Here is a 57,525-nt window from a genome sequence, read left to right as displayed (position 1 = left end):
AGTTCGCACAGCGATACATGGGTCTGTTCGAAGATCGACCGATAGCGGCGTTCGCTGCGTTCCAGCGCGCTGACTGCTCGCCTGCGGGCGCTCGCGTCGAAGCCGATAAGGCTAAGTCCCCCCGTGATTGCAAGATAAAAGCCGACAGAGACGAGGCCGCTGCTATCGGCAAGTGCTTGCGCCACGATCGGAGAGAACGCTCCACCAATAATGCCCCCGATGTTGAATGCGAGGGACGTCCCTGAATATCGGATGCGCGCGGGAAATAAGCTCGGCAGCCAGGCCCCCAGTGGTCCGTTGACGAAGCCCATTACGGTGAGCGAAAACGCGAGATAGAAAAAAATAACCCACAATGAACCACCACCGAGCATGGGAGCGAGAAGCATGCTCGATGTAATGGTGCCGATGCAGCCAACGATAAGGATTCGTTCCGGATCAAAACGATCCGATAGCCAGCACGCCCCGACAATGGACGCGGCCATGAAAAAGATTGCCCCCAGTTCAATGATCAGAAGGTCAGAGCGGTCGATCCCGAGATTTGCTGTCCCATAACCCAGTGCGAACGCAGTGATCACGTAATACAGGGAGAAGCAGGCCACGACGCCGAGCGAGCCGATGACAACCTGCGTGAAATGGTCCTTGAGCACTTCAATGATTGGAACGCGGGCGGGCTTCGCTTCGGCGATCGCGGCTGCGAATTCGGGCGTTTCGACGAGATTGAAACGAACCCAAAGCCCGATCCCGACCAATGGCGCGCTTGCGAGAAAGGGTACACGCCAACCCCAGTCGAGAAACTGCTCGGGCGTGAGCAGCAGCGTTAGAGCGAGGAATAACCCATTTGCAAGGACGAAGCCGATCGGGGCGCCCAGCGGAGCAAACATGGCAAAACGCGCTTTCCAGCCAGGAGGGGCGTTCTCCAAAGCCAGCAGAACCGCTCCTGTCCATTCCCCACCCAGTGCCAATCCCTGCCCGAAGCGGAGGACGCACAGAAGCGCGGGGGCCAGCCAGCCAGCTACCGCATAGGTTGGCAAAAGGCCGATCGCTGCTGTCGACGCGCCCATCAGCGACAAGGCCGCAACCAACGTTGCCTTGCGTCCAATTCGATCGCCGAAGTGACCAAAAACCGCCCCTCCCATTGGCCGGGCTAGGAAGGCTATCCCGAAACTTGCATATGCACCTAGGAGTTCGGCCGCAGGAACGGTGGCGGGGAAGAACAGCGGGCCGAATACAAGGCTCGCTGCCGTCGCATAGATGTAGAAGTCATAGAACTCGACCGATGTGCCGATCAGACTGGATAGAAGGACGCGGAACGTCATGGGCCCGTTCAAAGCGCCGGGGCGGGTGTCACTCTTTGCTCTGATGATGTCTGAAGGCATTGCGACGGATCGTTATCTTTACTGCTTTGCGGGAATTTTCCGCGGACTTTCCTGTAGCCGAGGAGGGCCGCCAGCTTGGCCCGGGTGTTGATAGCCCCGTTTTCATTTGGGAATTTGTACGATCCGGCACTGGCGTGCCGGGGCATTATTGGCATCAATGTAGGAAAGGGTTAGCGCTCGCGCTGATCGAGCTCGCCGGTGCACTACCGCGTGGGGATTTGATGCAGAAGGTAATGGCGGAACGCATGGCAGCTGCCGCAAAAGATACGCCACTGGTGGTCATCGTCGATGACGACGATGGGATGCGCGAAAGCGTGGCGGAGATCCTGCGCTCGGTAGGCACTGAAACCATAGGCTTCGGGTCGACCGCAGATCTTTTGGCCTCGTCGTTGCCAGATCGCCCGGGCTGCATGGTTCTAGACGTTCGGTTACCGGGGTCTAGCGGGCTGGAGCTGCAGGCAAAGCTCGCTGCTATGGGTAACAGGATGCCCATCATCTTCATGACCGGCTACGGCGATGTGCCGATGACGGTGAGGGCGATGAAGGCAGGCGCCCTCGATTTCCTCATGAAACCATTTCGCGATCAGGAAATCCTCGATGCGGTCTCGCTGGCAATAGATCAGGACCGCACCAGGCGGGCGGAATCCTCCGCATCAGCTGAAATCGCGGAACTGGCGGCCGGACTCACCCCCCGGGAGCATGAGGTGATGGACGCGGTCGTTGCCGGACTGTTCAACAAGCAGATCGCGCACCAGCTGGGTATCACCGAAATCACCGTGAAAATTCACCGCAGCAGGGTCATGCGGAAAATGAAGTCCATCTCCGTGGCAGATCTGGTGCGCAAGGCAGAGCACCTCAAGGCTGCGGTCTGACCATCGAGTAACGCGGTCGGTCGGCTCTCCCTTCCGTCAGCGCTTCAACAAGCGAACGTCGGTCTGATCGCCTACTCGGATTGGATCGAAACGTCATGGAAGCATCCTCTGGTTTAATTACGTGAAGAAGCCGGCCCGCGTATTTGAGAGGATGCGTCCTGGCGGCTATTCTTACCAAGCCCGCCGGACGAGGAAGGACGTAACGGTGTCTGGCGGCAAGAGATCAGTAGCGATCGTCGATGACGATGAAGGGTTGCTCGAGGCGACGTCGGGTTTCCTTGAATCCATGGGTTATCGCGCCATACCATTCAGCTCCGGCCGCGAGTTCCTTGACTCAGGGCTGGTCGAAGAGGTTTCTGTCCTTCTTACCGACGTCAATATGCCGGGGATCACAGGTCTCGAGCTCCAGAAGATTGTGCGCACGCTTCGCCCTGCGATTACGATTGTCATGATGACGGCTTTGCAGGACGAGAACATTCGGCGCAAAGCTATGGCGGGTGGAGCGCGAGAACTCCTGCACAAACCGGTCCTTGCGGATGCATTGATCCGCTGCCTTGAAGACGCCTACGGCGGCCCAGAAACTTGATAGTCTGATTGCAGGAGCCGCCGGGCGTTTCGCGTAGGGCGGCTGGCTGTCCTTGGATTCTTTTGTCTTACTTGGACGGGCATGTGCAGCGGCGTCGGCTCGGTCATGAACGAAGCACGGCCCATCGCCGTTCGGTCGGCGATGGGCCTTGAGGTGGGGCGAGCCCGGGCTGACTCAGTGAACCGTGCGGACCGACGGTGCGATTGCCGTCTCGCGATTGGGCCCGCGCCAGCGGTTTGGCGAGGTACCGAAGGTTTTCTTGAAAACTTTGCAGAAGTGGGCCTGGTCGGTCATTCCACAATCGAGAGCGATCTGGCTGAGTGACGTACTGGTGCCGATCATCAGTTCCTTGGCATAGCTCATCCGGCGCAACAAGATATATCCATATGGTGGCTGACCGAATGTCAGTCTGAAGGCGCGGGAAAAGTGACTGATGCTCAATCGGACAAGCTCGGCCAGCTGCTCAATGCGGATGGTCAAAGACAGGTTCTCCTCGATAAAGGCAACGACCTTCTTGCGTTGCCAAGGAGCCAGGCCGCCCCGATTGACGACATTCCCCACCGTGTTGGGGAAATAGGCCGGTGCATCCTGCTGCGCGGGCACGATTGCCGCGATTTCGAGGCTGTCGGGAGTGCCGACCGAAGTAGCGTTGTCTAGAATTCGGCGTGACGCGATGTTTGCTTGGGCATTCATTTTGGAACCTCTTTGGCTTGTCGTGAATGCGCCGAAGGTGCCGAATGCCTGCCGATTTGACGATTGAACTCAGGTTCGCCCAGAATTAAACCATAGGATGATGTCTCGCATCACATGACGTTATCTTCCACTATCGCCTGCCAAATACCAAGCATACCCTCCGGCTGCCTTCGCCGTGCCTTGGCCTGTCGAGGGGAGGGGCCCATCAACTTGCGCCGAAAGATACAATAAGCGCGGACGTCAGCCTTTTAGTCTGCCTCCCATCGTGACGGTCGCGGGTTTCCGCCAACCGAGCGACGACAAAGGAGTCGGAGATGAACCGCAACCATTCTTTCGAACTTTCGCGCAGGCAGACCCTGCTTGCGGGAGCAACCCTGTCGCTTGCAATGGCCAGCCCGGTCTTTGCCGCGACCAAAACCTCCTCCTCAGACCACAAGCAAGGATCATTCCCAATGACCGATTCATTCGTTAAGACCAAGGACGGCGTCGATATCTTCTACAAGGATTGGGGTCCGAAGGACGCTCAGCCAATCGTCTTCCATCATGGCTGGCCGCTTTCATCCGACGATTGGGACGCACAGATGCTGTTCTTCGTCAAGAATGGCTACCGCGTCGTCGCACATGACCGTCGCGGCCACGGCAGATCTCAGCAGGTCAGCGATGGTCACGATATGGACCACTACGCTGCAGACGCCTGGGCTGTCGTCGAACATCTCAATTTGCGAAATGCCGTTCATATCGGGCACTCGACCGGCGGCGGCGAAGTCGCGCGTTACGTTGCAAAGTACGGTCAGCCGAATGGACGCGTCGCCAAGGCTGTCCTCGTGAGTGCGGTCCCGCCGCTGATGGTTAAGACTGCCTCCAATCCCGGCGGCACTCCGATTGAGGTCTTTGACGGCTTCCGTTCGGCGCTCGCCGCCAATCGAGCACAGTTCTTCCTCGATGTTGCGTCTGGACCGTTCTATGGCTTCAACCGGCCGGACGCTAAGGTTTATCCGGGCGTTGTGCAGAATTGGTGGCGCCAGGGGATGATCGGAAGCGCCAAGGCACATTACGACGGTGTCAAGGCGTTCTCCGAGACCGATCAAACGGAAGACCTAAAGAAGATTACCATTCCGACACTCGTTCTGCACGGTGACGACGACCAGGTCGTTCCAATCGACGACGCGGGACGCCTGTCCGTCAAATTGGTCAAGAACGGAACGCTGAAGGTTTATTCTGGCTACCCGCACGGCATGTTAACGACGCACGCAGATGTCATCAATCCGGATCTCCTTGCGTTCGTGAAGAGCTAAGCGTCAGCAGCCGGATAGAGAATGGGCTCGGCATGTTTGCATGCCGGGCTCCGTGGTACTGCGGTCGCCGCGATGGGGCAACAACGGGTTGGCTATGCGGCAAGAACCTGCGCGGCCGCGGTGTACTCCAAAGCAGGCGGGGCCTGCGGAAAGGCGGCGAGGATCTGTTCGAGTGTCCGTCGCGCTTCGCCGCGCTCTGGTCCCGTCTCGAGTTCGACGAGTGATGTAGCACAACGCAGCTGCCACAGTAGTGCCTTCTGTTGGTAGGCGAGTTCGAGACCCCGTTTGATCCAGTTTCGGCCGTCGCCTCCGCTGCGCGCCGAAAGCTCGCCCTTTAGCCGAAAGAGTTCCGCCTTGCACCATCCTGCCTCGCCAGAAATGGCAAGGTCGAGAAGCTGTTGCGGGGCGCGACCGCCGGCGACGACGACGGTGTTCTCCAGTCGCGGTCCATGAGCACCCTTCAGGAGATCACGGATTACGTCATCAGCGTCCTTTGTGGGGGACCTTCCAAAGCCTAAGAGTTCATAACTTTCAGCCCACTCCTTCCACCGAAATAGCGAGTTGGTCTCAGACACGTGCTGCAGGCGATCGAGATATTTACGAGAAAGGTTCGTGTGGCCCATGCAATGGTACATCGGCACGGCTCCTACCGAGAGCACTAGGCACGATGAAACGCCATGATTTATTTCGGCAGCCTCTCCGAGGAGCTCGTCGAGAATCGCGAGGGCTCTATCAGTGGAACCCATAATCCATGCCGTCTTCGCCATGACCATAAGCGCAAGATGCCTTTGGCTAAAGTGTACGCCGCTTGTGCGGGTACCTTTCCTGAGAGCACCGTTTGCGTCTATGGCCTCGAGGGCAAACCGCACAGCGTCGTCATTCCGGCCCATATAATGGGAGTTATGAGCTGCGATGCGAACGATCGTCGAGCGAGCCGGCAGTCCCAACTCCTTGTCGACTTTCCATGTGAGCTTATCGGCGGCCTCATACCGACCCTGTACGATCAGAATGGCACAGATGCCACTATAGGCCCGCACAGCTTGAGCGGGCTCGCCGACGAGTTCTGCCGCTTTTGCCGCGAGCTCAAACTGTTGGATGGAGTCATCGTCGCCTTGGACGCTGTGAAGATTATAGGAGATTGCCCCGTACGCGGTGCGCAACTTCGCTTCGGCAACCGGATCCTGTCCAATTTTCGCAAGTTTCTCGATTGCCTGCTGGACCACCAGGAACTGCTCACCCATAAGCCCGAGCTGGGTCCAGAGGAGGTCAGAGTTGGACGCCAGATCGACGAAGAGTTGATGCTCGGCTGCTGAATCAGCCCACTTCAAACCCGCTCGCAGGTCGTCAATGAGACTTCCGTGCGTTGCCAGCCACTCATGTGTCGTCTGTTTGTCCCAATCCTGCTCGGTTGCAGGCAATTGACCAAGGACAAACCGTGCATGTGTCCCCCGGACGTCTTCGGCATAGGTCGTCTCGTTCAGTTTGACACCAGCATACTCTTTGGTCGTCTCAAGCAGCTTGAGCTGACCGCCAGCCTCACGCTGCGATATCAGCGACTTAGCAAGCAAACCGGTCAGCGCGTCGTCGAAAGCCTCCGGCCCAAGAAAGTCTCTGGAGATTGCGGTGGCGGCGTTGTAGCTGAAAGCGCGGGCAAAACTCGAAAGCAGCATCAAAAGCTGCTTTTCGTCCTCGGACAGGTAGCTGTAACTCCAATCAAGAGTTGCTCTTAGCGTCTGCTGTCGCGGAGGAGCTGTGCGGCGTCCCCGACGCAAAACCGTCAGTGGACTGTCTAGTGACTGCAACAAAGCGGAGATTCCGAGGTCGACGATTCTCGCTGCGGCCAGTTCGATGGCTAGGGGGATCCCGTCCAGTTTGCGAACGATCGTTGCGATGTTCGAAAGATCTCCTGGACTGTTTGTCCACGAGTCGCCCATGGACAGAGACGCGCGTTCAAGAAACAGCTCGACGGCCGGGAACTTGGTGAGAAACGCTTCCGCTTCGATCTCACTTGGCATTTCTAGCGGCCCAAGCCGCCTGACGGTCTCTGATTGTATGCGAAGCGGCTCGCGGCTTGTTGCAATGATTTGGGCCTTCGGCACCCTGCGGGTTAGCTCTTCGATGACGTTTGCTGCCTCATCGACAAGGTGTTCGCAATTGTCAAAGAAAAGTAGGACCCTTTGTCCGCCGATCGCCTTGATGATGCCCGGAAGAGGGCTGTCGCCGTAGGACGTGAGCCCGAACTGCGAGGCCAGAGATAGCGCGATGCGACCCTCTCCGGCGAGAGCGCCCAGATCGACAAATACTATCTTCTCAAAGTCGCCCGCCGCCTCTTGGACAATCAAGGAAGCGACGGTCGTCTTGCCGATGCCACCTGGGCCAACGATTGTTAGCACACCTTTGTCGAGGACGGCCAGACAACTCTCGACGAACCCGCGTCGGCCAATCACGTTCATGGCGAACGCTGGCAAGCCGGCCAAGTCTGCGCGCCGGGGGTTTTTCGGGTCGACCCCGCGCTCTTCGACGTTAACCTCGAAGATATAGCCCTGATTGGCAACGTGCCTGAGGAAGGGACATGGTGAGCCGAGGCCTAGTGCCTTGCGAAGCGAAGCCATATGCACCCGCAACGCGCCTTCGGATACGGTAGTGTTTGGCCAGACTTCTCGAATGAGATCTTCTTTCGCAATCACCTGGTTTGCTCGCAAGACAAGCGCCGTGAGCAGGTCAAAGGCCCGAGATCCTAGCCGGATCAACGCTCCGTCTTTGAGAAGTCGGCGTTGTTGAATGTCGAGCTCGAATTCAGCAAATCGAAGAATTATCAACTCCACTGCTACCTTCGTATGTCTTCGGCGCCATCGCGTGGTGCGTTTCGAGATGATGCCTGCTCTGCTCAAACGAACGAGGAAACAGGACCGGGTGAAGCCTCACGGCTATCAGTATTACCCCTTTCAGGAAAGCTACACTCGTGTACAGGGTCACATCCGCTTGGTTGTGCGAAGCGTAAGAATCCACGCCAGACCAGCGGACCTAAAAATTCGGTCAGGGCATACGCTGCAACAGGAACAACCGCCGCCGGCCCGAAGCCGACCGAGGCACAGCGCCTTGTTACACCGGTCACTGTCAACCGGTGCAAGTGGCACTTCCTTTTGCCAACTTCGAGGCAGCCTCAAGCCGGTTTATTCGTCGTCTGCCACGAAGATACATTCGTAGCCGAGGCCTGATTTTCCACCGACTTGGCAGCAATAGGGTGCCGCAAAATGGCCAGGGAGCAGTGTCGTCGACGTTCCGCTGCAGTGTTCCAAGAGGCTACGTCTGGTCTGAGTAGCTTGTTCACCATCTCGGCAAGCGTGACTGTTCCAGTCCGGATACCAAACCTGGATAGGGTGATGAAGTATGTCCCCGACGAAGATCAAATCGCCGTCTGACTCCTGTACTCGAAGCAAAACGTGACCGGGCGTATGGCCGGGAGCCGGTTCGATGAATACGCCTTCCGCAAGCTCGAAAGGAGGGTCAAGAAGGAGAAGCTGTCCGGTTTCAATTAAAGGCTTGATAGAGTCTGCAAAAATCCGGGCGTTGTCTTCGAGCTCGGCCTCATGCTCGGCGAGAAATTCAAACTCAATGCGGGAAACCAGGTATTTCGCATTCGGGAATGTCGGAATCCAGCGCCCCAGATGCTCGTAGGTGTTCCATCCGACATGATCGACATGCAGATGCGTGCAGAGAACATAGTCCACGTCTTCCGGTGCGATTCCCGTAGCTGCGAAGTGTTCGAGATAGGACGTCTCCAGCATCGAGAAGAACGGCGTGTGCGGCCGTTCCTTTCCGTTCCCCGAGCAGGTGTCGACGAGCACGGTGATCCCGGATGTCCGGACAATCCAACTGTGGACGGATCCGATGAGGCGCTCGTGTTCCGGCGCGTAATAACGGGGTATCATCCAGTCCGCGTGTTTGGCGACGGCCTCTGCTGTCCAAGCGGGCAGGTGATACTTGGGGGGAAAGCCGAGGCCCTCATATTCCTGAACGCGGTATACTTCCGATCGCCCAATTTTCAAAACACGCTCCTCATTTGAACCGAGACTGTCATATTTCAGAATTGCTGCTGCTGTCAGGTACCTGAAAGTGATAGCTCGAAGGCTTTTCGATCTCGATGACCACGATCGCTTCGGGATCGTCTGCGGGAAGATTTTTGAAGTAGCCGATCGATGTCACCGGGGCCTCCCTGGAAGTGAATGGAATTATCTGCAATCCGAAGTGGAAGGCCCGGGAAGCACAGGTTATTGGAGCATTCGGGATATGCCTGTCCGGCGTTCGGGTAGCGGCCCGAGGCCGCAAATGGCCTGTGCGCGCCACAGGGGCTTTGTTTCCAAAGCCCCTCCGTAGACGTCATTCAAAGTGGAAACCGGACAAATCGACCGACACGATTAGCGGCTCAGACAAAGGCGTGTTGTCGGGCTGACGCGGGAAAATTCTCATCTTTGACGGCAACGTTATGCCTTCGACCTTCACCGGGTCCGTCAAATAGCGGGCCGCGGCGTTTTTGCCCTGGATATCTACCTCGTAGTCGTGGCGAACGAGAATTCCATCGGCATTGAAGTAGAAGCTCTGCACCGTGCTGTGGGTTGCGATGGAGGCGGGGAAAGTCACGCGGAGCCGGCGCCAGGTCTCGCCGTTTTCGTTCCAGCTCTCGACCTCCTCCGAAACGACCCCTGGCTGTTTCAGAATGAACGGTGAGGTGAGATAGGTCCACATTGTGTAACCGGAAAAATAGGCGACCTGCGGATTGCTCCAGTGGGTTTCCATTTCATAGCCGTCGAACGACGCGCGCGGGTTGAGAAGCTCCTCAACGACTTCGCCCGCCGGCGTTTCGATGGTAACGCGGTCAGGGGTAAATGCCGACTTGTTATTGGTCGGGGAGAACGGCCAATGCGAAACCCATTCCCGCTTCAGATCGACTTTGACATGGCAATCTTCGAGAACGGTCGCTTTGCCCTTGAGACCCCAGAGAACGCCACCCTGATGAAGCTTTGCCGTCAGGAACGAGAAACGAGAAAATCGCTCCATTCCGCCATGCGCCTCGATTGCGGTTTCGACTAGATTGGTCACTGTTACTTCCTTTCTTTTGATGATTTGATGGTTGCGAGCGCCGCTTCGGCAACAGCCGTGTCCTGCTCGACCGTGCCTCCGCTCACACCGATCGCGCCGGCCACATGTCCGTCGATCTCGATGGGTAGACCACCACCTAGAATCACGTATTTGCCTCCTGCCGCATTACCGATCGAAAACAACGCAGCCCCGGGCTGGATCATGGGAACGAACGCCGCAGAAGGCGCGTGGAACGAGCGTGAGGTCTGAGCCTTTCCGACCGCGACGTCGAAGGCGCCAGGCCAGGCGCCGTCCATGCGCGCCATTCCGACAAGTTCTCCGCCGTGATCGAGAACAACGATTGTGGATCGTACCCCGATCGCAGCGGCTTTTTCCTCGGCAGCAGCGAGAGCCAGCTTCGCCGCTCCCAAGCCAATTTGTGGGACGAACATCTCTGTTTCCTCAATCATTGATTTGAGGGCGGCGCGATACGTCGCCCAAGCTGTTCAGCGCAGCTCGATATCCGAAAGGTCGATCGACACTACGAGAGGTTCCGACAGAGAATTTCCGTCGGTCTGACGCGGGAAAATGCGACGCTCAGTCGGGAACTTCAGGCCTGAAACTGTCGTGTAGCCCGAAATGTAATGGGCGCCCGGCGTGTTTCCGGCAATCTCGACATCATAGTCATGCCGCTTCAGAAGGCCGTCAGCATCGACGTAAAGTGTCTGCACGGTGCTGTGCGTGGCGATTTCCTTCGGGAAGGTGACTTTCAGCCGGTTCCAGGTCTCACCCTTTTCCGTCCAGTCTTCGAACTGTTCGCTGACGACGCCAGGCTGGGCGAGCACAAACGGCATGTTCAGGTATGTCCACATCGCAATGCCCGCGAAATAAGCAAGCTGCGGCTCGGACCATGGCGTCTCGAGGGTGTGTCCTGCGAACGATGCGCGCGGATCGCTGAGCTCTTCAACGACGTTGCCCGAGCTGTCCTGGATCTCGACCTTGCCCGGCCGGAATTGCGAGACCTTGCCGTCGGGACCGAACGGATGATGGGAGGCCCACTCATCGCGCAAGCCGACGGTCACATTCGTTTCGTCAAGCTTGCCGGCATGACCCTTGAGCACCCACAGGGCGCCTCCCTGTGTCAGATGCGCGGTCAGGCTTGTAAACCTGTTCCAGGTTTCGAGCCCGCCATGGGCGTCGACAATCTTCTGTGCGAGCGAATTCATTGAAATGTCCTTTGAAATTGACTGATCAGGCGTCGAGGAAAGTGCTTACGTGGGCGACGAACGTTTCGGAGTACTGGAACAGTGCCCCGTGACCCGAGTCGGGATAAATAATCAGCGTGCCATCGCTCATGTTTTTGAACATCTGGTAGGCGTTGATCGATGGAAACATCGTGTCGTCGCTGCCGTGAACAATAAGCGTGGGCTGCTTGATCGCCCTCAGCGAGGCGTGAGCTTCATCCTTCTCTGCACACCAGCCGATGATCGCCTTCGCCTGCGGATTGCTGACATTCTCGCCACTGTCCGGATCACGATCCTCCTTGCGGGCGGCCGCACGATCGACGAAGGCAGCGCCTGCGGCCTGGCTTGCCTTTGTGGGCGTGAAGAACAGCGGAAGGCGGACATCGCGTGCATTTTTCGAGAAAGCCTCTTCGACGACCTGTAACAGATGCTCCTCGCCGCCCTTGGGCGCTGATCCGGCAACGATCAGCTTGCGAACGTTGATGGTCGACCGCGGTGCCATGATTTGAGCAAGGAACCCACCGAGCGAGAAGCCGAGTAGATCCACTTCCTTCAGGCCGACGGCGACAATGAAGGCCTCGGCGTCATACGCCATCTGCTCCACATTATCAGGGACTTCGCCCGTGGATGTCCCGACGCCGGTGTTATTAAAGACGATTACCGGACGTTCGGTCGCAAGCGCGTTGACGACCTTGGGATCCCAGGCATCCATCGTGCCCGTGAAATGCTGAAGGAGGACGAGCGGAACGCCGGTTTCCGGACCGAGCCGACGATAGGCGAAATGGATGCCGTTCGCTTCAACAGTTTCTGTTTTGGAGGTTTCGAGTGTCTTTCGCATCTGCGTTTCCTTTTTGGTTTGAGCGAGTGAATTTCCGGCGGCTGCCCGACGGGAAAATGCAAATTGGCAATCCGTTAGGCGAGTTAAGTGCTGTTAAGTCTTGTTACGTGGGCAGGCGGCGTCGGTATTGGCACATACTGCTCACGAACCGTGCGGAGGTTCAGCATGCAGGAGATTTCTGATCTTCTGAGAGAGCGTTGCAGTGTGCTCCGCGTTGCGAAGACCCGCGGTGGGGTTCGCTGCAAGGTCCGTGTGTTTGGCGACGATCGTCCCGAGCTCATCAGCAATGGCGGGTCTGTCACTTAAGAGCGCCGCGATACGCTCCTTGGAAATCTCATAGACGACGACGAAGGTTGCAGCCCGGATGGAGGCTCTCTCGGCTGCTGCCATCAACACACCAACTTCTCCAATGAAGTCGCCCGGGGATAGCTTTCGCGCGTCTTCGTGCTTCGAGCCGTCCTTCCCCTCAACAATCGCAACGCCGCTTCTGATGATATAAAGCGAGGCCATCTTCGTGCCGCGCTCCACAATGGTGGAGCCCTGCTGGAAAGTTAGACGGGTCATCGAGGCCGCAAGCGCTCCCTTTTCATCTTCGGTGAGCGCGGCGAAAAGGTTGATGGCATTCAGAAGTCGCCACGCCGAACTCGGGTGGTGTTCTGGCGTAGTCCTGCTTCCTTTCCCCGTAGAGCCTTCGCCAGGCTCCGGTGCAAGCGAGAGGCCGGCCGCCTTCAGATGGCGGTAGATGAGGTCGAATATCTCAGATTGCGCCGCATCGGAGAGGCTCAACGAACTCACACTGAAACTCAGTTCGACTTCGACGACCTCCCGGCTCAGACCCGTTACGCGTGTCGATGTGGGCGGCTCTCTGGCAATGAGATTGCTGCTGGCCAATGCGGTGCGGAGCACCGCCTCGATCGTTACCGGCGACTTGTCAAGCGTGACGCGAACCTTGAGCTTTTTGCCGTGACTGTGGGAAGGGCTGCTGAGGTTTATGAATATCGCTTTGGCGAGGGCGCTGTTTGGAATAACGACGAGATCGTTGGCCGAATTGACCAAGTGCGTCGAACGCCAATTGGTCTCGATCAGCTTGCCCTGTGTACCGGCGTCCAGAAAGATCCAGTCTCCCACGGTGTAGGGATGACCGAGTTTCAGGGCAATTCCGGAGAACAGGTCATTCAGCGTACTTTGAAGCGCAAGTCCAAGAATGATTGCAAATGCGCCCGAGGTCGCAATGAGCGTGCCAACGGGTATCCCGAAGACATAGCGCTGATCGACAGGAATGATCCAATATAGACAATTGCCACCACCAGGTCCTGGAGCAGGCGTCCTTCCTTCGAATTCCCCTCGAAAATCAGGAAGAGACGCACGGCGCTTACGACAACACTCGCGCCCGCGGCCCACCAGATCGCCTTCATCAGATCAAGGAGAACGGTCTGAGTGATGTCGGGGTCCCTCGCTTCGGCAGCAAAAGGGACATGTCCAGCGACAAGCAGAATCGTGGTCAGCAGCAAGAAAAAGCAAAAGTTCACGACAAGTCGAACAGCCGCGGGCCTCCGCCCGAGAACGACTCGAACCAGAAGACGGAAAAGTATCAGGGCCGTTGCTTCCGCAAGGGGGTCAAGGGCGATTTCGCGCATCTCGACTGGCTAGACGATGCGTGCTGGGCGAGTCTTGTGCGATCCCGCTCCATGGAACGGGATGTCGTTTTCAGACAATGCCTCGGCTACCGAGTCCTAGCGAATGCCGCTCAAAGCGACGCCATTGCGGGTATCGCCCGTCGCAATTCTCGGCTTCAGACGAGACCAGTTCCGGACTCCAGAAGAGCGCGCGCCTTTAGCATATCCGTTGTCGTAAGGTTATCGTCCACTTTTGATAGCGCACCGACTAGGGCAGGGCGGAAGGTTCCAGCATCGAACTGAAACGCAGACAATGCGCATCGCAGTTCCCAGAACGAGGCTCCCATTTCCTGGGAAAGCTGTAGCGACTGAAGAACCAGCGCTCGAGATTGCGCTTCATCAACCGCCAGCAGTCGCTCAGACTTGAGCCGCAGCAGTTCGGGTCTGCTCCATCCGACTTCACCAGAGAGTGCACGGTCCAGTGCGTCGAGGGGGGCTCGATCTCCAGCCAGGGTCACAAGATAATCAAGCAGGGCGCCACGCGCATCGGCGAACTCATCGGCGAGGCCTTCAACCGGCGCGCAATCGACAATGATCCTTCGATAACCTCGAAGCCATAACGCCCAGCGCTGGAGGTTATGAGCTTGGACCAGGCCCGCGACGTGGTCCAACTGCCGGATCGCCGTCGTCCTGTCGCCGACAAGATAGGCCACGGGACATGCAGCGGTCATGAGGAGAAGCAGGGTCGAGATTGCGTAATCCAGCTCCTTTGCTTCTTTCTCCAATGCCTGAAGATGCTTGAGGGCCTTCGAGGTTTCGCCCCGCAAGAAACCGGAAAATGCGACAATCGTCGAGGCGATCATCCGTTGCTCGTATCCGACACCGGTATTCTGCGTTGACCGCAGTAGACCCTTCGCATTCTCGATAGATCCTTCGGCTTCCCGGATCGCATCCGAAAGATCTCCACGGAAGAAGTGGGGACTGTCCAGCATCCGGCTGAAGACATTCGCGGGTATCTGCGAAAGCTCCGATCGGATGGCGAGCGCTTTCTCAATCGATCGAGTGTAGTGTCCGTTTGAAGTCCAGATCGAGTTCGCGCCGGTCATCGCCTGGATGTATTTGGGGATGTCGCCAGCCGCACGCGCAATTTCCCCGGCCTTGACGAACTCTTCGGCGGCGGCCTCGTCATCGATGAACGCGCGAGTATGATACAAAAGCCCGCCACGGGCGATGCGAAGTTGAATTTCAACTTCGGTGCCTGCGTGGCCGGATCTGGGTAGAAATCCGAGTGCCCATTCGACGAGTTTCGCCTGTTCGCTCATCAATCCCAGTTGAACCCAAAGTACATGGGATTTGGCGATGAGCGCAACGGCATACTGCTCATAGCCGGTCTCCGGCATTGACCATCGCACGGCCAAACGCACGTCGTTGACGAGAGACAGGTATCGTTGCACCCAGTCCTTCGTCGTCAAACTCTTCCAATCGATTTCGGCGGCAGCGAGTTTCTGCTCGCAATAAAGTGCATGTGCGGTGCGCTGCGAGATGGCTCTGCCTGCCTCCGTCAGTTTTTCCAATGCGTAACGGCGCGTCGTCTCAAGCAGACGGTATGTTCCATCGCCTCCAACGACCGAGAGAAAGGACTTTAGAAACAGTCCGTCGAAAGTCTCGTGAAACTTTTCCTGGCCAATATGAGATGAGCTCAAGGCTTGGGCAGCCGAGGCTGTGAATGGGCCTGCGAAAACTGCGACGTCCTGGAGAAGCGTCCGCTCTTCCGTCGTGAGGCTGTCATAACTCCAGTCGAGCGTAGCTCTTAATGTCTGCTGCCGTGGCGGAGCGGTCCTTCGTCCCTTTCGAAGGATCGCGAAAGGATTATCCAGCGAGGCAGCGAGGTGCGCCAAACCCAAGCTCGCGGCGCGAGAAGCAGCAAGCTCGATCGCCAAGGGGATCCCGTCGAGCTGCCGGACGACAGAGGCGACCATCAAGACGCTGTCGGGCTGATCCAGGTCCTCAAGATCCGACGACTGTGCAACGCGTTCAATAAAAAGTTGCACGGCTGAGTACGAAAGGGCTTCACTCGCCGACAAGCCTTCGGGCGGAACCTGCAGCGAAGGTAGCTGCCGGATGCGCTCGCCTGCTACCCTGAGCGGCTCCCGGCTGGTTGCAAGGATCGAAATACTTGTCGCTGATCCGAGGATGCGTTCGACAGCTGTGGCAACTGCGTCAATCAAATGCTCACAATTGTCGAAGATGAGCAAAAGATCCTCCTCAGCCAAGACATTGAGAACGCCCGCCTCGATATCATTGGCAAATGCGGTGATGCCTAATAGGGACGCCAGCGTCGGCATAATCTGTTGGCCGTCATTCAACGCCGCCAGATCAACAAACAGCGTTCGCTTGTCTCGGCTGTCGCCAACTGCCAACGCAACGGAGGTTTTCCCAATCCCGCCCGTGCCTGAGATCGTCACGAGCCTGTTCACTCTCAGTGCTTCGGCTGTGGCGTCGATGAACTCCTCCCGCCCGATCAGTCGGCTTGCAAGCCGAGGGAGGTTTGATGCGATCGACAACACACCGGTCTGATTGGTGGAGGCCGATGCTGGTCCATCGCTGTCAAATGCTTTCGCCTCCGTGACGGCAACGACAAAAACGTAGCCCCGGCCTGGAACGTTCTCGATATATCGCCCACCATCAATGTCGCTCAAGAGCTTTCTCAGGCTGACAATATGGACGCGAAGCGCCCCGTCTTCCACGGTCGTATCCGGCCACACCAGGGAAATCAGCTCTTGCTTGCGGATGATCTCTCCGGCGCGCGAAGCCAGAACAGCCAGAATGTCGAAAGCCTTGCCGCCGAGATGTAAGGCGTTCCCGGCCGCAGACAGACGCCGCCCCGGTATGTCGAGTTCGAAGCTACCAAACCTCAGTTGGCCCATTCGTTCAATCAGATGTTTGACGGGCCTGGGCGATAGGCGGGGCAGCTCAAACGGGCGCGCCCTGCAGAGCACGCCACCCCGCAGCCATTCCCAGGCCCCCCAAATACCTATAGGGTTCTGAATGGTCTTGGGCAACGCCTTCAACTAATGTTGTTTTCTGATCCAATGCTTTAGGCGTTGTAGCCACCGTCAACGTTGAGCACTGCGCCGGTGATGAAGGACGCCCCTGGGCTCGCGAGGAAAAGGATCGCATTTGCCACTTCTTCAGGTCGACCAAGGCGCTTTAATGCATTCGATTCTCGCTCAGCTTCCATTATTTCGGGGAGCGCAAAGCCTTGCGTCGTTTCGATCGCACCGATCTGCACAACATTAACTGTTATGCCGCGAGGGCCAATATCGTGAGCGGCTCCCCGACAAAATGCCGATAGTGCAGCTTGGGTCGCAGCAAAGTCCGCAAGGCCGGGCGTTCCGACGCGATCTGCCAAACTCGCTCCGAGCGCGACAATCCGGCCACCCGAGCTCATCACCCTCACCGCGGCGCGGATCAGCGCCGTGGTCGAGCGTATATGGATTGCAAGCTGGTGCTCGACTGCATCTTCGTCCAGGTCTTCATCGTCAATCTGTCCGTGGACACGGTTTTCGCAGTTGGCGATCACGATATCAATCCGGCCGAAGTCCGCTATGGCTGTTCGGGTAATTCGGAGGAAATCAGCCGGCGAGGGGCTGGCGGACGAAGGATATATGGCAACACGGACGCCGAAAGGTTGAATGGCCTGGAGTATCCGCTCGCCCGCCTCCTGCGTGTTCAGTGTTAGCACCAAGTCGGCGCCGCTCTGAGCCAACGCGCAGGCAGTCGCAATGCCCACGCCCTGGTCCGCATTGGTCAAAAGTGCCACTCGCCCGGCGAAGGGACGGGGATGGATCCCTGTTCGCTCGTTCAAAATTATCTCCGTTTAAATTCCGTCAGTTGTTAGCGCCTCGGCTTTATAATGTTCGTTGACCGCTAAACCGCATTTCGTCCTAATTCTTGTAAAATCAAGTCTTAACGCGTCAACGTCTGCGGACGGTGGTTCCAAGGCCTAAGGCGCTGATTTTGGACGACGTTGCGGCGCGAAGGAGCACCCATAACCACTCTTAACATCGCTTAACTCGCTTAGCGTAGCGGCGCCACGTTAGCGTTCCCTCGTTACAGAAGCGAGGTATGCAGCGATGGGTGAACCGGTTTCATTTTCTTCAAACCTGATCCAGATCAGCTTTCGGTACGATCCGAATATCACGTTGCCGGAGTTCGCCGGGGCTGTCGTGGCTCCACGCGACGCGAAAGCTGCCCAAGAAGCGGCGGGGCCGCGCCGGAAACTCGCTGGCCTTTCCGATTGGCAGAAAAACAAGATCGTCCGGTATGTTGACGACAATATTGACGGAACTATCCGCGTCGAAAGCCTCGGTCAGCAGGTTCGACTGAGCGCCAGTCGGTTCTCAAAAGGCTTCAAGGAATCGTTCGGCCGCTCGCCCTACGACTATGTCCTCCTTCGCCGCGTGGAAGCCGCAAAATACCTGATCGCGACGACCGAAGAGCCGCTCAGCCAGATCGCACAGGCGTGCGGGCTAAGCGATCAAGCCCATCTTTCAAAGATATTCAAGCGCTTCGTCGGAATGACTCCTTTGCGATGGCGGCGCGCAGAGTCGGGCGCTAGACCAGCCCCTGCCGACGCTCACAGGTGGCGAAGGCTGAGCTGCTCGACTGCGGAACTCGCATAATGTTGTCGCGGCAGTACTGGGCCTCAGCATGCTGGGCGTCAGCGCCGGCGAAGTGATGACGGTGGTCCAGATGGCAATGCTTGGCGAACTGCCCTTTACCGCTTTGCGGGACGGCATTTTCGCGCACCCGACTGTCTCGGAGGCATTGAACATGCTCTTCGCTGCAGTCGGTGAACCGGAAAACTAACACGAAAGGGGTCGAATAATGATAACTTCCAGCTCGGTCAGCGCGCCTACCGAATTTGCTGAAGTTGAGGGCAGGACACTTGCCTACCGAAAAATCGGTAAGGGCACGCCGCTCTTCCTTGCGGTGCGGTTTCGAGGGACCCTCGATGTATGGGACCCGCTTTTCCTCGATGAACTTGCAAAGCATTTCACAGTCGTGACATTCGACTACACGGGTCTTGGGGCGTCGACGGGCGAGCCGACCTATATTCGTGAGTCTTTGGCGAAGGATGCGAAGGACCTGATGGATCATCTGGGGTTTGACAGGGTGATCATGGGAGGATGGTCTTTAGGGGGCGTCGTCGCTCAAGTCGTTACGGCGATCTATCCAGAAAGGGTTTCTCACGTCGTCCTGATTGGAACTGCCCCGCCCGGAAAGCCGCAGGTCCCGGGGGAGGCAGTGTTCATGAGGACCGCGATGAAGCCCGTCAACGATCTTGAGGATGAACACGTCCTGTTCTTCGAACCGGAATCGGAATCGAGCAGAGCGGCAGCCACCAGGTCGCACGCACGCATCGCAGAGCGTCAAACGGACCGATCGCCCGCCATCGCGGAAGGGACGTTTTTGAAGCTGCTGAGCGAAGCGACGGACAGGACGACGATTTTCCCGGATGCAGATGGAAGATACATGTCCTACCTGTCGGATTGTGAAAAGCCGATGCTGGTGATCGGCGGTGACCACGATATCGCGTGCCCGGTCGATAATTGGTACGGTCTATCCCGTGCCTGGAAGACAATGCACCTCCTCACGATCCCCCAAGCGGGCCACGCGCCGCATCATCAGGAACCTGAATTCGTCGCCGATGCCGTCGCGTCGTTCATCGCTCGTCATTGACTTTCCCTGAAGGGCTAGTGCCTGAGCTCGCCCTTGCAGCGCCATGATTCCTACTAGAGAGAAGACCAATGCCCCCAGCAATCGTCCCGAATATCAGTTTTCACACGCGCGTGAGAAATGACGCCCTTGAAGGTCCTAATCCTTTTGAGTGGAAGACGATTACGTCGGATGAGATTTTTTCGGGACGCAACATCGTCCTGTTTGGGCTCCCAGGTGCCTTCACGCCCGCCTGCTCCGAAAGCCATTTGCCCGGTTTTGAGCAAAATTATGATGACTTTCGTGAAGTCGGTGTCGATGAAGTCGTTTGCGTTGCGGTGAACGATGCCTTTGTCATGTACCAATGGGCGAAAGCACGAGGCGTTCAGAAGGTTCGAATGCTCCCGGACGGTAATGGGGATTTTACGCGGCAAATGGGAATGCTGGTTCAACAAACCAGCAACGGCATGGGATTGCGGAGCTGGCGATATTCGATGCATGTCGTCGACGGAGAGATCCGCTCCATTTTCACAGAGCCAGGCCTTACTGACAATTCCGACGGATTGAGCGTGACGGTATCGGACGCAGCGACAATGCTCAGCTATTTAAGGGCCCATAACTACACAGCGCCACAAGTCGGGGAACGAGGTGCGGCGAACAGATTAACGCACGCGCCGCGGTGAGGTCTGCCACTTCAAGCTCGCCCTCAAAAGCGGAAAGCGTGTCTCGAAGGCGGTGCTTGGCCTTGCTTTTGACAACGGCCTTTGGGTGAACGAGAAGACTTGCCGCAGCTCTGGGTTCACAGAATCTGGCGCCTTTGCCGCGAGCGAACTCATACGCATCCAGCATCATCTGACGGGACGCCTCAGGGTTGCTTGCGAGCCGCAGTCCCGCGTCCAAATGCATGAGCTCGGCCTTGCACCAGCCGGGGTTTCACGGCGCGGGCTATCGTTTCACTGTCCGCGAGCCCGCCGCACACGATAAGGCAGTTATCGAACCGCGCACGGTCGCGGAACTCAAGCTCGCGTTGAATGGCTTACGGTCGCCAGCGTCGAACGCGTCTCCACATGTCTCCCCCTATTGCCGCCAGCGCAAAAGTGAATTGCTCTCGGATATGCGCCCGCCGTCACCGGCAGGTCTCCCGGCTGAAAGCTTCCATACGCGTCCTCCCGCTCGACCGAATAGCTGGCCGATCGCTTTCCGCCAAATCCCATCGCTCTGCTGCCTCCATCAGCATAAAAGCAAATTCGTCTTCATCGATGCCATCTGCTGCGTTGAGCATTGCGACAAGCGGATCGGAAAGTACCTCGTTCAAGGTCATGGGATTCATCGGTCTCCGTCGTTCGCTCCGGTTTAGAATGCAACCCAGGAATAGTTCTTGTCTGAAACGGTCGCATTGAGACGCGCACATGCAGAGGAAGGCCGCTGTTTTTCGACCGGATCGTCCAAGAAAGCGTGTTTGTCGACTGTACGGTGTCGCGCGAGCACAAGCTGTGATTTCGATGCGCTAATTCTTTACTTTGACCGACACAAGGAAGCCAGATGCGTGTCCTAGTTCTGTTTGCGCATCCCGCCCAGCGGAAATCCAGCATTAATTTGTCGATGGCCCGGGAAGCCAGAGGTGTCGAAGGCATCTCCTTCGTGGACCTCTATGCAGAGTATCCACGCTTCGACATCAATCCCGATCGAGAGCAAGTTCGCTTGCTCGAACACGATCTGATTGTGCTTCAGTTTCCAACATTTTGGTATTCGACCCCTGCCATTTTGAAGGAGTGGCAGGATCTGGTTCTCGAGTACGGCTTCGCCTATGGACCGACAGGCCGAAAGCTCGAGGGGAAGTTCTTGCTTATCGCTACGACCACCGGGGGAAGCGATGGGGACTATTCGCGGTCAGGGGGAAACCGGCATCCGTTCGGCCAATTTCTTCTGCCGCTTGAACAGACCGCGTCGCTATGCGGCATGAACTATCTTCCCCCCTTCGTGCTCCACTCGGCCAACCACATCGACAGCCCCTCGGCGCAGGCTCACATCGCGGCCTATCGCACCCTCCTTGGGGACCTGGTTCAAGATCGCTTTGACCTGAAGTCGGGAACCGCGCGTGAAATGCTTGCCCAGGTGACACGTTCCGGCGACATGGGAGCCTAACTTCTGTGGAAAGCCTTGCAGTATATGCCTTTGGTTACCTGGCCGCGGCCGTCGTGGCCGTGATCATTTCTCATCGCATCGGGCTCGGTTCTGTTGTCGGATATATCGCAGCAGGCGTCATCGTCGGACCGGTGCTGCATTTTTCCGATTCGGCGTCAGGATACCTGGAGCACTTTTCCGAGTTCGGCATCGTCATGATGCTGTTCCTGATCGGCCTCGAGATCGACCCGCAGATGGTCTGGCGCTTGCGCACCAAACTGGTCGGGCTTGGAGGACTGCAGGTGCTTGCGACGGTCATCGCCGTTTGCGCTGTATCGGCTGCATTTGGCTTTACCTGGCAACAGGGCGTTCTTTTCGGCTTCGTCGCTGCGCTATCTTCGACGGCGATCGTTCTGCAGACGCTGAAGGAACGCGGGCTGTTGGAGTCAGACGGCGGGCGCTCCAGTTTCGCGGTCCTGCTCTTTCAGGATCTCGCAGTCATCCCGATGCTTGCGCTTATCCCTCTGCTGTCCGTGGGATCGGCGGTCGGTCCACAACATGTCACCCAGGGTCTCCTCTCGAACTTGCCAGCCTGGGCCTCCGCGATCCTGACCCTGGCCACTGTCGCTTTCGTTGTTGCGGGCGGTCATTTTCTATCGCGCCCGGTGTTCAGAATGATCGCAATGCTGGGCCTGAGGGAGGTCTTCACCGCCGCAGCCCTCTTGCTGGTTGTTGGGATTGCCGTATTGATGATGTCAGTCGGACTTTCCCCGGCTCTCGGGGCTTTCTTGGCCGGCGTCGTGCTCGCAAACAGCGAGTTCAAGCACGAGTTGGAAAACGACATTGAACCGTTCAAAGGTCTCCTGCTCGGCCTGTTTTTCATGACGATCGGTGCCAAGATCGAGCTCCGGGTGCTGTTCGAAAGCTGGCCATTCATCCTAGGGGCTGCGGGCCTGTTGATTGTCGTTAAGATCGCAGTGCTTTTGCCCCTGGCCTGGTTGTTTCGATTAAGGTCTTCGGCCGGATGGTTGCTTGCCCTCGGCCTGGCCCAGGCCGGCGAGTTCGGCTTTGTGCTCCTGTCTATCGGCGAGCAGGCTGGTCTGCTCACGTCATCGCTTTCATCGGTCGCGGTCCTCATCATCGCACTTGGCATGATCCTCACGCCAGGTCTGTTCATCGTCTTCGATCGCCTGGTGGTTTTGCTGGATCGAAGGGACATCGCCAAGCGACCCACAGATCATCCCGACGAGGGGACCATCATTGTCGCGGGCCTGGGACGCTTTGGGCAGATCATTACCAGAATGCTGCTTGCTAACGGCTACAAGCCAGTGGTTCTCGATTTTCGAGCAGACGTCGTGGACAACCTGCGCAAGTTCGGAATTCAGTCTTTTTTCGGAGATGCCGGTCGACCGGATCTGCTGGAATCTGCCGGTGTCGGAAACGCGAAGTTGCTGGTTGTCGCCATCGACGACACCGATCGCGCGGTAGAGATAGTCGAACATGCACGCCGGGCAAACACGCGGCTCAAGATCATTGTTCGTGCCTATGATCGTCTTCATCATTACCGGCTGGAGCACGCGGGCGCCGATCAGATCGTGAGGGAGGTCTTCGCGAGCTCGGTCGACACAGCCGGGAATGCGCTCCAGTTTTTGGGCATGCACCCCTACGAAGTCGAGAAAAGAAAACAGCTGTTCGTCAGGGAAGATCTTGCCGGCTTGGGTAAGATGGCGCCGCTTTTCGATGGCGTGACGCCGGTCGCCGACAATCCGGACTTTATCGCCGGCTTCAACGATATCGGAAAGATCATCTCCAACGCAATGTTGGGCGACAGAGATGCCTTCGAGGAAGCGGTGGCACGAGGATGGAGCCCGCCTGAACTTGAGAGCAGCCACAGCCGGTCTAAGAAACGGTGACGCCGGAGCGTCGATGGGCCTTTGGACTCGCTCCGGGAGGGATGCGCCGAGCGTTCGTCGGCCGTGGAGAACAGGTTCTGTCCCACTTCCGCATTCCGCGATGCGGCGTTCGCATACATATTTAGCAATGGCGAATCGTCGGCGACAACGCGCTATGCCGAATAGGGACTTGCTGCCAAAGGCAACCTTGGCGACGAGGCGCTTGCATGGGGGATGGATTGTCGGCTGCTCGGAGAGCCACTTGCGGCATGATCGCCGACGGGGGCGGGGCGCATCCTTGGCCGCCATACGCGCGGTTAGCAACGCGGGAGTGGAGGTTATCTCGATCCGATCATCGCGGACTGCCTTCTTCGCGCGGTATAAGCGTTGCGGGTGCCGGCTCGAACGAGACGTGTCGGCTGCCGTTGAACTGGATCCAGTAGCCGAAAGCCATGAAGATCGAGCCCCCGAGCAGATTGCCCACGGTTACGCAGAGCAAGTTATGCGCAGCCGCCATCAGCGACAGGGAATCAGGGCGAGGGCCAAGAAGCGCCATCGAGAACGCAAACATGTTCGCAACGGAGTGCTCGAAGCCAGCAGCGACGAAGATCGTGATGGGCCAGAAGATCAGCATAATCTTGGCGGCAGCGTTCTCGGTGCGACCTGCCATCCATATCGCCAGGCAGACCAACCAGTTGCACAAGACGCCCTTCGCAACCAGTTCTGCAGAACCTGCCGAGAGCTTGCCCTCGACGACCGAAAAGAACAGAGATCGTCCATCACCCAGTATCACACCACCGCCTGCCGCGTAGAGGAGCGAGGCGAGCAAAATAGCACCGACCAGGTTGCCGCACCACGATGCCACCCAGACAAGCAACACATCGGATATCCTTGCTTTGCCGGTCAACACCGCCAGCGGCATGTACATCGCAGTCCCTGTGAAAAGTTCCGAACCGGCGAAAACGACGATGGTCAGGCCAGACGAAAACACGATCCCCATGACGAGATGCGCCCAAGCCGGATCGACATGTGCGCCGGCCGTGAACATGAGAAGATCGCCGAATCCGATGTAAACCCCGGCCATCATCGAGCCCACGAGGAACGCTAGGAGCCTACTTCTGACCAAGTCAACCTTATGGGCGCCAGCCTGCGCAAAGCTAATGACTGTATCGTCGTACATGTTCGTCTGCTCCGTGAAAGGGAAATCAGGAATGTGCCCCGGCTGCGTTTGATAAAGTCACGGCTTTAACCCCGACAGGCGACGTCGACAAAAAGAGCAGCTTTTTCGACCGTCACCGGAGCGCCCTTATAGGCAGGCGTACCAGACTGGGCGTCAAAGTCCGAAAGAGCGATGATCCGGTTCATTTCGGGATAATAGCCGGCAACTGATCCGGTCGGGATGTCGTACTCGATGGCAATGAAGCCGCTCACAACCCTTCTCGGTGCAGCCGGATCGTGGTCTATGCCAATTACGTCGACCTGGTCACCCTGTGCAAGTCCACGGGCCGTCATGTCGTCCCGGCTCATGAATACGACATCTCTGCGCCCGAAGACACCGCGATAGCGATCGTCCAGATTGTAGACCGTGGTGTTGTACTGTCCGTGGCTGCGGATCGTCGTCATCACGAGACTATCGGGACCGGTCATACGGCGATCCTCTTCCAGTCCTTTTGCGACGAGGAAGTTTGCTTTCCCGTTCGACGTCTTCCAAACTCTCTTGGCTGCCGGAATGCTGAGCCGAAAGCCGCCAGGCTTCCTGACGCGACGGTTGAAGTCCCGAAAGTCCGGAAAGACGATTTCGATCTTGTCCCGAATCCGGTCGTAATTTCCGACCAGCTCGTCCCACGGAATTCCGTACCTGTCTCCCAATGTCGCTTTTGCTATTGCCGCAATGATCGCCGGCTCCGACATCAGCGTGTCCGTCGGCGGTTTCAAGAAGCCTCGGGAGGCATGAACCATCGACATGGAGTCTTCAACGGTGACCGACTGCGGTCCGGAAATTTGCATATCCTGATCGGTCCGCCCAAGCACAGGGAGGATGATTGTGGTTTTAGCGGTGAGGAGATGTGACCTGTTCGGCTTTGTTGCCAAGTGGACAGCGAGATCAAGCTTGCGCATGGCCGCGAACGTCCTTTCGGGATCGGACATGGCGACGGCAAGGTTTCCGCCTAGACAGACGAGCGCCTTCGAGGCGCCGGCTATGATTGCTTCGATGCTCTCAACCGCATTATGGCCCCTGGCGGACGGCGGCCGGAATCCGAAGGCGCGCTCCATCCCGTCGATGAGGTCTTTGTTCGGGATCTCGGTGATGCCCACCGTCCGATCACCCTGCACGTTCGAGTGACCTCGTAGCGGACATATCCCAGCGCCTGGTTTGCCGATATTGCCGCGCAGCATAAGGAGATTTGCCAGCTGCTGGACAACTTCGGTCCCGGTTGCATGCTGGGTAATGCCCATGCCATAACAAATAATAACCCGTTTGCTTTGTATATAAGCATCGGCGATCGATTCAAACGCTTCCTTGGCGATGCCAGACTTCCGGCAAATCTGATTCCATTCTGTGGACGCGGCGTCGCTGCGAAGCTCATCGATGCCTGAGGTATGGATCAAGATGAAATCTCGGTCGAGATGTCCGTCTCCACCGGCGGCGAGATCTGCCTCGTCCCGCTCGACAACGAGCTTGATGATACCCTTCAGCAAAGCTAGATCGCCGCCGGCCTTCACTTGGTGGTAAGCCGAAGCAATCGGGGTCGACGTTAGGGTCACCATCTCAACGGGGTTCTGGGGCGCGGCAAACCGCTCAAGCGCGCGCTCCTTCAACGGATTGAACACCAGGATGGGAACCCCCCTGCGGGAGCAATCATGCAGCGTTGTCATCATCCTCGGGTGATTGGTACCCGGATTGTGACCGATGCTGATGATCAGGTCGCATTCGTCGAAGTCACTCAGTTCCACCGTCCCTTTACCGACGCCGATGGACTTGGGGAGCCCAACCGACGTCGCCTCATGGCACATGTTCGAACAGTCGGGAAAGTTGTTCGTCCCATAGGCTCGCACGAAGGTCTGGTAGAGGAAAGCCGCCTCGTTTGACGCACGTCCGGAGGTGTAGAATTCTGCCTGATTGGGATCGGAGAGGCCTCGCAGGGACGCTCCGATACGGCTCAACGCATCGTCCCAGGCGATCGGGACAAAATGGTCGGTTGTGGCATCGTATAGCATCGGGCTCGTGAGACGGCCCGCATCTTCAAGCTTGTGATCTGTCCAGGTCCACAGCTCGGAAACCGTGTGACTTGCGAAAAACCCGGGATCGGCTCGCTTTTTCGTGGATTCCCACGTTATCGCCTTCGCCCCATTTTCGCAAAACTCGAATGCCGAGGTGTGGTTGGGATCGGGCCAAGCGCAGCCGGGGCAATCGAAGCCATCTGGCTGATTGGCCCGCAAGAGAGCGTGAACGCCGCTAAATACCACCTGCTGCTCTTTCAACGTGCGAGCAAGGGCCTTCAAGGCACCCCACCCGCCCGCCGGCGCGTCATATCGAACGATGCCCTCTGGATCCTTCTCACTCATCAAAGTGCCCCAACTGTTGAAGATGGCTAATTGCCCACGACCATGAGCGCTCGATTTCGAAAATACGGTGCGTGATCGGGACGCGATTGTACGATCCGCTACCTGCGGCTCGACAGCGGTACTCACTCGCACGTGAGAGGGCATCGGACGATAGAAAGAGGCGACGCCGGCGGGATGAATCGGCGGCGTCGCCTACATACGTTTGCCGAGGGAATATCCGCCGGCAGATGCAAAGAATCACATCGTCAGGACGATGCGGAACTTCGCCCGACCGGCCATCATCTTCGCGTAGGCGTCGATCGCGCTTGCGAGCGGCATCTCTTCGATGATTGCATTGACGCCCTGGAGCGCGCTGAACTTCAACGTCGTTTCGCTCGTGCCCGGATCGCCCGTCAGGGCGCCTTGGATCGATCTGCTTCCGAACAGAAGCACGTTGGTGGGAACCTCGACCGGCTCCGGCGTGGCCCCGAGCACGATAATCTGACCGCGGGGACGAATTGCCTTGATTGTATCCTTTGCAGCCGCGCCGCCTGATGCCGTGGCGAGCACAAGATCAGCCCCGCCGAGCTCAAGGAGCGCCTCTGCGACATTGCGCTTCGACGAGTCGATGTAGTGGTGTGCGCCAAGCCTCATGGCCAAGGCGCCGACGGCTTCACTTCTTCCGATCGCAACCACCTCATACCCCATGCGACGTGCATATTGGACCGCAAGATGACCGAGGCCACCGATACCAAAGATCGCGACCCGATCACCAGGCCGTGCATTCGAATTGCGCAGAGCGCTGAATGTGGTGAGGCCCGCGCAAAGGAGCGGTGCGGCCTCTACATTGGAGAGGTCGTCGGGAATGAGGACGAGGCCTGTCTCCTTTGCAATCATATATTCCGCGTAGCCGCCATCCAGTTGAATGCCGGTGAACTCTTGGTTCTCGCAATTAACGAGATGGCCCGAACGGCACTGTGAGCAGTGGCCGCAGCTCCCACCCAGGAAGCCCACGCCAACGCGCTGTCCGGACTGCCAGCCTTCGACGCCGTCGCCGACCACATCGATTTTTCCGACAACTTCGTGGCCCGGCACGCGCGGCCACTGGATGGGGAAGGCACCTTCGACGGTTGCGCCGTCCGAGTGACACACGCCGCAGGCCTCAACCCTGACACGGACAAAGCCGGCCGGCGGATTGCGGAGTTCCTTGCGCACGAACTCCAGTTTTCCAGGCGAGACGGCCTGGCATGCGAGATATGTTGTAGGTTGCTCCATTGCGTTCTCCAGTTCGCGATCGAAACTGGGCGAACCATGTCAAATACCCGAGGGGAAAAATTGTATCTATCGGTACTTTCCGCCCGGCCAGCTTTCCCCAAGACGTCACGAAGCCGCCTCGACGAGGATATTCAAAACCTTCTGATCGAGCGCTCGCGCGACTTCGAGGGCCGGCTCGGATGAATAACTCTGCAGGCAGCTTTCCATTCGATCATAGGCCAGCTTCACTAAGCCGCCCTCCTCGTAAATCAAGATCGTCACGGGGGCATATGAGCCCGCATGTGGAACCGCAGCAACCATCTGACGCATGATAAGCGGGTTGCCAGCGACGATCCTGATTATTCTATAGGCTGCGGGGTTCCCATCCTTGCCGAGCGCGTCGCCCAGGTCATAAGTCGCGAACTCCATTAAGCCAGACGATCCGATCGTCGACTTGATCCGCTCTGAAAACCGAAGAAAGTCTTTTTCGGCGAGAATCTCTTCCAACGACAACCGATCCGTTCGTCCAATTCTCTCAAAAATTCGTTCCACGACGGTGTCAAAATCCACTTTGGACTCGATCACCTCGCGCTCTATCGCATTTTTGGAGTTCGTCATCTGTCTGCCTCCTATTCTATGCGGGTCATCCTTCAGGACGGCCGCCCACCAACCGGGGGAAGCAGATCTGAGCACCTGCCGACGCTGAGGTTATTGTAGATTTCGGGCCTGGGACGAACGCTTAATGAATTGAGTGCCGTTCGCCGGAGTGGCCGGATCGTGCAATACGGAGAGGGCATGCGCGGCCGATTTCTCGTGACCGCGCTCAGATGCGGATCAAACGCCGTCAACCGGAAGAGGAGAGACAATCGTGCCAAGATGGTCGATCAAAAATCGACTGAGGACGCTGTTGCGGGCTACAAAGGTCTGCTGCCCGGCGACGTCAAGAAGCGCGCCGGGTTATACGAGCCGTGCCCGCGCGAGAATGAACGCCTGGGCGAGGGTCTCCTGGAGACCTTTCCGGCAAGCGATCCACTCGCCTCCGGACGGTTTGACTGAAACCCTGCAACTAGGAGAACCCAGATGGACCATTTCGCCGAATCTCGCCGTAAAGCACCCCTAAGACGGGCTTGTCACACGCTATAACCAGGGGCCAAGTTATTGATATGTCGATATAAAATCGAGTTCCATAAGATAGATTATGCGACTTTCACCAGTGTAAGTTAATATTTCTCCACTATTCAAAGTATGAATAGCTCGCGTTTCGAGTCTTCGAGCAATCACCTAGAGGAACTAGATCAAGTGTTCTGGCGGTCACTCTTACTCTAAGTCTCGATACGACGGATCGATATTACCAACCATCACCTCACCGCCCGATAAAACTGGACGGAAGACTCTGAACGCTTCTGAGCGGCGCGGGATTGCGGAGCAAATGGGCGTCCGGAGCGAGATCGAGCTACGTCCGGACAGGGAGTCGACGCACGAGCAAACTCGGGCCGACGCCAGGCGCAGCGGCCGAGCATCGAGGCCGAAAAAATGGCCGAGGATCCACGCCAAGTTTCATCGTCAGACCATCGGGCACATACATTTCGCCTGTCTGCTTGCGATCTCGCGCGCTTCGGCTTGTTGTTCCTCAATGGTGGCCAGTGGCTCGAAAAGCAGGTTGTTCCAGTCTCATGGATCAAGATATGGCTATCTATGGTGGATTGCACCGTCTGGTGGTCCGTTCGGGGCGGATGCTTATTTCGCGTTGGGATCGGGGACAAGGGCTAGCAGTGATGCCCATCTATAATTTGGTCGTTGCCCAAATTATAGATGTGCACAAGGGGGGGGGTGGACGTCTTGGTTCCAACCATTTCGCGCAGCTTCTTAGGCAGATCGTTGCTACCTCGCATAATTCCTAAAACCTGCGACAGATCGGCCGTCCCCTGAAAATCAGGGGGTTTTTGTGTCGCATGTCTTTGTCGCAAGTGGTAATTGTCCTTGCGACATAACTTGCGAGGAAACCCGCCACGATGATGATTGGCTATGCCCGGGTCTACACCCAGGGCCAGGACCTCGACCAGCAGCACGCGGCGCTTGGCGCGGCCGGCTGCATTCGCCTCTTTGAGGAAAAGGTTTCCGGGGGAAAGCGAGACAGGCCCGAGCTTGTGAAGCTCCTCGACCATTTGCGCCCCGGCGACGTGGTGACGGTCACCAGGCTAGACCGCCTCGCCCGATCGACGCGCGACCTTCTCGATATTGCCGAGCGGATCAGCGAGGCCGAGGCCGGCTTGCGATCTTTGGCCGAGCCATGGGCCGACACGACGACGCCGGCCGGCCGCATGGTGTTGACCGTGTTCGCCGGCGTTGCGGATTTCGAGCGATCCTTGATCGTGGAGCGCACCAGCGGGCAGGATCGCGGCCAGGGCACGTGGAGTGCGGTTCGGTCCTTCCCCTGCCCTATCGGCCGACCAGGTCACGCACGCCCGTCAGCTCATCGCCCAAGACAAGCCAGTGACTGAGGTTGCACGGCTCCTGAAGGTGCATCGAGCAACCCTTTATCGGGCGCTAAATAGTGTGGAGGGATGGCCAGCCGCCTTTGTCGAGTGAATGAAGTACGGCGGGACTTCAGCATTGGTTTTATGATGATAGGTTTCCGACCTGCAAGAAAGGAGAGAAAATGTTCCGTTATCTAGCGCGCCGTTATGATCGTAAGCACGTTCTGAGATCATTAGAACGCCAGAGGCGTATTCATGATAAGGCGATTCCATTTTCTCGCGATGGCTCTGACGCATTGGTCTTCAATGAAATTTCCAAGGGCGAGATGTTTTTCGCGACGATATTTCCAGCTGTTCCGTTAAGGGAAGAATCGGATAGTGTTATCTTCCAATCTGATATTTCAACTGAAGATCAGGCGAACAATACGTTCGAATGCGTTGTTACCGACAGTGGATTTAAACAACATGCGCTTGTTGTGTTTCATCATTGGTATGCTCGGAACCGGTATCCGCGATTTTCCAAATACTTCGCTAGAAAGGGCATAACGGTTATTGAAGCTACACTTCCGTATCATTTTGGGCGAGCTTCGAATGACTATTCGGAGGAAAAACTTTTCAACGCGAATTTAGGGCGCACCGTCCAGTCGATGAGACAGGCTGTCCTAGATGGTCGTAAGATTGTTCGTTGGCTTTATAGTCAGGGGTATCAGAAAATCTCGGTTGTAGGGATGTGTTTGGGTGGCACTGTTGCGGGTCTCGTTGCTGCCCAAGAGCAGAAGGTTGATAAGGCGGTTCTCATGGTATCGCCGGGAAGCCCTGCTGATCTCGTCTGGACTGCGGAGACCATGACGGCCTTACGTGGTCGTATTGAATCGTCCATGTCACTGGAAGGGCTAAGAACCGCTTGGGGTCTCATCGATTTAGAGAAGCATCTTTTCGGCCTTACACGTCCTCGTCTGGATTTGATGTTCTTGCTCGGTAAGGACGATACGGTTGCGCGCCCAGGAGGCTCTGAGCGTCTCATTGAGTTGCTGGCGAAGTGCAATCTTCCACCTGAGGTCGTGCGGCTGAATTGTGGGCACTCATCTATTGGAATGTTCCCCTTCAATTTGATCGCGGCTCGGAAGGTTCTTCGTTTTTTGAAAGAAACCCCGACCCTGTCAGAGCTTTGGGAGGTTCGCGGGTTTCGCTACGACTTTAGCGAAGTTTGAGCTATTTGATGGCTCCGCGCCGGATCGCGGCCAGGGCGCGCGGGATGTGGTTCGGTCCCTCCCCCAACCAGGTCGCGCATGCGCGACAGCTCGTCAACGACGATTTCAAGCCGGCCGAGGTCGCCCGGCTCCTGAAGGTGCATGGCGCGACCTCAGCCCTCTCAGTTCGGCCGAGAGTACAAGAGCATCTTTGGCAACTCCCCGAATGCTGATCTGCAGCTCTGAACTGTACCGGGCCCATTTGTGACAATGAACGACCACCTTGCTTAAAGAGTAGTCATTCGCCGCGGCCTGCGACGCCGACGGGATAACGCAGCCGGCCCCACGGCGCTTCCCTACTGCTTCAGCCGTGTCGACTGAGATTCGCGCGCTGCAAGACGTTCAGTTTCGGCCTCTTGTCTGGACGCGACTTCACCCGATCGGGCTGCGGAATAGAGAGCCGCGGCCTCACCCAACCTGACCTGATCGGATTTCCGCACGGATGGATGTTCAAACGATTTGCCCGAGGCTGTCGCACGAGCGATTTCGCGTGCGCCGTCTTCACCGAAACGGACTTCAATCGATTTCTTGAAGGTGGCGATCTCCCGTCTGACCTCCTGATCGGCTGACACCGCCTTGAAGGCTTCGGCCCGCTCGCGATCATCCTTGGCCATTGCAATTTTTTCCAGGGCAGCTTTCGCCCGATCAGAAACATCTCTCACCTCAACCGCGTCAGCCTTGAGCTGCTTTTCGACCTGGGTGCGATAGGATCGTTCGGCTCGGTTCTCGAACTCGGCGGTCCGGACAATGTTCGGGCCAATCGCGGCGGCAGCCTGTTCAGCGGCGGTCCGCTCTTCCCGCGCCCTGGCACCGGCGAAGAACCCTTCCCTGCCTCGCAGCTCGCCGACCAAGCTGGTGTCCGCCGATATCCGTTGTGCAGCACTTGTCGGACCGTCTCGAGCAATGATCTCGTCGAGACGCTGCGCCGCCGATTTCGGATCACGGTAGGCGGTCTCCAGATAGATTGAGCGAGCCTCGCGCTCGCGCTGTACATCCGCATCGCGACTGACAGCAGCGGCGATGCTTTTTTCGTCGATCGATCGCCCAAGGCTGTCGCGGCGCACGCCACCAGCAGCCACATCCTGGAACGCAGCTATCAGTACCCTGACGTCCGCTGGCCGGCCGGCTGCGGTGCTGCGCGACCGCTCTTCATTTCTGCCATTTGGAACAGCCTGCCGATCTTCGGTTCCGCTTGCTACGACCCGATCATCGGCTGACCCGGGACGATCGCTGCCTCCTGCCTCTTTTGACTTCTGCGCCACGACGGGCTCAGGCGTCCCGCCTCGATGCTCAGGCCGACGCTGGCCCTCCGCGTCCTTGGCAATGGCGCCGGACTGCATCTCCGGTGTGCGCGGATCAGCCTGACGCATGTCCACCCGTGCTTCTTCAACAACTGAAGCCATCGGCTGCTCCTCTTGTTCCCTGCTTTGGTGAGCTTTCCCAACTTGCGACACTGGCCGGGCGTTCTCCGCCGCCCGTTCCTCGTCCAGCTTCGCCCGTTGTTCCGCGCTGAACTCGTCGCGTGTTGCATAAGCCACTGACGCCGACTTGATCTCGTTGCGACCGATCTGCCGGGCGAGCTGCCGCAAATCCCGGGCGGTCTGCGTCGCTACGAAGATCGTCGCGCTCTCACGCTGCCTAGTCAGCGCGACATAGCTCGAGGCGGCGCGCCAGTGATGCGTGTGCATGAGATAGGTGTGGTCAAGCGTCTTGCCCTGGCCCTTGTAGATCGTGCCGGCATAACCGTGCCGGAAGCCATTGAACTCCGAAGCATACCATTCGACCTTCCTGCCCTCCCGGCCCGCAGCTGCATCGAGCGAGACACTGATGCGGCCAAAGTTCCGGTCAATGCTGGTGATCACGCCGGCATTGCCGTTGTAGATGCCGGCGCCCTTCAGCGTATCCGTGAACTGCACCCGGTCGCCGACAGCGAATGCAGCCTCGCCGTGCTTGGTCGTAAACACAGAATCCTCACCGAACTCACCACGCTCGCGACGCACCGCGCGCAGATCCTTGTTCAGCGCATCGACATCCTTGTTGGTGTAGGCGAACACGAACCGCGATGCCGACGGATTCGAAGCAGCATCCCTGGCCCACCGCTCGACCAGTTTTTCTCGCAATTCATCCTGCTTCGACGTCCACACCACCGCCTTGTTTCGCGCGAAGGCTCGCAGCGCGTCTTCGAAGCGACCGTCCGAAAGATCGCGCGCCGCCTCTCTCTGCCAGTCGACCTTCTGACGCGTGACCTGGGTGATCTCGGACGATCCGTGCTCCTTCTTCAGCTCTGTGAACAGCCCGCCGCGCTCGATCGAGCCGAGCTGCCGGTCGTCGCCGGCCAGCACAACCTTGGCGCCCGAAAGCCGCGCTTCCCGCAACAACTCGCCGGTCACCTTGGCGTCCATCATCGCTGCCTCGTCGACAACAACCAGCGTACGATGGTCCCACTGCGCGCGGCCGTTCTTCAATCGGAACAGTTCGGCATGAACGGTCGATGATCGAGCAAACCCGTCCTCCTTCATCGTCTGCGCCACCGCGTTGGTCGGCGCGAGGCCGACCACGCGATAGCCGGCCGCTTCATGCGCATCGCGGATCGAACCAAGCGCAAAACTCTTTCCCGTCCCGGCACGCCCCTCAATTATTTTTAGCCCCCCGGACCCCGTCGCATGATCGAACGCAGACAACTGATCCGGCCGCAATTCCTGCACGGACACGAGCCGCTCGCGCGCCCTTGCCCCGACATCGCGATGGGACCCTCCGGCCACGCGCCGTGCATCGGCAAGCGCCAAAACCTCCTGGTCGCGCACCGCCCGCGTTGTCCAGCGTCCTGCACTCTCGCCTGTATCCCGGTCATGCAGCGCGAGCACATCGTCACGCCCGAGCACTTTGCCCTTAACCTCCGCCCGTTCGCCCTCATCGCGAATGTGCTTTTTCAGATGCCGGTCGAGATCGTACTCGGAAAAACTCGCCTGGTTGCGCGTGAGCACTGTGAGCACATGTTCAGGATCGCGCGCCGCTTCTTCGTTCGCCCGCCTGATATGCTCGGCCCGCACATTGACCTCCGCGCCCGGCGTGCGCATGCGGATCGGTCCGATGTGTTCCTGTGGCACCGCGCTGGTCGCATCCACCCGGATCGAAAGCCCCTGTTCGGCAAAATAGCGGTTCTGATGATCGCGCCACAGCGCGCCCCACGCTTCGCCCTCCGCCACGATCGCCCGTCCCCCGCCCCGCTTGATCACCGGATCGAGATCGCGCGCCTTCTTCGCCGCAAACCCGCCCTCGCCCAGCCGCCGCGTCGTGATCAACAAATGCGCATGATAATTGGCCCGCTCGCCCTCGCTCTCCGCCCCATGCGGCGCATGGACGTCAAGCTGCACCGCCAGCCCCTTCGAGACAAAATGTTCCTGCGCAAACGACCGCGCCAGCTCCACCCGGTCGTCGTGATCAAGCTCTTGATTGGCCGGCAACGCCAAGACGAGTTCCCGCGCCAGTTGCGCGTCCTTGCGCTTTTCCATGGCCTCGGCCGCGTTCCATAGCGCATCGCTCGACGCCAGCTCTGACGGCGCGCCTTCCGGCAACAGCACCTCATGATGCTCAGGCGCCTCGCGGTGCTTGAAGTAAAACACCTCGCCGGTGCGCTGCGCCTTGAGTGCCTCGCGGCCGTTATAGGCGGCCGAGCGCACCGCGCTGCCGCCGTCGGAGCGTGAGATGTATCGGGCACGTGCGAAAGCGATGGCCATTGCCGCAGAATGCCATCACCAGCGCGCCGCCGCAAGCAAGCATTCGAAGAATGCATATTGCGTCTGCAATAATCCACAGACCGTGAATCGACAATCAATTGGCGATGTGGCAGACCCCATAGCGGCGGAACACGCCGAAGGTCCCGGTTGCATCCGCCGGCATATACAAAAGGGGGTTGAAGAGACGCGCCACGGCTGGCAAAGTCCCCTCGGGCTTGGCGGACGGAGAAAAGACGGAGATTCTCGTCATGGCCCGCACCTCGCTTGCCGAACGCATGAGCCGCTTGGAACAGCAGCGGGCGAAACTCGCCGAGCAGGAAGCAAAACTCAAGGCGGACGAACGCAAGCAGCGCACCCGCCGCCTCGTTGAAGCCGGAACCCTCGTCGAACGGGCCGGATTATTGGACCTAGAGGAAGCGGCCCTTTATGGTGGCTTGTTGTCGCTTGCCAATGACGCGGGCAACAGCGCAAAAATTACCGAGTGGATCAAGGCTGGCAAAACCGCGCTCGCTGGAGAAACAATCGGCAATGGCGCAACAAACGAACCGTTGACCCTCACCTTCCCCGCTCCGCTGCCGACCCCATTCGCGACCCGCCTGCGCGGCGCCGGCCTGCGCTGGAACAAAGTCATGCAGCACTGGGAAGGACTGGCGGAACACGACGCCGTCGCAGCATTGGCCGCGGAGCAGAACGGCACCCTACACCGCGTTCATTCCACCGCGCCGTCCAATCGGGAGCCGGATCGCGGCAGGAAGTCTGAACGCTCATAGCGCCGACGCCGAGGAGCCAAAAAAATGTTCGGGCGGCTGTCCTATGATCTCGTCAAGACACTGTTCAAGGCAACCTTCGCCATCCTGCCGCTCGTCATCTGGTACCCGGCCTGGCGCTACGCGCATGCTCTGTGGGGCGGCGCCTTGCTCGACTGGCATCGCACGGGTCTGTCGCCGGCATCGGTGATTTACAGACTTGGTTACGCGGCATGGCCATCGATCGCGCTACTCGGGCCGGCCATTACAATGGCGGCGGCTCTGCTGCTGCGTCGATCCGGCATGGTGCTGCCCCTCACTGCCATCGCCGGCGTGTTGGGCATGGCCGCGGCAACGGTTTTCACCGTCTGGCCGGAAGCGACACGACTGCTCGGCTACCGATCAGACTTTGCCTGGTCCGCCATTTTGAACGCAGCCGACATGGCCATCTTTTATGCCGGGGTTGTCGGCTTTCTCGCGACCACGGCCGGCGTCAGGATGCTGATGGGAAAATCGCTGCACGCCCAAAGCGTCAAGCCGGTTGAGCGTGCCTCCTCTGACATCTTTGGCCACGCGGACTGGATGGACATTCGCGAGTCACAAAACCTGTTCGGTGGTTCGGCCAAGTCGACAGCCAATCCGCGCTGCGGCGTCGTCATCGGCGAAGCCTACCGCGTCGATCAGGATGCGCCGGCCCGGCGCGGACAAAAGTTTGATCCGCGCGATCCAAAAACATGGGGCAAGGGTGGCAAGTCGCCTTTACTCACCTTTGATCTCTCCTGGGGCGGCACCCACGGCCTCGTCTTCGCCGGTTCGGGCGCCTACAAAACCGTCTCCGTCTGCGTGCCGACGCTGCTCACCTGGCGCGCCTCAATTGTCACCCTCGATCCCTCCTCCGAGCTGGCGCCGATGCTGACGGGCGCACGCACGGCGATGGGCCGGCGTGTCATCTCAATTGATCCGATGACGGGCAGCGGAGCCTTCAACGCGCTCGACTGGCTGACAAAAAGTTCGCCGCTCATCGATGGCGACATCCGCTCGGTCGTCGACTGGATCTGCGGCGAGAAACACACCGCCACCCGTGATGCGCCGCACGGCGCCTCGGGCAAGGCCTTCTTCGAGGGCCGTGGCAAGGCCATCGTCGAGACCCTGCTTTCCGACATCGTCTTCGACAAAAATCTGTCCGACGACAAACGCAATCTCGTCACTCTGGCGCAACGGCTCGCCTTGCCGGAGGCAAAAATGCGGAACGAGCTAGCACGCATTTTTGAACACTCCTCCTCGCATCGCGCCCGCCATCTCGCAGGCCAGTTGATGGGGCTGGTCGCCGAGACGTTCTCCGGCGTCTACGGCAACATGAGCGAGCAAACCGAATGGCTCGCCAATCCCGCCTACGCAAAACTGGTGTCGGGTAACAGTTTTCGCACTGCTGATCTGGTCGCCGGCAAGCTCGACCTCTTTATCAACATCCCGATGAAGGTGCTGGAATCGACGCCGGCGCTCGCCCGTGTCGTTGTCGGATCCCTGCTCAATGCCGTCTATGAGGCCGACGGCGTCTTGCCGGGCGGGCGTATCGTCTTCCTACTCGATGAGGTCGCCCGCCTCGGTTACATGACCTCACTGGCCCGCGCCCGCGATGCCGGCCGCAAATACGGCATTACGCTGGTCATGCTCTATCAGTCCGAAGGCCAGCTGCGCGAACAATGGGGCGATGGCGGCAAGAGCGCCTGGTTCGAAAGCGCTTCCTGGCGATCCTACGCCGCGATCGGCTCGCTCGAACAGGCCCGCGCTGTCTCCGAAGCGCTGGGCGAACATGGCGTCGTGCTGAACTCCGAGACAAAAAACCGGGGAAAAAGCGCAAAGCCGCTCGAGATCGGCACCGCCTCGACCGGCGCCTCGGAACAGCGCTCCGAGCGTGGCAGACGGTTGGCGACCGTCTCCGAAATTCTTGCCGATGCCAGAGCCGACGAGCAGTTCGTCTTCGTCCAGGGCCGAAAGCCGTTGCGCTGCGGCAGAGCGATTTATTTCCGCAGGCCGGAAATGGTCGCCAAGGTCGAGCGGAACCGTTTCGCGCCCCAAGCCGCGTCGGGTTGAGGCGGCAAGAGATGCAGCGCATTCTGGCCCCGATTATCCCTGGCCTTGCCGTCCTGATCGTCGTGCTCGCCCTGCTGGAAACCTATTCCGGCGTCATTCTTATCGTCGCGGTTATCGTCATGGGCTGGCGGCTGGCGCATGCTGCAAAGCATGGCGTGCCGGTATCGCCGAAATTCTCGAAGGGTGAATGGGACGCGCAAGCAGGCGTTGAACGGAAACCGGCTCTGCCGATCCGTGCAGCAAGACATCGGCCGCTCGATGACGTGCTGGCCGAACTCGACGCCATGACCGGGTGGCGCTCCGTCAAGGATGAGGTCAAGAAGCTGGTCGCGGTGCTGCAGGCCGAGCAGGAACGTCGGCGCCACGGCATCAACGCCGCACCCCCAAGCCTGCACCTGATCTTCCTCGGCAATCCAGGGACCGGAAAAACAACGGCGGCGCGTCTTATGGGCGAGATTCTTTTCGCACTCGGCCTGCTCAGATCCGGCCATGTCGTCGAGGTCGACCGCAGCCAGCTTGTCGCCGGCTATATCGGACAGACCGCAATCAAGACACGGGAGGCGGTCGAGGCGTCGCTCGACGGCGTGCTGTTCGTTGACGAAGCATATGCATTGGCCCCCGAGGGCCAAAATAACGATTTTGGCCGCGAGGCGATCGACACGCTGCTGAAGCTGATGGAGGATCATCGGGATCGATTGTGTGTCATCGCCGCCGGCTATACCGGTGAAATGCGCCGCTTCCTCGAAGCAAATCCCGGCCTGCGCTCCCGCTTCACCAGGACAATAATGTTCGAGGACTATTCGGCTGAAGAGCTGGCGGGGATTTTTCGCAACCTCGCCAACCGTGAAGGCTTTGTGCTCGACGCCCCGGCCGAGAACTCGGCTAACCTTGCCTGCGTCCGCATCCAACCAGAGCGTGGAGACGATTTCGGCAATGCCCGCGCAATCCGCACGCTTTGGGAAAGCACGCGCGAGGCGCAAGCCATGCGTCTTGCTACCCACGGCATCGGCAGTGCTGGCCGCGACGCCATCATGACCATCGAGCCAGGTGACATTGCGGCGGCGATAGCATCACACGAGCGGCAGGGATCAACTACATGACGGCTCAAACCCTCCTCTCATCTGTGCGAGCCACGCTGGTGCGCTGGCTCCAACTTGTTCCCGCCCTGTTCCGGCGCGATCCGCTGTTCCGCTATGCCACGATCGCCGCCGTTCTGGCTTTGATCTTTCTGGCTATTAGTATTGTTCGGGATGTCGCCGGCAATCGCGACGGCCCCGTTGCCGGCGCTGGAAAGAACGCCGGCACGCCGACGTCGACTTCGGAAAAATTCGAACAGGGCAATGCATCTACAGCCGCAGGGTCGCGGACCCAACCGCCCGCGCCTGGATCAACCTCGGAGCCGGCTCAAGACCATACGCCTGCTGTCGCTCCAGGCCGGCCGCTGCAAGGAATAAAGGTGGCGCCCGCGCCGCACGACGATTTTGGAACCGTACCGTAGGAAGGATCATCCCCATGATGCAAAGAAAAAGCGTGGGCAGGCTGGCGCTCGGCATTGCAATCGCAGCGTTGAGTTTCGTTGAGGGCTCCGGCTTTGCCTTGGCGCAAGACCAGCAGGCAAACCAGCAGCAATTGGACCGCATCGAGCAAAAACTCGATCGAATTATCGAGCATCTCGGCATCCCCGGACAGGACGGTGCGTCGGCAAAGAGCAACGGCAGCTTGCCCGCCACCGGAAACGATGGCGCGAAGAAGCAGGCTTCCTCCGAAGCCGGTGCCAGCCAAGGTTACCAGCGGGGCGCGCTCGCCATCGCCCGGGTTGCGCCGGCCAAAAAAGACGATCTTCCAGAGATCCCTGCCGACAGCGTCGGCAGCTTTGTCTATATCGGCGGCGCCATTCCCCTCAATGAACTGTCGCGCAAAGGTGTGCTCTACACCGGCCTCACCTCAGTCGAACTCCAGGGCTGGCTGAAGGTCGCAGAACCCGGCCGCACGCAACTCGCCGTCGAATACCGCGCCACCACCGGATCCAACGTTTTTGTCAATGCCGGCTGCATAGCCTCGCTGTGGCTCGAAGATCGCTCGATCGGCTCCCAGCATGGTGAAATTCCGATGCCGGCCAGAGAGCAAAAAAGCGTCTCCTTCATCTTTGGCGCCGATCTTCACCCCGGTCTTTACAAGCTTCGCGCCTGGCTGGCCTGCACCGAGCCGCGTGACCTGCATGTTCTCAATGCCCAACTGCTCATCAAGACCCCCGCCGACATGAACCTGCGCATGATCGACAGCGGCGAATTGCTGCACCAGGGGTAGCAAAAGGTCATGGCGAGAACCAAAAAGCACCACAGCCGCCGTCAATCAGGGTCCGTCGAAACGGATGAACGAGGTTTTGAAAAGCCGATGTTCCGCAGGCCTGGCTTCAACGGGTTGTGTCTTTCGGTGAAATGGAAAAGAAGCTCAGCAAGCAAACGCCCAAAAGCCGCGAGATGCGCGGGCTCGCCGCGAACAGCTTGCCGCCATGCTGGGTCTGTCGACGGGCGTTCTCGCAATTCCGCGATCGCGGAAATCTCGGTTAAGCGCTCCCGCCCGTCTGCCTGTCGACCGTCCGCACCGGCCGATAGGCATTGGTCTTCAGCCACGCTTTGCATAAGAAAAGGCCGGCGACGGAGCGATCCGTCACCGGCCTTTTGGGCGCGTTCGCCTAGCCGGGCTCATTGAGGCGTTTCAGGAATTCAGCCAGATCTCCTTCGCGGGGCGCCCGGGCTAGCAACAGGCACCTTGTCTTTGATGAGTTTCGCCGCGACAACCGCCGGCAGTGGCATGAAGCAATAGCCGTGAGCGACGGCTGCGTCGTGAAGATCTTGCAGCGTCTCGAACGCGTGATCGTGGGTGCCGAGCCAGAGCGCCGGGTCGTCGGTCACGTCGTGGGGGAACGCCTGCAGGAAATAGGTCCGAAGCGGCGGGTCGTAACCGATGACAGCGTCTGGATCCGAGCGGCCCTGTCTGGTGGCGGTGCCAGTGACGGTGATGGTGTAGCGGCTCATTGCAACCTCCTTTTGCCGGTGGCGAGCCGACCCTTGCGGGGCCGGCCACCGATGCCTCACTGGGGGTTGTTCCAGAGGATGACCTTCTTGTTCTCCTCGCCGCCCGGGGCGGGTGCAAGATTGCCGAAGATCACGCCGATCTCGGGGGCTTCCAGCTTGACCGAGAGGTACTCCTCGCCCGAACGCTGGGAGATGCGGTGCCAGCCGGCTCCGATCTCGAAGCCTGTGCGCTTGTTGACGATCCGGTAGTCGGGCGCGTCCTCGCGCGACTTGTTGGTGTTCGGGATGAGGGTGATCGGGGCGTTGACCCGGAGCGTGGCAAAGACGCCTTCCATCGAGCCGTCGGCCTTGGTGGTGAGGTTTGCGATCGTGGTGGCCATGGTAGTTCTCCTTCGGTTGCATCGGGACCATTCCCGATGGCGCCAAAGGAGAGGGCCGTCCTGCTGCGGTCATCTCGGCGAAAATTCTGGAAAATTCTGTTTGCCGAAAAATAGCGGGCAGGCCCTTCGCCTGCCCGCGGACAAAAACAGAAATCGAATTTTCCTGAATTTTCGCCGAGTGTACCCCCAACGGGGGTTGACCGCACAAAGCAGGCGGTCGTCTACAAAGGCGACATGAAACGGGAATGGCCCCGGATGCGGCAGATGGAAAAGAACTCAGGCCGCCATCGCTTGGCCGACGCAACGCTGCCGGATCGAAGGAACAGGCTTACCCCGCCAGCCTCTCGGGTCATGTCGTCGGCATCGCCAACACATCGAACAGCAGCATGGCGCGTGAACCGCCTTGCGCGTTCGGTATGGCGGCACAGCGGTTTCGAGATCGAAGCCGGCTGGCAGCGAACTTCACGCCCCACGGTGGCGATGCCTCGCAGCCAGGTTGAATGACCAAGCAAGCCAGGATGTACGACACGCTGCACCCGCTTCAGATGCGAGACGGGCAAGATGATTGTCCTGCACAACGCCCTGCGGCTCTGCGCGTGGGCCGGTCTCGAAAGGGGCCGGCTCCGGCCGTTCATAAAAGTGAGTAAGCGGCGCGGGGTCGGATCAAGCATATCGGATCGGACCGGCCGGGCTGTCGGCGGAACCGGGCGTACATCATCCTGGCAGCGCCAGACGCTCGTCCGCCGTCATGCGCGCTTCGGCTTGGCGGCGAATGTCCGGACCGGCATGGCGGAGCATGGCGCACCAGTCTTGCACATTGTAGGTCATCGCCATGCTGCCTCTGGCCAGATCGTAAATGACGCAGGGCTTGTTCGCGATGGCGAGCCGAAGCACGTTGACGGCCGTCCCGGGTGATGCGCCGTCCCAGACCATCATGCCAAAGTCGGCGCGCCGCGCCATCTCCCGGTCCTTGGCGGCGTGGACCCAGTATCCTTCGGCGCCCTCAGGAGCAGGAACATGGTAGGCAGCCCAGTCGCCAAGATTGTTGCGGGGTTCCTTGCCGGCATGGAAGACCCCGACATGCTCGTAGCCGTAGCCCGCGAGCAGGCCCTGCACCTCGGCACCGGCTCCGGGCGCGTCGCCAATCAGCACGCCGTCCTCGGCAGCAACGATTGCGCCGATGCGAGCGATAGCAGGTTCCGGCAGCTCGAATATCTCGCGTGATCCACCTATGAATATCATCGACATGGTGACTTTCCCTTCTCTCCGCGTCCCCCGCCCCGCGCCGGCCGCCCTCTCGCCCTGGCCCTGCGCGAGGGATCGTCACCCGAAGGCCGAGACGGCGAAGCCGGCTCGAGCGGCGGGAGGCCGCGACGAGAGCCCGGCCGCCCGCAGGCCGGCGCGCCCGGACCCTGCCGCTGCCGGAGGCGTTACGCGCGCGGAGCTACTGGCCTTTGTCGGCCAGCCAGAGACTCACGTCCTGGATCGAGCGCATGAGCACCGACGGATTGTCCCGCGCGGGAATGAAGCCCCAGCTCTGCCAGTAGCGCTCGGCCTCGGCGTTGATCGCCCGCACCACCACCGCGCGGCCGCCGACGATGCCGGCGCCGGCGACGCAGCGATGCAGCGCGTCCTTGACCAGGCCGCTGCCGATGCCTTGTCCGGTATAGCGGCGGTCGACGGCGAGTTGTCCGATCAGCAGGCAGGGGATCGGATCGGGCGGGCGTCCGGTGCGGATAGCGCGCGGTGCGCTGTTTGGCTGGATCACGCCCGGCGCGAGGCCGTAATAGCCGACGACTGTTCCCTCGTCGTGAACGACCAGGACGCGGGTAAAACCGCGGGCCTGGTTCCTTCGCGCGAAGCCGGCCTGCCAAGCGTCGAGCGCCGGCTTGCCGCAATCGAAGCTGTCGAGGCGGTGCGCGTCGTCGAGGAGTTCGATGCCTGAAAGCGCCACCTAGCGGTCCCAGGGCGGGGACCGGCGCAGCCGCACGGCCGCCTTCGGCGGCGACGCAGCGGCGGGGGCTGAGATCGCCTGCATGAAGGCGTCATAGGCTTCCGGGGAGACGCGGATGACGGCTTCGTTGAGGATGGCCGCCTGCGCCTTTTGGAGGGCTGCGCGCCGCATGAACTCCGTGCGCGATACGCCGAGCAGCTCCGCGCCGCGGTCGATGATGGTGAGATCATCGTCGCGAAACCGCATCGAGACGGATATCTTCCTATTTACGGTGGCGGCCATGGTTGCGTTCCTGTGCTGGAATGGACATACGTCGGTGAAATGCAGCATGACACCGGATTTGCGTGACGAAGCCATTCCTGTTCCTGGGACCGGCGTACAGGCATGCGGAAACGGCGGACTGATCCGATCCGAGGTATGCTCCCTGCCGCGAAAAGAGAACGTCAATCCAGACGGCTGACGCGGCGGCCCTCGCTGCGCGCTTCGATAAAGGCGCCTGCGATCTTCATCATGAATGCCTTGCTGAAACGACCGAGGGGCTTACCGTCGGATTCGATGTACCAGGAGCGTTCGGCAATATCGTAGTTGTATTCGTCAACCACGATCCAGCAGCGTTTGAGATCGGTCAGACCGGCGCGGCGGCACTCGATAGCGGAGACTTCCAAACCGACCCGATCGCTGGTCGGTGGCTGGGTGGTTATCGCCAGGAGCGCGAGATGGGTCAGGCCGTCTCTTGCGCCGCGCACAGCGATGACCACGCAGGTCGGCCGGCTCTTGCGGCCTTCCGTTTCGCCGCGCTCCTGTTGCCATGCCCAAAGATACGGGTAGGAGATCACCTGACCAGGCAGAAATCTACCGCTCATCATCGTATCCTTCCCCGCGCGCTAGTCGGTCGATCTCGGCGGCGAAGAGTTCCGTGTGTTCCTCTGGCATCTCGGAGACATGGTATGCGCGGCGGGGATCGCCGCCGATGCGCATCCGTTCGTAGTGCTCGTAGCTCATCAGCACGAACCGGGGTTTCCGGTGCTTGGTGAGAATAACGGGTTCGCGGCTGGCAACGTCGGTGACGTCGCCAACCTGCTTGTTGAGATCCCCGGTCGTGAACTGGCGCATGGCTGGCCTCCTTACCAATCTCCATATTATCTGGATTTTCTGGATTTGCAAGAAAACGGCGCTCACGCGCCGCCCTCCGCGAACCGCCACACGGGGATGCCGAGCCGACGCGCCTTGTCGGCAAGGTTGTCGGTAATGCCGGAGCCGGGAAAGACGATCAGGCCGTAGGGCACCACGGAGAGAAGCTGGTCGTTGCGGCGGAACGGAGCCGCCTTGGCGTGCCGGTTCCAGTCCGGCTTGAAGGCGATTTGGGTGACCTTGCGGTTCTCGGCCCAGCAAGCGGCGATGCGCTCGGCGCCGCGCGGGCTGCCGCCGTGGAGCAGAACCATGTCGGGATGCTTCTCGCGAGCCTTGTCGAGCGCGTCCCAGATCCGGTCGTGATCGTTGCAGTCGAGGCCGCCGGCGAAGGCGATCTTGGTCCCGGCTGGAACGAGCACCTCGGTTTCGGCGCGACGGCGGGCGACGAGGAAGTCTCTAGAGTCGATCACCGAAGCGGTCATCGCCTGGTGGCTGACCTTGGAGCCGGTGCGCGGCCGCCATGCCGATCCGGTTTGTGCCTCGTAGAGGTCGGCGGCCTCATCGCGCATGATTTCGAGCACGTTGCGGCGCTCTATATAAGTGATGCCCTCGGCAGTGAGCCGCTCCAGCTCGACGGACTTCACCTCCGAGCCGTCCTGCTCCTGCTGGCTCGAGCGCTGCGCCTCCTCGTTGCGGTCGAGGCTCCGGGCGACGCGCTCGGCGGCGCGGTGGAAGAGGTTTGCGAAGGACCAGAGCAGGTCGTCAAGATCGGGCTCGAGCCTGGTGTCGCCGAGCATACCGGCGAACGTCTCGACGATACCGGCGAGGCCAGCCCGGATCACTTCGTCGTCGGGAAGTGACCGGGGATCGGGTTCGTCCTGATGCGGGCGATGGCCGTACATCTGCAGTTCGAGGATGACGCGGTCGGTAGGCGAGGAGGCGTGGAAGGGCTCGTAGGCGTCGTCGAAAGGAAGCTCGTAGGTCATGGCGTGTCTCCGTCGGTTGTGGCCGCGCCCATCGCGGCCTGACAGCGCATCCCGGCCGCGCCCCGGGCGCGGCCGCACCGAAGGCCGGAGCGCGAGCGGCGGACGGCGCAGCCGTTGCGGCCGTGACCGGGGGATGGCAGGGGTCGCCTCTCAGGCAGGCCGCAGGCGCGGCCTCTCTGGTGGAGCGCCGCTATGTCTGCAGGCTATCCGGCGACACCGCCCCTGCCCGGCTACTCGCCCCGCCCGTTCATCCGGCCGACAGGAAGAGACGGGCATCCTCCGGGACGAGCTGATCATGTAGCCATGCTGCGAGGTGGGCCGGGCCGAGATGACGCAGATCGTCGTTGAAATCGCCGAGCTGCGGCCGCAACACCAGGGCGAGGACCCCTGACTCGCCCGCGCGCTGGCTGAGACGCTCGATGCCGTGCCGGCCGGCGGCGTCGGCATCGGCCGCGATGTAGAGGCGACGGCAGCCAGGTGGGAAGTTCAGGCCGGCGAGGTGATTGGCCGAGGTAGCCGCGGCCACCGGCAGCGCCGGCATCACAGTCCGTAGCGAGGCCATCGTCTCGAGGCCCTCGCCCGCGGCCATGATCGGTACGGGCGCACCGGGTTGGTGACCTAGCCAGATTGGGTTGCCAAGGAGATCCCCCAGCGAGCGGCGTGGATCCGCGAGTAGCGCCTTGCCTTGACCCGAAGGATCAAGCCAGGTGCGTTGCAGGCCGGTGATCTGCCCATCGAGATTGGTCACGGCGGCAATCAGCGCAGGAAGTGTATGCATCTCGCCCGTAACGAGATTCCTGTAGTAGCAGTCGGGATGGAAGCGCACGGCACGCTCATGCGTCGAAAGCAGAATGCCGCGACCGGCAAGATAGCGTTCGGCCAGCGTGCCGGCGATCGGCTGGGACATGGCGAACAGGCGACGCGCGGCCTCAGGGGAGCCGCGTTTCGCGGCTGGCTGGCACTGCGCGCCAAAGGGCTGAGACTGGTTCTGGGGCGGTGGCAGCGGCATGGAGAGAAAGCGACGCGCTTCATCTGCGATGTCACGGAACTCGACGAGGCCGCAATTTTCACGGATGACATCGAGCAGATCGCCGAATTCAGACGTCGCCTCGTCGACCCACCTACCCGCCGGGCCCTTGGCGTTTGCCCTCAGCCGCACATGCATGGAACGGCCGCGCGTGTTGCGGACATCGCCGACAATCCAGTAGTTGCCGGAGCGATGGCCGTTGCAGAGATATTCGCGGCACACCGCCTCGGCGTGTTCGCCAAGGCGGCGCGCCAGCTCGGAGGCCGAGGCGGTCATGATCGCCTCCCCTCAAACCGCCGAGGTACGGTCGGTGACCTCAACCAGCGTATGGCGGTCGAGGAGCGCGGCGAGGATGGCGGATCCTTGCGGGCTCGTCGGAATGAACAGCCGGAGCTTCCAGGAGATTATTTCGGCGATCAGCCCCAGCGCCTTCAGCCGCGGAACCATGGCGTCGGTGAAGCCGATCAGCTCGATACGGTGGTCGTTCATGACGCGGCTGCGGCGCAGAATCAGCCTATCGGCAAGCTGCAGTCCGATCCGCCCCTCGACAAGCCCGGTCCAGGCCTCGTCCGGTGCGAGCTTGGGTACATCGTCGAGCCCCAGATTGCGGAACATGGTCGCGACCAGAGTCGGCGCGATGTGGCGGCCGATGATGCGTTCGCCGGCATCGGTCTGGATCCGGTAGACCTGACAATCATGGTCCGGCAGCCGACGCCAGATCGGCAACAGCAGTCCCGTCACGATGTGAAAGGTGCTGGTGGTGAACTCCGGGACGGCCGCGACTTCCGAGTCCCACAGCTCGCAAAACAGTTTTTGGTCGGCCGGCTGCCAGTGGGTTTCGGCAAGGGCGTCGAGACCGAAGCGCACCTCGTCCGTCGGCCGCAGCAAGCGCACGCGGTGCTCTATCGCGCCGTCGTCGAGCATCAGGCTCGCCGTCGGCAGCCGGATCGCCGCACGGCTGGAACGGGCGTTCACCAGCAGAGCCGATTGCGGCTCCGCCCGGACGATGGCCAGTGCGTCGACGAGGCCGATCGGCCGAACCCGATCCTTGCGCGCGACGGTCAGGACATGCGACTGCGCGCCCGAGATCGGGTGCGCGTAGACGGTGCGGCGATCGGTGACGACGATGCTCTCCGCCGTGATCGTCTCCAGGCCCTTGTCATAGTTGCCGGCGGCGATGGCGCCTTCGATCTTGGCTGCCATCAGCTGCTCGAAGACCTCGAACAGCAGATTCTGGGTTTCGATGCGCAACGCCAGCAGGCGATTGAGCCAGGTCGCGATTGGCGGCAGCTCGTCCCGCAAACCACCTTCATCCGTCGTCAGCGACAGCCCGGTCACCGTCTCGAAGGTCGTGAGCGAGCAGCCCTCGATCTTGCCTTGGTGCAGCAGCATATAGAATTGGCGAAGTGCGGCCCGTGCATAGGGGCTTTCCAGATTGTCCTCGGCACGGAACAGCCCCGCCCCACCGGTCTGGCGCTGGCCACGCGTGATTGCGCCCAGCGTGTCGAGCCGTCGTGCGATCGTCGACAGGAAGCGCTTGCCAGCCTTCACGTTCGCGGCAATGGGTCGGAACGACGGCGGTTGCTTCTGATTTGTGCGGTGGGTCCGACCGAGACCCTGAACGGCGTTGTCGGCGCGCCAGCCGGCCTCGAGCAGATAGTGCTTGCGCAGCCTCTGGTTCCTGACCCTGAGATCGGCGTGATAGGAACGGCCGGTGCCGCCGGCATCCGAAAAGATTAGTACGCTCTTGTCGTCATCCATAAAACTCTGGGTCTCGGCGACGTTGGCCGAGCCAGGGCGGTTTTCCACGGCCAACCGATCAATGCCGTCTCGGCCGGTCTTCTTCACGATGCGGCGCGAGCGGCCGGTCACCTCGGCAACGGTGTCGGTGCCAAAATGATGGATGATCTGGTCGAGGGCGCTGCCGACCGGTGGCAGCGATGCGATTTTTTCGATCATCTCGTCGCGCCGGCGAACAGCCTCCCGGCATTGAACCGGGTTGCCATCTTCGTCGTGGATAGGCCGCGAATAGACATTGCCTTCGGCGTCCGAGTATTCCTCGAACAATTGGGTGGGGAAGGAGTGCATCAAGTACCCGCCGACATACTCGCGCGGCGTGACGTCGACATGCAGATCCGACCATTCCTCCGTCGGGATCTCGGCGAGGCGTCGTTCCATCAGCGCCTCGCCGGTCGAGACGATCTGCACGACTGCCGCATGCCCGTCGGCGAGGTCCTGCTCGATCGCGCCAATCAGCGTTGGCGTCATCATCGAGGTGATGAGATGGCTGAAGAAGCGCTGCTTGGTGCTCTCGAAGGCCGAGCGCGCCGCCGATTTTGCGTTGCGGTTCAGCGTGCCGGACTCACTGGTGATGTTGGTCGCCTCGAGTGCGGCGGTCAGGTTGTTGTGAATGACCTGGAAGGCGTCTGCATAGGCGTTGTAGATGCGGATCTGCTCCTCGGTCAGCGCGTGCTCGAGAAGGTCGTACTCGACACCGTCATAGGAAAGCGAACGCGCCGCATAGAGACCGAGCGACTTGAGATCGCGGGCAAGCACTTCCATCGCCGCGACACCGCCGTCCTCGATCGCGGCGACGAATTCGGCGCGGTTGGCGAATGGAAAATCCTCGCTGCCCCAGATGCCGAGACGCTGCGCATAGGCGAGGTTCTCGACCGCGGTCGCACCGGTCGCGGAGACGTAGACGACGCGCGCGTCGGGAAGGGCATGCTGCAGCCGCAGCCCGGCCCTCCCCTGCTGCGACGGGGCGACGTCGCCGCGCTCGCTTTTGCCGCCAGCGGCGTTGGCCATGGCGTGGGCCTCGTCGAAGACGATGACGCCATCGAAAGATTTTTTCGCCCCCGACGGGTTTTCTCCAATCCCTGTCTGGTTTTCTTTAATCCCCGTCTGTCTTTCGGCACTTCCTGCTGACTTTTTTCTGTTCCCCGTCGGGCCTTCGGCCGTCCCCACCTCTTGTTCAACCCAGTCGAGAATCTGGGCGATCCGGGATTTCTTGCCCGCCCGTTCCTGCGAGCGGAGCGTTGCGTGGGTCGTGAACAGGATGCCCTCGGCAAGGCGGATCGGTGTGCCCTGCCGATAGCGCGAGAGTGGCTGCACGAGGAGTTTTTCCTGGCCAAGGGCTGCCCAATCGCGCTGGGCGTCTTCAAGCAATTTGTCCGACTTGGAAATCCAGACCGCACGGCGGCGGCCCTGCAGCCAGTTGTCGAGGATGATGCCGGCGACTTGCCGTCCCTTGCCGCACCCGGTTCCGTCACCCAAAAACCATCCACGGCGGAAGCGCACAGCGTTCGCAGCACCTTCTGGCGCGGCCGAGACGACGTCGCAGGTCTCGTCAACCGTCCAGGTGCCGGTGAGATGGCCGGAATGGGCTTCGCCGGCATAGATGACGCTTTCGAGCTGGGCGTCCGACAGCAGGCCCTCGTCGATGATCGCGTCAGGAACAAGCGGTCGATAGGAAGGTTTGGGCGGCGCGACGGCGGCCATTGCGGCCGACTGCACCAGCGGCGTCGGATGCGGCTTTGCGCGGGGAATGTCGATCGACTGGAGCGCGTAGGGTTCGTAGATCGTATCGGTGAGCCGGCCGCCCTCCTTCGGCATCCAGTCGTGCAGTTCATAGGCAAGTGGCACGGCCGGAGTGGTGCTCGCCATGACGGGGCGGCTGGGCTTTACCCGCGCTATCGGGCGGACCGATTGGATGGCCTTTGGAGCAGCCGTTGAGACAGCTAGGGGTGCGGCTCTCGCTCCCGATCGGGCACCCATGTGCATGGCGGCATTGCGCACGATGCCACTGGACAATGCACCGATCGAGTCCGGAAAGCCGCCCGGTGTCCGGGGCGGCAGATCCATGATCCAGGAGAGCAGCTTCTCGACATCCTTGGCCTTGCCGGGCGACCGGACGAAGTCGGTCGGGTCGGCGACCGGTACCTTGTCGATAATTGTCAGCCGGGTCTCGGCTGTCGTCCCATGGCGGGCGTAGACACGGCCGTCGATCGCTGCGGTGAAGATGACGGTGCCCTGCTGCTGCAGCCGCTCGAAGGCGGGCCGCCATTTGGGGTTTTCGGGAGACAACCCGGTGCCGGTCACGGCAACGAGGCGTCCGCCTGGACGCAGGCGTGCGAATGCGGAGGAGAGGTGCCGCCATGCCGCATCGGCGACGTGGCCGTCGACATGGGCGCCGACGGTGAAGGGCGGATTCATCAAGCGACGGACGGCTTGATCGCAGCATCGAGATGATCGTCGATATTCGCAGCGTCGTGCCGTGAGACGGGGAATCGGGGAAACAGCAGGCCGAGGAGATCGGCCCGCGTGCCGGCAAGCTCGTTGAGGGCGATCGAGGCGCGCGCCATCTCGGCATGGACGGCGAGCAGACCGGTGCCGGCCGAGGGTTCGAGCACGAGGTCGCAAGATGCGATCGCCGCAGCGTGCGCTGTGACGAAGGCCAGCGGCAAGGGCGTGGAGAGCTGCTGCATGGCTTGGCTCTCATCGGAGCGCCGTGTGTGGGTCGGAAGAATTTCGGCGATGCGTTTCATCATCGCCAGCGTTGCCTGCGGCGTGGTGGACCGGGACAGAACCGCAGGGCCGAACCGGCGCAGAAACAGCACCTGGGCGACTTCGAGCGCCTCATAGGCGTCCTTCCAGACCCAGAACCCTTGTGCATCGCTGCCGCCGAAGCTGTCCGTCATGGCGGTGCGCAGTGCGGCGGTGGTGACAGCTTGCCCTGTTCGACGAAAGGCAAAAGCAGCATTGCCGCCTGGTGGATCGCCTGGGCGATGGCGTCTTGTGCCGGCGCGGCGAGGGAAGCAGCCGTCCGGGCAACGGTGGATGTGGTCGAAACAATGTTCATGGCGATGTCCTTTGCGAGAGGGGAGTGGCGCCCGCGGCGGCACTCTCTCCGCGCCAGCCGGGCCGCACTTCTCCGGCTCCCCTCTGCCTCTGGCGCCGGTCCACACGGGTTGCGCTCTGTGCAAAGTCGTGACTCAATGCGCGGACAGGGATGCGGCGGCGACCTGGAGCTGCGGAGGAGATGCGACGGTTCAGAATTGGTCGTGCGGTCTACGAGGAGGGAGCGCCTGATCTGCAGGCGGCGCTGGCGAACGCCTATGCCCGCACCGAGCGTCCGCTATGCCTGTGCCGCGAGCCGGGCTGCCCGATGTACATCGCCCGCATCGGCGACCTTCATCTGATCAAGCGCATGCCGCTGAGCGGCGGCGGGCATGATCCATCCTGTGATTCCTATGAATCCCCTTACGAACTGTCCGGGCTGGGCGCGCTGATGGGCAACGCGATACAGCTCGATCCGCAAAGTGGCATGGCGGCGCTAAAGCTCGATTTCAGCCTGTCCAAGACGGGGAGCCGGGCAGCGTCCGTGCCTGTTGGCGAGAGCTCCGCGACTGTAACCGGAGACCCCAGGAGGATGTCGCTGCGTGGCCTCCTTCATTATCTCTGGTACGAGGCCGAATTGACGGTCTGGACATCCCGATGGGCCGGCAAGCGACATTGGTGGAATGTCCGCTGGCACCTTCTCGATGCTGCCGGGCAAATGACGGTGAGGGGCGGACCGCTCGCGGATATCCTGTTTGTGCCCGAGCCATTTCGCGCCGAGAACAGGCAAGCGATCGAACATCGCCGCAACGCGGTTCTCGGCATGGCGCTGCCGCCGAAATCCGGTCCCCGAAAGTTGCTCGTCCTGGTTGGCGAGGTGAAGGAGATCGTGCCCGCCCGCTCCGCTCAGAAAATCGTCATCAGGCACCTGCCCGGCTTCCCCTTCATGATCGACGATGCATTGCATCGGCGTTTGCAGACACGTTTCGAGAAGGAGTTGTCGCTGTGGGAAGCGGATTCGAGCTCACATCTCATATCGATCGCAACCTTCGGACTGAACCCGGCCGGCATCGCCACTGTCGAAGAAATCGCGTTGATGGTGGTGTCCGAGAACTGGATTCCTTATGAGACGGTCCCGGAGAAAAGGCTCGTCAATGGGCTTTCCCGTCTTCGCGAGAAGAGCGTGAAGGGATTGCGCTATGACCTGCAACCCGACCAGCCGATCGCCAACGCGTTGCTTCTGAACAGGGACGAGCCGATCGCGCTCTTTGTCGTTCCGGCAGGAGCAGACGAGAGCTTCGAAACGTCGCTCAACAAAATGATCGCCACGCGTCCGGAGATCGGCTCTTGGGTGTGGCGGGTCGGCGAAGGCGATATGCCGCCGCTGCCGCTCTGAGCTTCGGCGGAATTTCCGGCGATGCTTCAGTATGTCTTACGCAAGGCCCAGCTTCTTCTTGAGCTCGGCATTTTCCTTGCGCAGTCGGTCGGCAAGCAGATTCTTGAGGCGCTTGTTTTCTTCTTCGAGCGCGACAAGATCGCGGAGATCGCCGCTGTCTGCGGCTGGCGCTGCAACCTTCTTCCACTGATAATAGGTCTGCTCCGAAATACCGGCCTGACCTGTGGCGCTCTTGATGCTGGCGCCGCCACCAATCAACTTCTCGATCTGGCTGAGCAATTGGCCGCGTTCCTTCACGGAGTAGATCTTGCGCGCCTTGCGAACTGTCGCGGGAGGGTCAGTTGCTGCAGGCGCGGACTTGATGGCCGCCTTTCGCGCAGAAGCTTTTGGCTGGGCCTTGGCTGCTTTCGATGCCCTCTTCTTTACTTCAACTGTTTCTGCTTTCGCAGGCAATTCGATGGTGGTCTGCACTGATTCAGTTCCCCGGGATTCGGCCATAAGGTGCTCCGCTGGCGGTTTATACCCATCCTCAACATCAATGGGTGCCACGTCAGAGTCAATAAGCTGTCGATCTGGCAATTCCATCTCCTTCTCAGACACTCTCGTCGTTTCAGCGACAATTCCGGACAGGTCGACGTCGCCCCAGATCGAGTGGCTCTGCTTGGAATTGCGCCGCTTCTGTTTGACCTCCACGACAAATGGACGGGTCTGATGCTTCATTGTCTCTTCCTTGGTGAGAACGACTTGGGTCAGTCGATGTGTCGTCGCATGGTGAAGCTACGGATCTATTGGTCCTCGCCCCACATTTCCCGGCGAGCCTTACCGGACAAGGCCATCGACGGGCAAGCGACGTTTGAACCAGTTCGTCTTCTAACAACCGTTTTGACCGCGCGTCCAAGCGACTTCGTTCGAGCAAGGCACCGAAATATTGATCGTTCGACTTATAAGCGGCGGCCCGCTGGCGTCGTCCGACATTTTGCGCAAGCCGATTGCAATTGCCGTTCTTTTGCGGGCAATTTCTCTTATGGCGGCGGATGAATTGGATGCGGTGGTTTTCCAGATGGCGGTCGAAAGCGTCCGCGCGCTTCCAATCAGCTTCAGCGAAAAGGCGGAGAAAATAGCCGCCATAAGCCGCGGCGCCCTGCTTTTCGACGTCCGGATCGATGGTGATGCGGCGATCCAGCGGGTCGCAGCCATAAGATACCAAAGCGATCAAACGGGCGTTCTGGCTCTGGAGAAGCAAGGGCTCGTGACCCGTCATTGCCTGATAAACGGTGCTTTCTCAAGCTTCATCGGGCCATTGGAGGCCTGGACCAGCCAGCCACTGTCGACGCAGGCAAAGACGGATATCGCAGGCCATGCCAGCCTTTTCATCGGTGCCTTGCGAAATGCGGGTTATATGCGGCTTAGCTAACATTTGCTTAAAATGCATCTGTGGATATTTGCACCCCATTAGCCCCTGCATGGCACGAAAGCTGTGGGCGGCAATGACGGAGCGAGCGGTGACCAGCGACTTATCAGCTGCCCGTATCCATCTAGAGCGTGCCTGTTACTATCTCCAGGGCACCTGTCCACACGAGGGTAGAGGCAAGGCAGGCTCTGGATCTGTTGATCGAGGCCGTCGCGGTGGCCGAATGCTCGCACCCGGTTGCGGAAGTCGTGCCGTTCCGAAAGGGTTTTGCTACTGCGCCGCGCGCCGCTGACTAACCACCTTTGATGCGGTCGACATTATTAGTGGTAATGCCGATTTCGTCGATTGCAGCTGCCTAGCCTGCTGATCGAACCGGGCGGAGAATTCAGCCTTCCCCGTCTCGCGCGACCGTCGTGCGGCGTCGGGCAGCCTTTCGGGTCGGAACATTTGCAAGCCGTTCGGCCGCTGCCTCGACCGAAGCAAGCGAGGTCGGCGACTGTCGGCGCACCGGGTGGCGTTCGCCGGTGGCGATGCCGATCCGGAGCCCCATTTCGGCCGAGTAAGCGGAGTGCGCCTCGTGCGGAGGTTTCGCTGCCGACAAGGGGGCTTACGAACGGTCCGCATCATCACCTCCCCTGCGTGAGTTTCGGAGCGGTAGCGAGACCGATAAGAGTTCATCGATCTCCTTATCGGAGAGGTTCTCAAGAAGCTTGAGGACAGTGCCTTGCGCACCGGCGTTGACGAGAATGGTGGGCTTGCCTCGGTGTTCGGCCGGCCAGGCATCGGGATCCACATTGCCGGCAATGCCCTTGAGGTCGGGATGCGTAGCGTTCCAGATCGCTTCGAGCTTCTCCTCACGTGTCATGCTGTCGGCGGCCCCTGTTTCATGAGCGATGATGGCTGCGCGCATGGCGTCCGGGCTGCGCTTGTCGGAAAGATCGCAGAAGCCATGGAACCAGCGTTCACGAGTACGGATCCTGACCGCAAAAAAGACGCTGGTGACGTACCCGGCCTTGTATTCGGACATTCCAAACATGCCGGTGCGCATGAAAAGCGGCGGCAAAAGGCCGAGCATGAAATGGTATGTCGAGGCTGTTATCTCGAACCATTCGCCGGCATAGGGAGTGCCCGACAAAGGATCGATGCCGGGCGTATGGCGATGCCTGTCGAACAGCTGAAACATCTGTTCGCGGCTGGCGATCCCCTCGCGGACTTTGCGGAAAGCTGGATGGTCGGTCATGGCTTTGCTTCCAGAATGGCCGAGCCGACCGCTCGCGCGACAAGACGCGGGCAGTGGACGATCGGCGGATTGAAGGGAAGTCCGGCGCCCCGTGGAGCCGGAGGTGAGGCTGCATGGTCAGGCTACGGCGCGGAGCCGAGCTGGATGAGTCGATCTAAAGACGGTGGTCGGTGGCGACGGGGCCAACCGCTGCGTATTGCCGGCCCCGCTCAATCGCCGGTGTCAATCGAGTTGGTGCTCGCGCACCAGGACGCCGCGAGCAAGATGTCACCAGTCATAGGCGGGCAGACCGTCCACCTGGTCGGCGTCGCAATCGAACAGGATGTATTCGCAACCTTGCCTGCGCGCCCAGGTCATGACGTCGAAGAGATCGGCGGGAATGGCGTTCTCGCCGGGGCCGGAGTTCTCGTCGTGTGCGTAAACGAACCATCCGTATTCGGCATAGGGCCCGCCGGCGCATGGCCAGTCCTTCGCCGGGGTATGGTCAAGCCGTTTCGCGGTGGCTTCCGAAACATGCGCCGTGGAGACAACGACGAACTTGTGGATCTCGAGGTCCTTCATCGACCGGGCCCTCCGATTTGACATGGCGACAAGCGCCGCCGAGCGACTTTGCGCCGGCGATACCACCGGGTCATTGGTTGCGAGGGGAAAGGTCAGGCGGCGCGGAACCCGGATGCGCTCGAATTCTCAGGACCGACGCCTGTGATCGCGTGCACCGTCGCGGCGAGTGCAGGAATGTCATCAAGCATGGTGAGCGCGACAAAATGGTTGGAGCCGCCGGTGTAGTCCTCCCGGCTCTTGCACGTCCGGATCATGATACCGTGGCCGGAGGAAAGCCCGAACTGGCCGATCTGGATGTAGGCGCGATCGTGGTGCAGGGTGACTTCGCCTGATACAGCCACTCCGGCCTTGTTGGAGCGGATGTCAAAGCTGCCAGGCGAAAGACCAAGCTCGGTGGCGAGCCTCCTCAATCTTGCACGTGCCGTCGTGTGAAAGCGTCTTTTTTGCTGCTCATCATAGGAACAGCTCTTTTCCCACTGGAACATAGAGATCTCCATGAAACGAGGCATACCCGGCATGCGGGTGTCCGCGTCGAAACAAGATGAAAGGCCCGGCTTGAGTGCCGGGCCTTGAGCGGAATGATGGTGTGACTTATTCGGCGGCGTGGAGCTGATCGTTCTCGTCGCCGTCTTTGGCCACTGGCTCACCGGTTGATGGCCGGGCGTCAGTTTCAAGGAACGCCGGCAAATCACTCACGGTCTCGTCCGGATCATCGCCGGCGAGCGTCCCACCGTCCGCCGATTGATCGACGGGCTCGGAAGTGCCGTCGCCGGAAAGACGCAGCGGTTCGGGCAGCCAGTTCGACCCCTCAAGAAGACGGGCCGCTTCACGGGCCATGATGTCCTTCTTCATGTGGTCGATCAGCTGTGCGGAGTCTGCGCCACGAGCTTCACGGACAGCCTGTAGAATCCGCGCCTTGGTGAGCCGCCCGAGGAACTCGACCGTAGGCGTCCAGCCGGCGTCGACCATGTCGAACTGAAGCGAGCGACCGAGCACATCTGCATGCTCGAGCGCCTTCGCTCGCCTATTCCAGGGTTCGACCACCGCATTGAGGGTCAGCGAGACGCAGTGCGCGAACAGCGCCTTACGGCTTGCTTCGTCGAGGCCGAGAAGGAAGTCCCA

Annotated in this window: 55 protein-coding genes (2 of these 55 running past the window's edge); 20 read left to right on the top strand and 35 right to left on the bottom strand. The window is 60.0% G+C overall.

The genetic code is table 11. The features are described from left to right. Positions 1–1,316, bottom strand: the 5' portion of a protein-coding gene (locus NKH02_RS04235; protein WP_352869826.1) for an MFS transporter. The gene continues 1,159 nt to the left of window position 1, outside the view; the window shows 1,316 of its 2,475 coding nt (coding positions 1–1,316); its start codon is at positions 1,314–1,316; its stop codon lies beyond the left edge, outside the window. A gap of 281 nt (positions 1,317–1,597) precedes the next feature. Here NKH02_RS04235 and NKH02_RS04230 point away from each other — a divergent pair, with 281 nt between their 5' ends. After that, positions 1,598–2,248, top strand: coding sequence for a response regulator transcription factor (locus NKH02_RS04230; RefSeq protein WP_352876592.1), 651 nt, complete (start codon positions 1,598–1,600; stop codon positions 2,246–2,248). A gap of 205 nt (positions 2,249–2,453) precedes the next feature. Continuing rightward, on the top strand, positions 2,454–2,834 hold the full coding sequence (locus tag NKH02_RS04225; RefSeq protein WP_352869828.1) for a response regulator transcription factor: 381 nt from the start codon (positions 2,454–2,456) through the stop codon (positions 2,832–2,834). Positions 2,835–3,008: 174 nt separating this feature from the next. Here NKH02_RS04225 and NKH02_RS04220 read toward each other — a convergent pair whose 3' ends face one another. Continuing rightward, complete coding sequence (locus NKH02_RS04220) at positions 3,009–3,527, bottom strand: helix-turn-helix domain-containing protein (RefSeq protein ID WP_352869830.1); 519 nt, start codon at positions 3,525–3,527, stop codon at positions 3,009–3,011. Positions 3,528–3,841: 314 nt separating this feature from the next. Between NKH02_RS04220 and NKH02_RS04215 the strand changes: the two genes are divergently transcribed. Then, complete coding sequence (locus tag NKH02_RS04215; protein ID WP_352876589.1) at positions 3,842–4,822, top strand: alpha/beta fold hydrolase; 981 nt, start codon at positions 3,842–3,844, stop codon at positions 4,820–4,822. Positions 4,823–4,914: 92 nt separating this feature from the next. Here NKH02_RS04215 and NKH02_RS04210 read toward each other — a convergent pair whose 3' ends face one another. The 10 genes from NKH02_RS04210 to NKH02_RS04165 all read right to left on the bottom strand — a co-directional run bounded on the left by NKH02_RS04210 (position 4,915) and on the right by NKH02_RS04165 (position 17,467). Then, the gene (locus NKH02_RS04210; protein ID WP_352876586.1) at positions 4,915–7,647 is read right to left on the bottom strand and encodes an ATP-binding protein; all 2,733 of its coding nucleotides are present in this window, start codon (positions 7,645–7,647) and stop codon (positions 4,915–4,917) included. 348 nt (positions 7,648–7,995) lie between these two features. Continuing rightward, positions 7,996–8,871, bottom strand: coding sequence for an MBL fold metallo-hydrolase (locus NKH02_RS04205; protein WP_352869835.1), 876 nt, complete (start codon positions 8,869–8,871; stop codon positions 7,996–7,998). A gap of 28 nt (positions 8,872–8,899) precedes the next feature. Beyond that, on the bottom strand, positions 8,900–9,028 hold the full coding sequence (locus tag NKH02_RS04200) for a hypothetical protein (RefSeq protein WP_352869837.1): 129 nt from the start codon (positions 9,026–9,028) through the stop codon (positions 8,900–8,902). A 174-nt stretch (positions 9,029–9,202) separates the two neighbouring features. Next, positions 9,203–9,922 (bottom strand): hypothetical protein, encoded by a 720-nt coding sequence (locus NKH02_RS04195; RefSeq protein ID WP_352869839.1) that lies wholly within the window; start codon positions 9,920–9,922, stop codon positions 9,203–9,205. 2 nt (positions 9,923–9,924) lie between these two features. Continuing rightward, complete coding sequence (locus NKH02_RS04190) at positions 9,925–10,353, bottom strand: GlcG/HbpS family heme-binding protein (RefSeq protein WP_352869840.1); 429 nt, start codon at positions 10,351–10,353, stop codon at positions 9,925–9,927. A gap of 54 nt (positions 10,354–10,407) precedes the next feature. Then, entirely contained in the window at positions 10,408–11,127 is a 720-nt protein-coding gene (locus NKH02_RS04185) for a hypothetical protein (protein WP_352869842.1), read from the bottom strand. 25 nt (positions 11,128–11,152) lie between these two features. Then, complete coding sequence (locus NKH02_RS04180; protein ID WP_352869844.1) at positions 11,153–11,983, bottom strand: alpha/beta fold hydrolase; 831 nt, start codon at positions 11,981–11,983, stop codon at positions 11,153–11,155. Positions 11,984–12,124: 141 nt separating this feature from the next. Beyond that, positions 12,125–13,384 (bottom strand): mechanosensitive ion channel family protein, encoded by a 1,260-nt coding sequence (locus tag NKH02_RS04175; protein ID WP_352869845.1) that lies wholly within the window; start codon positions 13,382–13,384, stop codon positions 12,125–12,127. Between the two features lie 391 nt (positions 13,385–13,775). After that, the gene (locus NKH02_RS04170; RefSeq protein ID WP_352869846.1) at positions 13,776–16,670 is read right to left on the bottom strand and encodes an ATP-binding protein; all 2,895 of its coding nucleotides are present in this window, start codon (positions 16,668–16,670) and stop codon (positions 13,776–13,778) included. A gap of 26 nt (positions 16,671–16,696) precedes the next feature. After that, complete coding sequence (locus NKH02_RS04165) at positions 16,697–17,467, bottom strand: SDR family NAD(P)-dependent oxidoreductase (protein ID WP_352869847.1); 771 nt, start codon at positions 17,465–17,467, stop codon at positions 16,697–16,699. Between the two features lie 268 nt (positions 17,468–17,735). Between NKH02_RS04165 and NKH02_RS04160 the strand changes: the two genes are divergently transcribed. From NKH02_RS04160 to NKH02_RS04145, 4 genes are all read left to right on the top strand, one after another. Then, the gene (locus NKH02_RS04160) at positions 17,736–18,284 is read left to right on the top strand and encodes a helix-turn-helix domain-containing protein (protein WP_352869849.1); all 549 of its coding nucleotides are present in this window, start codon (positions 17,736–17,738) and stop codon (positions 18,282–18,284) included. Beyond that, positions 18,268–18,471: an oxidoreductase dimerization domain-containing protein gene (locus tag NKH02_RS04155; protein WP_352876626.1), complete on the top strand. Its 204-nt coding sequence runs from the start codon at positions 18,268–18,270 to the stop codon at positions 18,469–18,471. Before NKH02_RS04160 ends, NKH02_RS04155 begins: the two co-directional genes overlap by 17 nt. An 18-nt stretch (positions 18,472–18,489) precedes the next feature. After that, positions 18,490–19,344 (top strand): alpha/beta fold hydrolase, encoded by an 855-nt coding sequence (locus NKH02_RS04150; RefSeq protein WP_352869850.1) that lies wholly within the window; start codon positions 18,490–18,492, stop codon positions 19,342–19,344. A 68-nt stretch (positions 19,345–19,412) separates the two neighbouring features. Continuing rightward, complete coding sequence (locus tag NKH02_RS04145; protein ID WP_352869851.1) at positions 19,413–20,003, top strand: peroxiredoxin; 591 nt, start codon at positions 19,413–19,415, stop codon at positions 20,001–20,003. A 443-nt stretch (positions 20,004–20,446) separates the two neighbouring features. Here NKH02_RS04145 and NKH02_RS04140 read toward each other — a convergent pair whose 3' ends face one another. Then, a complete protein-coding gene (locus NKH02_RS04140) occupies positions 20,447–20,641 on the bottom strand; it encodes a hypothetical protein (RefSeq protein ID WP_352869852.1) in 195 nt (64 codons plus the stop codon). Between the two features lie 221 nt (positions 20,642–20,862). On the opposite strand from NKH02_RS04140, the gene NKH02_RS04135 reads away from it, so the two are divergent. Both NKH02_RS04135 and NKH02_RS04130 read left to right on the top strand, forming a co-directional pair. Further along, on the top strand, positions 20,863–21,465 hold the full coding sequence (locus NKH02_RS04135; protein ID WP_352869853.1) for an NAD(P)H-dependent oxidoreductase: 603 nt from the start codon (positions 20,863–20,865) through the stop codon (positions 21,463–21,465). A 5-nt stretch (positions 21,466–21,470) separates the two neighbouring features. Next, positions 21,471–23,357 carry a monovalent cation:proton antiporter-2 (CPA2) family protein gene (locus NKH02_RS04130; RefSeq protein ID WP_352869854.1) on the top strand — a complete coding sequence of 629 codons (1,887 nt, stop codon included), beginning with the start codon at positions 21,471–21,473 and terminating at the stop codon, positions 23,355–23,357. Between the two features lie 331 nt (positions 23,358–23,688). On the opposite strand, the gene NKH02_RS04125 is transcribed toward NKH02_RS04130, so the two are convergent. The 4 genes from NKH02_RS04125 to NKH02_RS04110 form a co-directional block, all read right to left on the bottom strand. Next, complete coding sequence (locus NKH02_RS04125) at positions 23,689–24,516, bottom strand: formate/nitrite transporter family protein (RefSeq protein ID WP_352869855.1); 828 nt, start codon at positions 24,514–24,516, stop codon at positions 23,689–23,691. Between the two features lie 65 nt (positions 24,517–24,581). After that, positions 24,582–26,903: an FdhF/YdeP family oxidoreductase gene (locus NKH02_RS04120; protein WP_352869857.1), complete on the bottom strand. Its 2,322-nt coding sequence runs from the start codon at positions 26,901–26,903 to the stop codon at positions 24,582–24,584. 237 nt (positions 26,904–27,140) lie between these two features. After that, complete coding sequence (locus tag NKH02_RS04115) at positions 27,141–28,157, bottom strand: alcohol dehydrogenase catalytic domain-containing protein (protein WP_352876583.1); 1,017 nt, start codon at positions 28,155–28,157, stop codon at positions 27,141–27,143. 105 nt (positions 28,158–28,262) lie between these two features. Beyond that, a complete protein-coding gene (locus tag NKH02_RS04110) occupies positions 28,263–28,754 on the bottom strand; it encodes a DUF302 domain-containing protein (RefSeq protein ID WP_352876580.1) in 492 nt (163 codons plus the stop codon). A 177-nt stretch (positions 28,755–28,931) separates the two neighbouring features. Here NKH02_RS04110 and NKH02_RS04105 point away from each other — a divergent pair, with 177 nt between their 5' ends. From NKH02_RS04105 to NKH02_RS04095, 4 genes are all read left to right on the top strand, one after another. Then, entirely contained in the window at positions 28,932–29,192 is a 261-nt protein-coding gene (locus tag NKH02_RS04105) for a hypothetical protein (protein ID WP_352869862.1), read from the top strand. 956 nt (positions 29,193–30,148) lie between these two features. Beyond that, the gene (locus NKH02_RS04100) at positions 30,149–30,637 is read left to right on the top strand and encodes a recombinase family protein (protein WP_502911003.1); all 489 of its coding nucleotides are present in this window, start codon (positions 30,149–30,151) and stop codon (positions 30,635–30,637) included. After that, complete coding sequence (locus NKH02_RS34515; protein WP_502911002.1) at positions 30,630–30,725, top strand: hypothetical protein; 96 nt, start codon at positions 30,630–30,632, stop codon at positions 30,723–30,725. Before NKH02_RS04100 ends, NKH02_RS34515 begins: the two co-directional genes overlap by 8 nt. A 70-nt stretch (positions 30,726–30,795) precedes the next feature. After that, positions 30,796–31,824, top strand: coding sequence for an alpha/beta hydrolase family protein (locus tag NKH02_RS04095; protein ID WP_352869864.1), 1,029 nt, complete (start codon positions 30,796–30,798; stop codon positions 31,822–31,824). A 335-nt stretch (positions 31,825–32,159) separates the two neighbouring features. Here the strand turns inward: NKH02_RS04095 and NKH02_RS04090 are convergent, their stop codons facing one another. Next, entirely contained in the window at positions 32,160–35,600 is a 3,441-nt protein-coding gene (locus NKH02_RS04090; RefSeq protein ID WP_352876577.1) for an AAA family ATPase, read from the bottom strand. Between the two features lie 248 nt (positions 35,601–35,848). Between NKH02_RS04090 and NKH02_RS04085 the strand changes: the two genes are divergently transcribed. Genes NKH02_RS04085 through NKH02_RS04065 form a run of 5 tightly spaced genes read left to right on the top strand, consistent with a single transcriptional unit; the run spans position 35,849 to position 40,747 of the window. Next, positions 35,849–36,370 (top strand): conjugal transfer protein TraD, encoded by a 522-nt coding sequence (locus tag NKH02_RS04085; RefSeq protein WP_352876574.1) that lies wholly within the window; start codon positions 35,849–35,851, stop codon positions 36,368–36,370. A gap of 24 nt (positions 36,371–36,394) precedes the next feature. Continuing rightward, positions 36,395–38,440 carry a type IV secretory system conjugative DNA transfer family protein gene (locus tag NKH02_RS04080; RefSeq protein ID WP_352876572.1) on the top strand — a complete coding sequence of 682 codons (2,046 nt, stop codon included), beginning with the start codon at positions 36,395–36,397 and terminating at the stop codon, positions 38,438–38,440. Between the two features lie 11 nt (positions 38,441–38,451). Continuing rightward, on the top strand, positions 38,452–39,540 hold the full coding sequence (locus tag NKH02_RS04075; protein ID WP_352869868.1) for an AAA family ATPase: 1,089 nt from the start codon (positions 38,452–38,454) through the stop codon (positions 39,538–39,540). Beyond that, a complete protein-coding gene (locus NKH02_RS04070) occupies positions 39,537–39,938 on the top strand; it encodes a hypothetical protein (RefSeq protein ID WP_352731731.1) in 402 nt (133 codons plus the stop codon). Before NKH02_RS04075 ends, NKH02_RS04070 begins: the two co-directional genes overlap by 4 nt. A gap of 32 nt (positions 39,939–39,970) precedes the next feature. Continuing rightward, positions 39,971–40,747, top strand: coding sequence for a hypothetical protein (locus NKH02_RS04065; protein ID WP_352731729.1), 777 nt, complete (start codon positions 39,971–39,973; stop codon positions 40,745–40,747). 419 nt (positions 40,748–41,166) lie between these two features. Here NKH02_RS04065 and NKH02_RS04060 read toward each other — a convergent pair whose 3' ends face one another. The 12 genes from NKH02_RS04060 to NKH02_RS04005 form a co-directional block, all read right to left on the bottom strand. Then, positions 41,167–41,478, bottom strand: coding sequence for a hypothetical protein (locus NKH02_RS04060; RefSeq protein WP_352873118.1), 312 nt, complete (start codon positions 41,476–41,478; stop codon positions 41,167–41,169). Positions 41,479–41,534: 56 nt separating this feature from the next. Then, entirely contained in the window at positions 41,535–41,858 is a 324-nt protein-coding gene (locus NKH02_RS04055; RefSeq protein WP_006205585.1) for a DUF736 domain-containing protein, read from the bottom strand. Positions 41,859–42,572: 714 nt separating this feature from the next. Continuing rightward, a complete protein-coding gene (locus NKH02_RS04050) occupies positions 42,573–43,106 on the bottom strand; it encodes a hypothetical protein (RefSeq protein WP_352873117.1) in 534 nt (177 codons plus the stop codon). Between the two features lie 196 nt (positions 43,107–43,302). Then, complete coding sequence (locus NKH02_RS04045) at positions 43,303–43,812, bottom strand: GNAT family N-acetyltransferase (protein WP_352873115.1); 510 nt, start codon at positions 43,810–43,812, stop codon at positions 43,303–43,305. Further along, positions 43,813–44,169, bottom strand: a complete 357-nt coding sequence (locus NKH02_RS04040; protein ID WP_352873114.1) for a type II toxin-antitoxin system TacA family antitoxin — start codon at positions 44,167–44,169, stop codon at positions 43,813–43,815. An 86-nt stretch (positions 44,170–44,255) separates the two neighbouring features. After that, complete coding sequence (locus tag NKH02_RS04035) at positions 44,256–44,675, bottom strand: hypothetical protein (protein ID WP_352873121.1); 420 nt, start codon at positions 44,673–44,675, stop codon at positions 44,256–44,258. Then, entirely contained in the window at positions 44,665–44,925 is a 261-nt protein-coding gene (locus NKH02_RS04030) for a type II toxin-antitoxin system prevent-host-death family antitoxin (protein ID WP_057143280.1), read from the bottom strand. The genes NKH02_RS04035 and NKH02_RS04030 overlap by 11 nt, the downstream gene beginning before the upstream one ends. A 62-nt stretch (positions 44,926–44,987) precedes the next feature. Continuing rightward, positions 44,988–45,929 carry a DUF2493 domain-containing protein gene (locus NKH02_RS04025; RefSeq protein WP_352873113.1) on the bottom strand — a complete coding sequence of 314 codons (942 nt, stop codon included), beginning with the start codon at positions 45,927–45,929 and terminating at the stop codon, positions 44,988–44,990. 247 nt (positions 45,930–46,176) lie between these two features. Next, complete coding sequence (locus tag NKH02_RS04020; protein ID WP_352876569.1) at positions 46,177–47,232, bottom strand: DUF7146 domain-containing protein; 1,056 nt, start codon at positions 47,230–47,232, stop codon at positions 46,177–46,179. 12 nt (positions 47,233–47,244) lie between these two features. Beyond that, positions 47,245–51,174 (bottom strand): strawberry notch family protein, encoded by a 3,930-nt coding sequence (locus tag NKH02_RS04015; protein ID WP_502913773.1) that lies wholly within the window; start codon positions 51,172–51,174, stop codon positions 47,245–47,247. After that, the gene (locus NKH02_RS04010; protein WP_352876567.1) at positions 51,171–51,656 is read right to left on the bottom strand and encodes a hypothetical protein; all 486 of its coding nucleotides are present in this window, start codon (positions 51,654–51,656) and stop codon (positions 51,171–51,173) included. The genes NKH02_RS04015 and NKH02_RS04010 overlap by 4 nt, the downstream gene beginning before the upstream one ends. Further along, positions 51,653–51,817 (bottom strand): hypothetical protein, encoded by a 165-nt coding sequence (locus NKH02_RS04005; RefSeq protein ID WP_352876564.1) that lies wholly within the window; start codon positions 51,815–51,817, stop codon positions 51,653–51,655. Before NKH02_RS04005 ends, NKH02_RS04010 begins: the two co-directional genes overlap by 4 nt. Before the next feature lie 180 nt (positions 51,818–51,997). Between NKH02_RS04005 and NKH02_RS04000 the strand changes: the two genes are divergently transcribed. Continuing rightward, a complete protein-coding gene (locus NKH02_RS04000; RefSeq protein WP_352876562.1) occupies positions 51,998–53,191 on the top strand; it encodes a DUF1173 domain-containing protein in 1,194 nt (397 codons plus the stop codon). Between the two features lie 36 nt (positions 53,192–53,227). On the opposite strand, the gene NKH02_RS03995 is transcribed toward NKH02_RS04000, so the two are convergent. Beyond that, complete coding sequence (locus tag NKH02_RS03995; RefSeq protein WP_352876560.1) at positions 53,228–53,911, bottom strand: transposase; 684 nt, start codon at positions 53,909–53,911, stop codon at positions 53,228–53,230. Positions 53,912–54,215: 304 nt separating this feature from the next. Between NKH02_RS03995 and NKH02_RS03990 the strand changes: the two genes are divergently transcribed. Next, the gene (locus NKH02_RS03990; protein WP_502911038.1) at positions 54,216–54,605 is read left to right on the top strand and encodes a hypothetical protein; all 390 of its coding nucleotides are present in this window, start codon (positions 54,216–54,218) and stop codon (positions 54,603–54,605) included. A 604-nt stretch (positions 54,606–55,209) separates the two neighbouring features. On the opposite strand, the gene NKH02_RS03985 is transcribed toward NKH02_RS03990, so the two are convergent. From NKH02_RS03985 to NKH02_RS03970, 4 genes are all read right to left on the bottom strand, one after another. Beyond that, positions 55,210–55,842, bottom strand: a complete 633-nt coding sequence (locus NKH02_RS03985) for a DUF1419 domain-containing protein (protein WP_352873105.1) — start codon at positions 55,840–55,842, stop codon at positions 55,210–55,212. A 267-nt stretch (positions 55,843–56,109) separates the two neighbouring features. After that, a complete protein-coding gene (locus NKH02_RS03980) occupies positions 56,110–56,403 on the bottom strand; it encodes a DUF5983 family protein (RefSeq protein ID WP_352873104.1) in 294 nt (97 codons plus the stop codon). Between the two features lie 92 nt (positions 56,404–56,495). After that, positions 56,496–57,050 (bottom strand): hypothetical protein, encoded by a 555-nt coding sequence (locus NKH02_RS03975; RefSeq protein WP_352876557.1) that lies wholly within the window; start codon positions 57,048–57,050, stop codon positions 56,496–56,498. Next, on the bottom strand, positions 56,995–57,525 hold the 3' portion of the coding sequence (locus tag NKH02_RS03970; RefSeq protein WP_352876554.1) for a ParB/RepB/Spo0J family partition protein. It continues 1,620 nt past the right edge of the window; only the last 531 of its 2,151 coding nucleotides appear in the window; its start codon lies off the right edge, out of view; the stop codon is at positions 56,995–56,997. The genes NKH02_RS03975 and NKH02_RS03970 overlap by 56 nt, the downstream gene beginning before the upstream one ends.

It is taken from the genome of Mesorhizobium sp. M1396 (genome assembly GCF_040317725.1).
Taxonomy (GTDB): domain Bacteria; phylum Pseudomonadota; class Alphaproteobacteria; order Rhizobiales; family Rhizobiaceae; genus Mesorhizobium.
This window is presented reverse-complemented; position numbering and strand designations above follow the sequence as displayed.

Coding starts and splice junctions, on each gene's coding strand:
- NKH02_RS04075 (WP_352869868.1), top strand. CDS start 38,452: ATGCAGCGCATTCTGGCCCCGATTATCCCTGGCCTTGCCGTCCTGATC.
- NKH02_RS04005 (WP_352876564.1), bottom strand. CDS start 51,817: ATGAACATTGTTTCGACCACATCCACCGTTGCCCGGACGGCTGCTTCC.
- NKH02_RS04020 (WP_352876569.1), bottom strand. CDS start 47,232: ATGACCGCCTCGGCCTCCGAGCTGGCGCGCCGCCTTGGCGAACACGCC.
- NKH02_RS04120 (WP_352869857.1), bottom strand. CDS start 26,903: ATGAGTGAGAAGGATCCAGAGGGCATCGTTCGATATGACGCGCCGGCG.
- NKH02_RS04135 (WP_352869853.1), top strand. CDS start 20,863: ATGCGTGTCCTAGTTCTGTTTGCGCATCCCGCCCAGCGGAAATCCAGC.
- NKH02_RS03980 (WP_352873104.1), bottom strand. CDS start 56,403: ATGAAGGACCTCGAGATCCACAAGTTCGTCGTTGTCTCCACGGCGCAT.
- NKH02_RS04150 (WP_352869850.1), top strand. CDS start 18,490: ATGATAACTTCCAGCTCGGTCAGCGCGCCTACCGAATTTGCTGAAGTT.
- NKH02_RS04080 (WP_352876572.1), top strand. CDS start 36,395: ATGTTCGGGCGGCTGTCCTATGATCTCGTCAAGACACTGTTCAAGGCA.
- NKH02_RS04030 (WP_057143280.1), bottom strand. CDS start 44,925: ATGCGCCAGTTCACGACCGGGGATCTCAACAAGCAGGTTGGCGACGTC.
- NKH02_RS04050 (WP_352873117.1), bottom strand. CDS start 43,106: ATGTCGATGATATTCATAGGTGGATCACGCGAGATATTCGAGCTGCCG.
- NKH02_RS04040 (WP_352873114.1), bottom strand. CDS start 44,169: ATGGCTTCGTCACGCAAATCCGGTGTCATGCTGCATTTCACCGACGTA.
- NKH02_RS04055 (WP_006205585.1), bottom strand. CDS start 41,858: ATGGCCACCACGATCGCAAACCTCACCACCAAGGCCGACGGCTCGATG.
- NKH02_RS03985 (WP_352873105.1), bottom strand. CDS start 55,842: ATGACCGACCATCCAGCTTTCCGCAAAGTCCGCGAGGGGATCGCCAGC.
- NKH02_RS04085 (WP_352876574.1), top strand. CDS start 35,849: ATGGCCCGCACCTCGCTTGCCGAACGCATGAGCCGCTTGGAACAGCAG.
- NKH02_RS04095 (WP_352869864.1), top strand. CDS start 30,796: ATGTTCCGTTATCTAGCGCGCCGTTATGATCGTAAGCACGTTCTGAGA.
- NKH02_RS04220 (WP_352869830.1), bottom strand. CDS start 3,527: ATGAATGCCCAAGCAAACATCGCGTCACGCCGAATTCTAGACAACGCT.
- NKH02_RS04025 (WP_352873113.1), bottom strand. CDS start 45,929: ATGACCTACGAGCTTCCTTTCGACGACGCCTACGAGCCCTTCCACGCC.
- NKH02_RS04185 (WP_352869842.1), bottom strand. CDS start 11,127: ATGAATTCGCTCGCACAGAAGATTGTCGACGCCCATGGCGGGCTCGAA.
- NKH02_RS04190 (WP_352869840.1), bottom strand. CDS start 10,353: ATGTTCGTCCCACAAATTGGCTTGGGAGCGGCGAAGCTGGCTCTCGCT.
- NKH02_RS04035 (WP_352873121.1), bottom strand. CDS start 44,675: ATGAGCGGTAGATTTCTGCCTGGTCAGGTGATCTCCTACCCGTATCTT.
- NKH02_RS04115 (WP_352876583.1), bottom strand. CDS start 28,157: ATGGAGCAACCTACAACATATCTCGCATGCCAGGCCGTCTCGCCTGGA.
- NKH02_RS04145 (WP_352869851.1), top strand. CDS start 19,413: ATGCCCCCAGCAATCGTCCCGAATATCAGTTTTCACACGCGCGTGAGA.
- NKH02_RS04215 (WP_352876589.1), top strand. CDS start 3,842: ATGAACCGCAACCATTCTTTCGAACTTTCGCGCAGGCAGACCCTGCTT.
- NKH02_RS04100 (WP_502911003.1), top strand. CDS start 30,149: ATGATGATTGGCTATGCCCGGGTCTACACCCAGGGCCAGGACCTCGAC.
- NKH02_RS04010 (WP_352876567.1), bottom strand. CDS start 51,656: ATGACGGACAGCTTCGGCGGCAGCGATGCACAAGGGTTCTGGGTCTGG.
- NKH02_RS04110 (WP_352876580.1), bottom strand. CDS start 28,754: ATGACGAACTCCAAAAATGCGATAGAGCGCGAGGTGATCGAGTCCAAA.
- NKH02_RS04090 (WP_352876577.1), bottom strand. CDS start 35,600: ATGGCCATCGCTTTCGCACGTGCCCGATACATCTCACGCTCCGACGGC.
- NKH02_RS04140 (WP_352869852.1), bottom strand. CDS start 20,641: ATGACCTTGAACGAGGTACTTTCCGATCCGCTTGTCGCAATGCTCAAC.
- NKH02_RS04105 (WP_352869862.1), top strand. CDS start 28,932: ATGCGCGGCCGATTTCTCGTGACCGCGCTCAGATGCGGATCAAACGCC.
- NKH02_RS04070 (WP_352731731.1), top strand. CDS start 39,537: ATGACGGCTCAAACCCTCCTCTCATCTGTGCGAGCCACGCTGGTGCGC.
- NKH02_RS04000 (WP_352876562.1), top strand. CDS start 51,998: ATGCGACGGTTCAGAATTGGTCGTGCGGTCTACGAGGAGGGAGCGCCT.
- NKH02_RS03995 (WP_352876560.1), bottom strand. CDS start 53,911: ATGAAGCATCAGACCCGTCCATTTGTCGTGGAGGTCAAACAGAAGCGG.
- NKH02_RS03990 (WP_502911038.1), top strand. CDS start 54,216: ATGGCGGCGGATGAATTGGATGCGGTGGTTTTCCAGATGGCGGTCGAA.
- NKH02_RS04125 (WP_352869855.1), bottom strand. CDS start 24,516: ATGTACGACGATACAGTCATTAGCTTTGCGCAGGCTGGCGCCCATAAG.
- NKH02_RS04060 (WP_352873118.1), bottom strand. CDS start 41,478: ATGAGCCGCTACACCATCACCGTCACTGGCACCGCCACCAGACAGGGC.
- NKH02_RS04160 (WP_352869849.1), top strand. CDS start 17,736: ATGGGTGAACCGGTTTCATTTTCTTCAAACCTGATCCAGATCAGCTTT.
- NKH02_RS04230 (WP_352876592.1), top strand. CDS start 1,598: ATGCAGAAGGTAATGGCGGAACGCATGGCAGCTGCCGCAAAAGATACG.
- NKH02_RS04180 (WP_352869844.1), bottom strand. CDS start 11,983: ATGCGAAAGACACTCGAAACCTCCAAAACAGAAACTGTTGAAGCGAAC.